59 protein-coding genes, 2 pseudogenes, 1 riboswitch and 1 other annotated feature (1 of these 63 running past the window's edge) are annotated in these 57671 nt (G+C 37.1%); of the genes and pseudogenes, 54 read left to right on the top strand and 7 right to left on the bottom strand.

Annotated features, from left to right (window positions below):
- Together KE503_RS04575 and spoIIR are read left to right on the top strand one after the other, a co-directional pair.
- A protein-coding gene (locus KE503_RS04575) for a 1-deoxy-D-xylulose-5-phosphate synthase (RefSeq protein ID WP_212384592.1) crosses the window boundary here: on the top strand, positions 1-751 show its 3' portion. 992 nt of this gene lie to the left of the window's left edge; 751 of the gene's 1743 nt are visible here — the last part of the coding sequence; its start codon lies off the left edge, out of view; the stop codon is at positions 749-751.
- A gap of 191 nt (positions 752-942) precedes the next feature.
- Positions 943-1025: riboswitch (ZMP/ZTP riboswitch) on the bottom strand.
- A gap of 194 nt (positions 1026-1219) precedes the next feature.
- Entirely contained in the window at positions 1220-1771 is a 552-nt protein-coding gene (spoIIR, locus tag KE503_RS04570; RefSeq protein WP_249182961.1) for a stage II sporulation protein R, read from the top strand.
- A 49-nt stretch (positions 1772-1820) separates the two neighbouring features.
- On the opposite strand, the gene KE503_RS04565 is transcribed toward spoIIR, so the two are convergent.
- On the bottom strand, positions 1821-2351 hold the full coding sequence (locus KE503_RS04565) for a class I SAM-dependent methyltransferase (protein WP_022375529.1): 531 nt from the start codon (positions 2349-2351) through the stop codon (positions 1821-1823).
- A gap of 138 nt (positions 2352-2489) precedes the next feature.
- Complete coding sequence (nudC, locus tag KE503_RS04560) at positions 2490-3443, bottom strand: NAD(+) diphosphatase (protein WP_022375528.1); 954 nt, start codon at positions 3441-3443, stop codon at positions 2490-2492.
- Between the two features lie 166 nt (positions 3444-3609).
- Between nudC and KE503_RS04555 the strand changes: the two genes are divergently transcribed.
- The 6 genes from KE503_RS04555 (at position 3610) to KE503_RS04535 (ending at position 9398) form a co-directional block, all read left to right on the top strand.
- On the top strand, positions 3610-4542 hold the full coding sequence (locus KE503_RS04555) for a glycosyltransferase family 2 protein (RefSeq protein ID WP_022375527.1): 933 nt from the start codon (positions 3610-3612) through the stop codon (positions 4540-4542).
- A gap of 257 nt (positions 4543-4799) precedes the next feature.
- On the top strand, positions 4800-6578 hold the full coding sequence (locus KE503_RS14440) for a YhgE/Pip domain-containing protein (protein ID WP_249182960.1): 1779 nt from the start codon (positions 4800-4802) through the stop codon (positions 6576-6578).
- A 59-nt stretch (positions 6579-6637) separates the two neighbouring features.
- Positions 6638-7528 (top strand): YhgE/Pip family protein, encoded by an 891-nt coding sequence (locus tag KE503_RS14435; RefSeq protein ID WP_249182959.1) that lies wholly within the window; start codon positions 6638-6640, stop codon positions 7526-7528.
- Positions 7509-7703, top strand: coding sequence for a hypothetical protein (locus tag KE503_RS04545; protein WP_212384591.1), 195 nt, complete (start codon positions 7509-7511; stop codon positions 7701-7703). Before KE503_RS14435 ends, KE503_RS04545 begins: the two co-directional genes overlap by 20 nt.
- A 187-nt stretch (positions 7704-7890) precedes the next feature.
- A complete protein-coding gene (locus tag KE503_RS04540) occupies positions 7891-8421 on the top strand; it encodes a zinc ribbon domain-containing protein (RefSeq protein WP_022375524.1) in 531 nt (176 codons plus the stop codon).
- An 11-nt stretch (positions 8422-8432) separates the two neighbouring features.
- The gene (locus tag KE503_RS04535; RefSeq protein ID WP_212384590.1) at positions 8433-9398 is read left to right on the top strand and encodes a zinc ribbon domain-containing protein; all 966 of its coding nucleotides are present in this window, start codon (positions 8433-8435) and stop codon (positions 9396-9398) included.
- 115 nt (positions 9399-9513) lie between these two features.
- On the opposite strand, the gene KE503_RS04530 is transcribed toward KE503_RS04535, so the two are convergent.
- Positions 9514-10878 (bottom strand): MATE family efflux transporter, encoded by a 1365-nt coding sequence (locus KE503_RS04530; protein WP_212384589.1) that lies wholly within the window; start codon positions 10876-10878, stop codon positions 9514-9516.
- 119 nt (positions 10879-10997) lie between these two features.
- Positions 10998-11147 carry a hypothetical protein gene (locus KE503_RS04525; RefSeq protein WP_212384588.1) on the bottom strand — a complete coding sequence of 50 codons (150 nt, stop codon included), beginning with the start codon at positions 11145-11147 and terminating at the stop codon, positions 10998-11000.
- A 256-nt stretch (positions 11148-11403) separates the two neighbouring features.
- On the opposite strand from KE503_RS04525, the pseudogene KE503_RS04520 reads away from it, so the two are divergent.
- Positions 11404-11526, top strand: a pseudogene (locus KE503_RS04520) (AAA family ATPase); the annotation flags it as partial.
- A 32-nt stretch (positions 11527-11558) separates the two neighbouring features.
- Here the strand turns inward: KE503_RS04520 and KE503_RS04515 are convergent.
- Positions 11559-12890, bottom strand: a complete 1332-nt coding sequence (locus KE503_RS04515; RefSeq protein ID WP_212384587.1) for an MATE family efflux transporter — start codon at positions 12888-12890, stop codon at positions 11559-11561.
- A 6-nt stretch (positions 12891-12896) separates the two neighbouring features.
- Positions 12897-13355: a MarR family winged helix-turn-helix transcriptional regulator gene (locus tag KE503_RS04510; protein ID WP_212384586.1), complete on the bottom strand. Its 459-nt coding sequence runs from the start codon at positions 13353-13355 to the stop codon at positions 12897-12899.
- Positions 13356-13562: 207 nt separating this feature from the next.
- Between KE503_RS04510 and KE503_RS04505 the strand changes: the two genes are divergently transcribed.
- The 36 genes from KE503_RS04505 (at position 13563) to fba (ending at position 49187) form a co-directional block, all read left to right on the top strand.
- A complete protein-coding gene (locus tag KE503_RS04505; RefSeq protein ID WP_212384585.1) occupies positions 13563-14921 on the top strand; it encodes a Wadjet anti-phage system protein JetA family protein in 1359 nt (452 codons plus the stop codon).
- Positions 14918-15574: a DUF4194 domain-containing protein gene (locus KE503_RS04500; RefSeq protein WP_022375517.1), complete on the top strand. Its 657-nt coding sequence runs from the start codon at positions 14918-14920 to the stop codon at positions 15572-15574. The genes KE503_RS04505 and KE503_RS04500 overlap by 4 nt, the downstream gene beginning before the upstream one ends.
- On the top strand, positions 15516-18875 hold the full coding sequence (locus KE503_RS04495) for an SbcC/MukB-like Walker B domain-containing protein (protein WP_330621881.1): 3360 nt from the start codon (positions 15516-15518) through the stop codon (positions 18873-18875). Before KE503_RS04500 ends, KE503_RS04495 begins: the two co-directional genes overlap by 59 nt.
- Before the next feature lie 284 nt (positions 18876-19159).
- Complete coding sequence (locus tag KE503_RS04490; protein WP_212384584.1) at positions 19160-19915, top strand: tRNA threonylcarbamoyladenosine dehydratase; 756 nt, start codon at positions 19160-19162, stop codon at positions 19913-19915.
- The gene (locus KE503_RS04485; protein WP_055196395.1) at positions 19903-20589 is read left to right on the top strand and encodes an AzlC family ABC transporter permease; all 687 of its coding nucleotides are present in this window, start codon (positions 19903-19905) and stop codon (positions 20587-20589) included. Before KE503_RS04490 ends, KE503_RS04485 begins: the two co-directional genes overlap by 13 nt.
- Positions 20590-20607: 18 nt before the next feature.
- Positions 20608-20934, top strand: a complete 327-nt coding sequence (locus KE503_RS04480; RefSeq protein WP_212384583.1) for a branched-chain amino acid transporter permease — start codon at positions 20608-20610, stop codon at positions 20932-20934.
- A 13-nt stretch (positions 20935-20947) separates the two neighbouring features.
- Entirely contained in the window at positions 20948-21301 is a 354-nt protein-coding gene (locus KE503_RS14835; RefSeq protein ID WP_330621885.1) for an aminotransferase class I/II-fold pyridoxal phosphate-dependent enzyme, read from the top strand.
- Positions 21302-21320: 19 nt separating this feature from the next.
- Positions 21321-21845, top strand: coding sequence for a PLP-dependent transferase (locus KE503_RS14830; protein WP_330621880.1), 525 nt, complete (start codon positions 21321-21323; stop codon positions 21843-21845).
- A 1-nt stretch (position 21846) separates the two neighbouring features.
- Positions 21847-23034 carry a MalY/PatB family protein gene (locus KE503_RS04470; RefSeq protein ID WP_212384582.1) on the top strand — a complete coding sequence of 396 codons (1188 nt, stop codon included), beginning with the start codon at positions 21847-21849 and terminating at the stop codon, positions 23032-23034.
- Between the two features lie 317 nt (positions 23035-23351).
- Positions 23352-24290, top strand: a complete 939-nt coding sequence (gene cysK, locus KE503_RS04465) for a cysteine synthase A (protein WP_212384581.1) — start codon at positions 23352-23354, stop codon at positions 24288-24290.
- A gap of 18 nt (positions 24291-24308) precedes the next feature.
- Entirely contained in the window at positions 24309-25469 is a 1161-nt protein-coding gene (gene moeB, locus KE503_RS04460; RefSeq protein ID WP_212384580.1) for a molybdopterin-synthase adenylyltransferase MoeB, read from the top strand.
- Between the two features lie 283 nt (positions 25470-25752).
- On the top strand, positions 25753-27723 hold the full coding sequence (locus KE503_RS04455; RefSeq protein ID WP_212384579.1) for a BglG family transcription antiterminator: 1971 nt from the start codon (positions 25753-25755) through the stop codon (positions 27721-27723).
- A 31-nt stretch (positions 27724-27754) separates the two neighbouring features.
- Complete coding sequence (locus KE503_RS04450; RefSeq protein WP_008392340.1) at positions 27755-28204, top strand: PTS sugar transporter subunit IIA; 450 nt, start codon at positions 27755-27757, stop codon at positions 28202-28204.
- A 310-nt stretch (positions 28205-28514) separates the two neighbouring features.
- Positions 28515-28826 (top strand): PTS fructose transporter subunit IIB, encoded by a 312-nt coding sequence (locus KE503_RS04445; protein ID WP_008392341.1) that lies wholly within the window; start codon positions 28515-28517, stop codon positions 28824-28826.
- A 39-nt stretch (positions 28827-28865) separates the two neighbouring features.
- On the top strand, positions 28866-29954 hold the full coding sequence (locus KE503_RS04440; protein WP_055196389.1) for a PTS fructose transporter subunit IIC: 1089 nt from the start codon (positions 28866-28868) through the stop codon (positions 29952-29954).
- 22 nt (positions 29955-29976) lie between these two features.
- Complete coding sequence (locus KE503_RS04435; protein ID WP_055196388.1) at positions 29977-30831, top strand: class II fructose-bisphosphate aldolase; 855 nt, start codon at positions 29977-29979, stop codon at positions 30829-30831.
- 88 nt (positions 30832-30919) lie between these two features.
- A complete protein-coding gene (locus KE503_RS04430) occupies positions 30920-31789 on the top strand; it encodes a ketose-bisphosphate aldolase (protein ID WP_055196387.1) in 870 nt (289 codons plus the stop codon).
- Between the two features lie 81 nt (positions 31790-31870).
- Entirely contained in the window at positions 31871-32758 is an 888-nt protein-coding gene (locus KE503_RS04425) for an ROK family protein (RefSeq protein ID WP_212384578.1), read from the top strand.
- Between the two features lie 115 nt (positions 32759-32873).
- Positions 32874-34310, top strand: a complete 1437-nt coding sequence (gene proS, locus KE503_RS04420; protein ID WP_055196385.1) for a proline--tRNA ligase — start codon at positions 32874-32876, stop codon at positions 34308-34310.
- 90 nt (positions 34311-34400) lie between these two features.
- Positions 34401-35747 carry a CCA tRNA nucleotidyltransferase gene (locus KE503_RS04415; protein ID WP_212384577.1) on the top strand — a complete coding sequence of 449 codons (1347 nt, stop codon included), beginning with the start codon at positions 34401-34403 and terminating at the stop codon, positions 35745-35747.
- Positions 35744-36550, top strand: coding sequence for a glycerophosphodiester phosphodiesterase family protein (locus tag KE503_RS04410; RefSeq protein WP_212384576.1), 807 nt, complete (start codon positions 35744-35746; stop codon positions 36548-36550). The genes KE503_RS04415 and KE503_RS04410 overlap by 4 nt, the downstream gene beginning before the upstream one ends.
- Before the next feature lie 67 nt (positions 36551-36617).
- Positions 36618-37679 carry a D-alanine--D-alanine ligase family protein gene (locus KE503_RS04405; protein WP_022374709.1) on the top strand — a complete coding sequence of 354 codons (1062 nt, stop codon included), beginning with the start codon at positions 36618-36620 and terminating at the stop codon, positions 37677-37679.
- 12 nt (positions 37680-37691) lie between these two features.
- On the top strand, positions 37692-38495 hold the full coding sequence (murI, locus tag KE503_RS04400) for a glutamate racemase (protein WP_022374708.1): 804 nt from the start codon (positions 37692-37694) through the stop codon (positions 38493-38495).
- 14 nt (positions 38496-38509) lie between these two features.
- On the top strand, positions 38510-38932 hold the full coding sequence (locus KE503_RS04395; RefSeq protein WP_022374707.1) for a DUF1934 domain-containing protein: 423 nt from the start codon (positions 38510-38512) through the stop codon (positions 38930-38932).
- A gap of 2 nt (positions 38933-38934) precedes the next feature.
- Positions 38935-40086: a sensor histidine kinase gene (locus KE503_RS04390; RefSeq protein ID WP_117944015.1), complete on the top strand. Its 1152-nt coding sequence runs from the start codon at positions 38935-38937 to the stop codon at positions 40084-40086.
- Positions 40083-40796, top strand: a complete 714-nt coding sequence (locus KE503_RS04385; RefSeq protein WP_055196380.1) for a response regulator — start codon at positions 40083-40085, stop codon at positions 40794-40796. Before KE503_RS04390 ends, KE503_RS04385 begins: the two co-directional genes overlap by 4 nt.
- A gap of 247 nt (positions 40797-41043) precedes the next feature.
- Entirely contained in the window at positions 41044-42786 is a 1743-nt protein-coding gene (locus KE503_RS04380; RefSeq protein ID WP_055196467.1) for an ammonium transporter, read from the top strand.
- 893 nt (positions 42787-43679) lie between these two features.
- On the top strand, positions 43680-44918 hold the full coding sequence (locus tag KE503_RS04375) for an ammonium transporter (protein ID WP_212384575.1): 1239 nt from the start codon (positions 43680-43682) through the stop codon (positions 44916-44918).
- A 16-nt stretch (positions 44919-44934) separates the two neighbouring features.
- On the top strand, positions 44935-45285 hold the full coding sequence (locus tag KE503_RS04370) for a P-II family nitrogen regulator (protein ID WP_022375228.1): 351 nt from the start codon (positions 44935-44937) through the stop codon (positions 45283-45285).
- Positions 45286-45502: 217 nt separating this feature from the next.
- Complete coding sequence (locus KE503_RS04365) at positions 45503-45928, top strand: GNAT family N-acetyltransferase (protein ID WP_022375229.1); 426 nt, start codon at positions 45503-45505, stop codon at positions 45926-45928.
- A gap of 11 nt (positions 45929-45939) precedes the next feature.
- Entirely contained in the window at positions 45940-46410 is a 471-nt protein-coding gene (locus KE503_RS04360; protein WP_212384574.1) for a hypothetical protein, read from the top strand.
- Positions 46388-46756: a DUF2752 domain-containing protein gene (locus KE503_RS04355; protein ID WP_212384573.1), complete on the top strand. Its 369-nt coding sequence runs from the start codon at positions 46388-46390 to the stop codon at positions 46754-46756. Before KE503_RS04360 ends, KE503_RS04355 begins: the two co-directional genes overlap by 23 nt.
- Before the next feature lie 140 nt (positions 46757-46896).
- Positions 46897-47643, top strand: coding sequence for a nucleoside/nucleotide kinase family protein (locus tag KE503_RS04350; RefSeq protein ID WP_212384572.1), 747 nt, complete (start codon positions 46897-46899; stop codon positions 47641-47643).
- A gap of 15 nt (positions 47644-47658) precedes the next feature.
- A complete protein-coding gene (locus KE503_RS04345) occupies positions 47659-47937 on the top strand; it encodes an alcohol dehydrogenase catalytic domain-containing protein (protein WP_249182958.1) in 279 nt (92 codons plus the stop codon).
- Between the two features lie 37 nt (positions 47938-47974).
- Positions 47975-48181 (top strand): hypothetical protein, encoded by a 207-nt coding sequence (locus tag KE503_RS04340; RefSeq protein WP_212384571.1) that lies wholly within the window; start codon positions 47975-47977, stop codon positions 48179-48181.
- Between the two features lie 136 nt (positions 48182-48317).
- On the top strand, positions 48318-49187 hold the full coding sequence (gene fba, locus KE503_RS04335; protein WP_055196373.1) for a class II fructose-1,6-bisphosphate aldolase: 870 nt from the start codon (positions 48318-48320) through the stop codon (positions 49185-49187).
- A gap of 88 nt (positions 49188-49275) precedes the next feature.
- On the opposite strand, the gene KE503_RS04330 is transcribed toward fba, so the two are convergent.
- A complete protein-coding gene (locus KE503_RS04330; RefSeq protein ID WP_212384570.1) occupies positions 49276-50229 on the bottom strand; it encodes an Rpn family recombination-promoting nuclease/putative transposase in 954 nt (317 codons plus the stop codon).
- 281 nt (positions 50230-50510) lie between these two features.
- Here KE503_RS04330 and KE503_RS04325 point away from each other — a divergent pair, with 281 nt between their 5' ends.
- From KE503_RS04325 to KE503_RS14965, 9 genes and pseudogenes are all read left to right on the top strand, one after another.
- Positions 50511-50687 carry a hypothetical protein gene (locus KE503_RS04325; protein ID WP_212384569.1) on the top strand — a complete coding sequence of 59 codons (177 nt, stop codon included), beginning with the start codon at positions 50511-50513 and terminating at the stop codon, positions 50685-50687.
- Positions 50665-51267, top strand: a complete 603-nt coding sequence (locus KE503_RS04320; RefSeq protein ID WP_212384568.1) for a hypothetical protein — start codon at positions 50665-50667, stop codon at positions 51265-51267. The genes KE503_RS04325 and KE503_RS04320 overlap by 23 nt, the downstream gene beginning before the upstream one ends.
- Before the next feature lie 87 nt (positions 51268-51354).
- A complete protein-coding gene (locus tag KE503_RS04315) occupies positions 51355-52041 on the top strand; it encodes a TrmB family transcriptional regulator (protein ID WP_055196369.1) in 687 nt (228 codons plus the stop codon).
- 36 nt (positions 52042-52077) lie between these two features.
- On the top strand, positions 52078-53328 hold the full coding sequence (locus tag KE503_RS04310) for a diaminopimelate decarboxylase (RefSeq protein ID WP_212384567.1): 1251 nt from the start codon (positions 52078-52080) through the stop codon (positions 53326-53328).
- A gap of 175 nt (positions 53329-53503) precedes the next feature.
- Entirely contained in the window at positions 53504-54172 is a 669-nt protein-coding gene (sdaAB, locus tag KE503_RS04305; RefSeq protein ID WP_022375222.1) for an L-serine ammonia-lyase, iron-sulfur-dependent subunit beta, read from the top strand.
- 3 nt (positions 54173-54175) lie between these two features.
- A complete protein-coding gene (gene sdaAA, locus KE503_RS04300) occupies positions 54176-55039 on the top strand; it encodes an L-serine ammonia-lyase, iron-sulfur-dependent, subunit alpha (protein WP_212384566.1) in 864 nt (287 codons plus the stop codon).
- A gap of 74 nt (positions 55040-55113) precedes the next feature.
- A complete protein-coding gene (locus KE503_RS04295; protein ID WP_022375224.1) occupies positions 55114-55845 on the top strand; it encodes a copper homeostasis protein CutC in 732 nt (243 codons plus the stop codon).
- 180 nt (positions 55846-56025) lie between these two features.
- Positions 56026-56277: a binding site (T-box leader), on the top strand.
- Between the two features lie 128 nt (positions 56278-56405).
- Positions 56406-57422: a bile acid:sodium symporter family protein gene (locus KE503_RS04290; RefSeq protein WP_055196366.1), complete on the top strand. Its 1017-nt coding sequence runs from the start codon at positions 56406-56408 to the stop codon at positions 57420-57422.
- A gap of 119 nt (positions 57423-57541) precedes the next feature.
- Positions 57542-57671 (top strand): annotated as a pseudogene (locus KE503_RS14965) (bile acid:sodium symporter family protein); the annotation flags it as partial.

Genomic DNA, 57671 nt, shown 5'->3' with positions numbered 1-57671 from the left:
AACAGCAATGGCAATGGCAGCCGGAATCGCAGCAGGTGGTGGGAAACCAGTTTATGGAGTATATTCAACATTCGTACAGAGAACATATGACCAGATCACACAGGATCTCTGCATTGACAGCAATCCAGCAACGATCGTTACATTCTGGGGATCCGTATATGGAATGAATGATATAACACATCTTGGATTACAGGATATTCCAATGATGAGCAATATTCCGAATCTGGTATATCTTGCCCCAACAACCAAAGAAGAATATCTGGCAATGTTAGACTGGAGTATCGATCAGGACCAGTATCCAGTAGCGATCAAACTGCCAGGAGGGGAAATGATCTCAGATGGCAAAGAAGTAACAAAAGATTTCAGCCAGTTAAATAAATATGAAGTAACACAAAAAGGAAGCAAAGTTGCGATCATCGGACTTGGAACATTCTACAACATGGGATGTGAAGTTGCGAAAGCAGTAGAAGAAAAGACAGGAACAAAAGCAACTGTGATCAATCCATATTATATTACAGGAATTGATGAAGCATTATTAGAAGGTCTTAAGAAAGATCATGATGTAGTGATCACATTAGAAGATGGATTCTTAGAAGGTGGATTTGGCGAGAAGATTGCAAGATTTTATGGTAATTCTGATATGAAAGTATTGAATTATGGAGTTAAGAAAGAATTGCTAGATCGCTATGATGTGAAGGAATTGCTTAAGAAGAATCGATTGACAGTTGAGCAGATCGTAGAAGATCTGTAAGATTTAAATAGTATAAAAAAGAATCCTAAAAATAACAGGATTCTTTTTTTATTACAAATATAAATCTGGACGGTGGAGCGTGTTAAGTGAAAAATTTAAAAAAGAGAAAAATTGAGTGATTTTTTAGGGCTGACAGATGTTTCATTCTGTCTAAAATGTAGTAACAAACTAAAAAACGCCGCACGTCCAGACAAGATTGCCCAGACGGCCGGCGATTAATGATCATACTCCCATGTGGTTGATTCCACGTGCTCCGTCAGTCATATGACCTCATGGGTATTAGGTTACTATAACTGATAAGATTCGTCAAGCCAGAATTTTAAGAAAATACAAATATTTTTGTATGAAATTTCAGACAATTATAAAATGATGATGAATAAAAACAAGTAAGTAGGGCATCCTTTGAGCATGAACAAAAAAAACATGATCAGAGGATGTCTTTTCTTTATCATAATTGCTGGAAGCATCATGATATGGCAAAGATATACTTTTCATAAAATACAACAAAACAAAATACAGCAAAATTTAAAAAATAATCTGATCCGTTTCCATGTCAGAGCAAACAGTGACAGCAGCTTTGATCAGGCGTGTAAATTAAAAGTAAGAGATGCTGTGATCAGCAAAGTCAGTCAGATGATGGATAAGGCAGATACAAAAGAGGAAGCATTTGACATCCTAAAAAAACAAAAAGATAGTATAAAAAATACGGCACAGGAAATATTAAAGAAAGAGGGAGTTATACAAAAGGTAAAAGTACATTTTGTACAGGAAAAATTCCCAGAGAAAACTTACGGACAATATACATTTCCAGAAGGAATCTACGATGCATTAAGAATTGATCTTGGAGAGGCAAAAGGACATAACTGGTGGTGTGTCATGTTTCCAGATCTATGCGTAACAAAAGATGACAAAGTAAGAATTAACAATACGGCAAGAAAAAAGATGGAGAAACTTTTAGGAAAAAAAGCAGTTGAGAAAATTACAAAAGATAAATATCTTGGATGGTTGTTTAAAGCATAAGAAAAATGGAGCGGTCAAATTGTACCGCTCCATCTTAAAGTTACGTATTCTATGCTAATGGTTTCTTTGCAGAGACAAGAAGTAAACGTTTCTTCTTATATACTCTGAATTTTGTAAGTCCTGCATTCTTAAAATATCCTAAAGTCTCATATGTAGAATGTCTGCGGTTGTCGCCGGCAGTTAAATAGGATGGAATATTAGAAACAATTCGCAGAGCATCAGGCAGAGCAGACTCACCAATATAAAGTCTTCCACCAGGAATTAAAACACGAAAAGCTTCATTAACAAACTTCTGTGGATCTTTGAATGTATGGAAATCATCACAAACGGTGATCACACGGAAACTATTGTCATCGAAAGAAAGGAAATCACTGTAGCTTGTCTCAAAATGAAGGTCTGGCCAGTTTGACCTTGCCTCAAGAATCTTATCTTCAGATTCATCAATTCCATATCCTTCAACATCTTTCCAACGAGTCAGTTCATGTAAAAAAGTACCATCACCGCAACCGACATCTAATATATTGTCTGCATCTCTGATACAGATCTTCTTGATCATTTCATCCCGTAAAGCATCTCTCATAAGAAACTCCTTTCGTATGCCTTGTGGTTTATATGGCATCTCCCTGTTACTCTTAATAATACCAGAAAATGGTATCTTTGGAAAGGGGAGCACTAAGGAGTGATTATAGCATAGATACAGAATTTGTCAAATTGTGATTTAAATTCTTCCTTCCTTAAACTCACGCATCATCTCATTTGTCAGACTAAAATCATTTGGTTGTAATTCGATCTCATCTCGTGTTTTCCATTCTGCAAGTTTCAATTCAGAAGCATCCATATGAATGCCGGTATCACCATCAACTTCACAGTAGAATCCAGCAAGCAGATCATCAACAACACCCCAAGGCTGGGATTTGTAATACTGAATATTTTTTACACGAAGTCCAGCTTCTTCCATAACTTCACGTGAGACTGTCTCTTCCAGAGTTTCCCCGATCTCTGTAAATCCGGCGATTAGGGCGAATGGAGTAAATCCCTTGCGGTATTTGGTAAGAAGAAGTTTATCACCATTTTTAACTCCGACAATGACTGCAGGTACGATTCTTGGATAGATCAGATGGCCACAGGAAGGACATTTTAAGGCACGTTCTGTAGAAGAATGGACAGTTTCATGACCACAGCAGCCACAGAAACGATTGGTACGGTACCAGTTATAAAGATGCAGACCTGTGATCGCAGCAAAAGTACGGTATTTTGGACCGATCTGCTGATTGCGGAGATCACGTACCGTACAGAAGTTATAACCTTCAGGAATCTCTTCAGGATCTTTATTTAATAAGAAGTAATCATCATCGTCAACAGAAAAAAGATAAGTAAGAGTATCTTCTGTAACATGAGCATCATTTACAAAATCACTTAGGCGGGGAAAAGATAAAAATAAATCCTCTTCATTTAAAAGAGTAGGCCTTGCAAGTTTTCTGCCATCTCCAGTATGGATCATTTCATCAGGCAAAAAGAGATTCTCCTGCCCCATTTCTTCCAGATCAGATTTCTTTAATAAACGATGAAGAAGGCCATCCTTTGTGAAATATAAAATGATACTGTCAGCATCAGGTTTTTTGGCTGGATCGTAGTGATTGTCTAATTTATGAGGGTAAATATCTTGAATCATAGTTGGTTGTTCTATTCCTTTCTATATATAGTAAATAAAAACAATATTATCATATCAGAATCATGTAAAAAATCCTAGATAAAAACTAAGTAAAGACAAAACGAAACAGAAGTGATATACTATCTAAGTAAGTGAAAGATATATACAATTAAAGGTAGGATCACATATGAGTAAGTTATGTAGTTGTATTGTTCCATGTTTTAATGAAGAGGAAGTAATTCCGCTTTATTATGAGGAGATGCAGAAAGTAAGGAAACAAGAAGAAGGGAAAATTGACTTTGAGATTATCTTTATCGATGATGGAAGTAAAGATAAGACATTAGAAGTTATAAAGAAATTAAGCGAACAGGATGAATGTATTCATTATGTATCATTTTCCAGGAACTTCGGAAAAGAAGCTGCGATGTATGCAGGATTTGAACATGCCAATGGTGAATATGTTGTGACAATGGATGTTGATCTTCAAGATCCGCCACATTTAATTCCAGAGATGATCCGAAGCATCGAGGAAGAAGGATATGATAGTGTGGCAACAAGACGTGTTACAAGAAAGGGAGAACCACCGATCCGCTCATTTTTCGCAAGACGTTTTTATGGATTGATCAATAAGATCTCTGATGCTGATATCGTAGATGGAGCCAGAGATTTTCGTATGATGAAGAGAGATATGGTTAACGCAATCCTTTCCATGCCAGAATATAACCGATTTACAAAAGGTATCTTTGGATGGGTAGGATTTAAAACAAAATGGATTGAATTTGAGAATGTAGAACGTGCAGCAGGAGAGACAAAGTGGTCATTCTGGAAATTATTCCGATATGCATTAGAAGGAATCATTGCATTCTCCACAGTGCCGCTTACGATCGTATCACTGATCGGAGTGATCGTTTGTATCATCGCATTTTTATTCCTGTTGTTTGTTGTCATAAGAGCAGCAATATTTGGAGATCCGGTCGCAGGATGGCCGTCATTGATCTGTGTTATCAGTTTCTTAAGTGGAATTCAGTTACTTGGAATCGGAGTTGTAGGAATGTATTTGTCTAAGACATATTTAGAGACAAAGAAACGTCCGATCTACATTAAAAAAGAAAGTAAATAAGATACGAAATATTCTTCTTTTATGAGATATATATAAAGGAAGAATATTTTTTTTCTCTTTTTAGCAAAAAATGACCAATTGTACAAAAAATAAAAATGACCAACGTTCAATAAATAGTTGACTTTTATCAAGAAAGTGCATATAATAACGAATGATTTAAGGAGAAGAAACCTCTTTGATAGTAACAATAATGCAAGGAAGGAGCAGCTGTGATCATGTTAAAAAGAGAATGGCAGAAAATTTTAAAGAACCCCTAGATGATTATCATTTTGATCGCGATCATTACGATTCCTGCAATTTATACATCTGTATTCCTTGGATCTATGTGGGATCCATACGGAGATGCAGACGAATTACCAGTAGCAGTGGTAAATCACGATAAGAAGGTAAAATACGAGGGTAAGACATTACAAGTTGGTGATGATCTGGTGAAGAATCTGAAAGATTCAGGATCACTTGATTTTCGTTTTGTAAGTGATAAGAAAGCAAAAGAAGGATTAGAGAGTGGAGAATATTATATGATCATTTCCATTCCAGAAGACTTCTCAAAGAATGCAACAACATTAATGGATAAGAATCCAAAACAGATGAAACTGATATACAAGACAAATCCAGGTACAAACTATGTAGCATCCAAGATGGATGATAGTGCTATGGCGAAGATTGAAAAGTCAGTCAGAGAAAAAGTAACAGAAACTTATGTAAAAACAGTATTTGCTCAGATCAAAACTGCAGGCTCTGGGTTCCAGAAAGCAGCCGATGGATCAGGAAAGATTGAAAGTGGAGCGAAGAAACTGAAAGCTGGAAATGACACAATTGAGCAGAATTTAAACAAACTCGCATCCAGCACATTAACATTCCAGAATGGAGCTAAATCACTTTCTGTAGGATTAAAAGCATATACAGATGGTGTGGCCAAAGTTGACAGCGGAGCAAAATCATTAAAATCTGGAACAAAGACATTAAAAGACGGAGTTGCACAGCTTTCAAGCGGGGCAACACAGTTATCAACTGGTTCTAAATCATTAAAGATTGGAATCGCAAAGTATACAAACGGTGTTAGCACAGCACAGGCTGGAAGCAAACAGCTTGTTGCTAAAAATACAGCATTAACATCAGGAGTAGACCAGTTATCAGAGGGAATTAAAAGTGGAACTGCACAGTTAAAAGAAGGAACAGGATCTTTAACAACTGGAATTGATGGAGTATTAAAGGCAGCGAAACAGTCTTCAGACCTGATTGGAGAACAACTTCCAGAATCAACCGATATTCAGCAGTTAAGTGCTGGAATGACTCAGTTAAATGCTGGTATTCAGAAATTAAATCAATCATTGAATGGAAGTGCAGCAACAACACAGTCAACAAAAACTACAACAACAACAGTAGACAATACAGACAGTAAAAAAGCGGCAGAAAGTGCAGCAGCTGTAAAAGAAAAAGTTAACACATTACAGAGTAAAGTAAGTAAATTAAAAAATTCTTCTGCATTAAGCAAGTTATCCGATGAAGAAAAGGAACAGCTTTTATCAGAGATTGGTGAAGTTGAAAGTGCAGCATCTGATGTAGAAGAAGATGTAGATGAAACATATACAAATGCACAGAAAGCATCTCAGGAAAAAGCAACTACAACAACAAAAGTAAGTACACAGTCTGCTTCTTCAGATGAAACATTAGCCGCAGTAAAACAACAGGTATCAGCGTTAGCATCAAGTTCTGAAAAAGTATTGCCAAAAGGTTCACAGGCAGTAACTTCAATGTATTCAGGATTAGAAACTGTGAAAACAGGATTAGACAAGCATGGAAAAACTCCAGAAACAATGGGAATGATACAGGCATTGACAGCGTTAAAGAGTGGTTCTTCACAGGTAGATACAGGAATTTCAACATTAGAATCTGGACTTAGTACAGGTACAGGACAATTAAAGATTGGAATTGCAAATTACACAGCAGGCGTAAGCAGCTTAAATACAGGACTTACAACATTAAAGAATAATTCCAAAGCATTAAACAGCTCAACAATGGAATCAACCAAGTAAGCTCAAATCTTCCAACATTTATGTCAGGAACAACACAGCTTTATAATGGAACAAAAACATTGAAAAAAGGAACAGCAACTTTAGTTGCAAACAACAATACATTAAACAGCGGAGCCGGACAGTTAGCATCTGGAGCCGGACAGATCGCAGATGGATCAAGCAAACTTGCAGCAGGATCTACAACTTTAGGAAATGGGATCGGAACTTTACAAAGTGGAAGTAAGACATTAAAAGATTCCTTACAGAAGGGAGCAGATCAGGTTAATAGTATTAAAGCTACAAACAAGACAAGCAAGATGTTTGCAGTACCAGTCAAAGCTAAGAATGTAGAATACTCACATGTTGACAACAATGGGCACGCAATGGCACCTTACATGATGTCTGTTGGATTATTCGTAGCATGTATGGCATTTACATTAATGTATCCTTTGATGGAGAAAAACGAAGAAGTTAAGAGTGGACTACAGTGGTGGTTAAGCAAAGTCACAGTTATGGCAGCAGTGTCAATTGTTCAGGCAGTGATCATGGTAGCAGTTCTGATGGGGATCAATGGACTGGAACCACATTATGTAGGAAAGACATTTGGAATGGCAGTTTTAGCATCTATGGCATTTATGTCATTGATCTGCTTTGGAGAAATGTTATTAAATCGTGTCGGAAGTTTCGTCATGTTAGTATTCATGGTTGTACAGTTAGGTGCAGCAGGAGGAACCTATCCACTGGATATGGCACCACACTTCTACACAGTATTACACAAATATATGCCATTCAGCTACACAGTACACGCATTTCGTCATACACTATCCATGGATGGACAGATCGGACAGGATGTCGCAGTATTCGTTGGAATCTTAGTTGTGTCTACATTAGCAACAATCATCTTCTACCGTTTCAGAATGAAGAAACAGGTTGGAGGAACATTAGAACCTAATGGAGCACCACAACATTAAAAAAAGTGAGCAGTTAGCGTTATTAAGTCTTAGTGATGTGACAATGACAGAAGGAGAAAGTAAGACACAGAATATTACCCCAATTATCGCAGGTAAAGCAGCAGGAACAACGAAAGTATTTATTTACAATAGCGATAAGGAATCTGCAAGAACTATCACGATCAAGATTAAATAATCAAAAATAAATAAGTTATTAGGTTATTAGGAAAAGGACAGCGATCAATGTGATCAGCAGTCCTTTTCCTTTTTGTTGATATATGTTTAATATTTTCATATTACGCATTTCCAATAATTGAAAGGCAAAAAAAGAAATGCTATACTGATTTTAAAAGAATTAAAAATATATAAGGGGGACAAACTAGATGTCAATGCCAGAGAACATTGAGAATACAGAGGAATTAGTTAATACAATAAAAGGTCAGATCGCAGACAAAGAAAAAGAAATACAGGAGAATTTTACAAAACTTGGAGAAGTATATTATGTAAAATACGCAAAAAATCCAGATGGAGATTTTTCTGAACTATGTCAGGAAATTGAAAACCAGTATCAGGAGATTAATCAGATGGAACAACAGATTCTTGATCTGACATTAGAAGACCCAAAAATCTGTCCACAGTGCGGAACAAAGAACGCAAAAGACAGTCTGTTTTGTGGAGAATGTGGATGTAAATTACCAGAAGAAAAGGAAGAACAAGAAGAGAATATCTGTCCAAATTGCGGTGGTACGTTAAGAGAAGGAGATAGATTCTGTAGAAGCTGCGGTGCTAAAGTAGTAGTAGAAGAACAGGAAATACAGCCAGCACAACCAGAACCAAGACATTGCAAAAACTGCGGAGCACTTTTAGAAGAAGATGCGATATTCTGTATTTACTGTGGAACGAAAAATAATTAAGGAGGACAGAGATGTATTGCAAGAAGTGTGGAACCAAAAATAAAGATGATGCAAGATTCTGTGCAAACTGTGGAGAGAAACTGGTAATACCGTCACAGCAACAGGCAAAACAGCAGCCAGCACAACCCAAACAGCAGATCTACACAGAACCTCAAAATGAACCAAAACGATCATCAAAAAGCTGGATCATTGCTTTCGCATGCGTGATCGTTGTCGTTGTTGTAATATTTGGATTCCAATATTTTAAATCAGAAGACAAAAAAGAAGCTACAGCAACAACCGAGAACAAAACATCAGCAAAAACAACGGAAAAGAAAGCAACAAAAAATAACGCAGGAGAAGATGTAGCCGATGCCAAGGATAGCACAGAGAAATCACAAGTATTATCCTACACAGACAACGAAGACATGGATTTATCCGCATGCACAGACAGCGATGATTATCAGTATGTAAGCAGCGAGGACAACTCATTTGAATTCGCCTATCCAAAATACCTGTTTAACCGCAGTTATGTAAATAAAACAGGAAATCAATACACATTAGAATACGCAAACAGTGATAAAGCCGATGATTACGAGATCAAAGCAGTTATTTCATCACAAAAAGCAGGATTAGGAAATGCAGTAAAAAGCGTTCAGAAATTATACAAACAAAAGAAAAAATCCATAAAGAACGTCACATACGCATACCCACAAGGCGGCAAAACACCAAAACTATATCAAGGTAAATCAAGCATGATCGTCATGGGATATTTAGACAGCGACAAAACAAAATGTGAATATGTACTGCTCACAAGCGATGGAAAAAAAGACTACATGATGCAGATCAATTTCTTTGATTCAGATTATAAAGATGAATATAAAGAGATCAATTATGTAGTGGATTGTATGTATCGTGGATGCTCATTTACGAATTCTACATATCAGATGAGAACATTTGATCAGTTTAGGGAAGACGATATGGGAGTTAAGAAGTAAAAAATCTGTTTTGCGATTGTAGGCTTTCGTATATGTGACGGACATAAGATTAAAGGAACTTATGAACACCGATTTGATGAATATTCCACCAATAATTTCCGTCATCAACCACAAATTAAAATTTCTCCATCTGCTTCAATTCCGGCAACACAGTACAAAGCATCGTAACAAAGCAAAGCCCTCCACCGATCACATTAGAAACAGGCTCTGCCAAAAACACTCCAGAAGTTCCCATATGTAACACATAAGGCATAAAATAAGTCAAGGGAACAACAATAATTACCTTACGAAGCAATGAGAAAAAGATGGCATGTTTCTTCTTATTTAATGATTTAAACACCGTCTGTCCAATATACTGCAGATCCATAAAGATAAATGCAGCAAAATACTGATTCAATGCAGGAATGGAATCTTTCACAAGTGCAGCATCGGAGCTGAATACACGGATCAATGCACCAGGAGCTAAAATGATGACACTCCACATAACGGCTGTATAGCATAAAATCATAGAGCCTATAATGATCATTGCTTTCCGTACTCTGGCTGGGCGTCTGGCACCATAGTTGTAGCTTAGAATTGGAGATCCACCCTCGTTCATAGCGTAGATCGGTGTTTCTACCAACTGTCTTACACTGGAGATGATTGTCATAACAGAAATATAAATATCTCCTCCAGTGACAGAAAGTACATTGTTGCAGACAATACTTACCAGACTGTTTGTTAACTGCATGATGAAACCAGCAGTTCCAAGACTGATGATATTTTTGGCGTAACCGATACTCTCTGAAAATTCATGTTTCTTAAGAAAACGTACTTTTAATTCTGCTTTTTTTGTAAGAAAGAATAACACAAAAGAAGCAGACAGACATTGAGAGATCACAGTAGCGATCGCAGCACCTCGTACACCCAGTCCAAATACAAAAATAAACAATGGATCGAGCAGCAGATTGGCAACGGCACCGATCGCAACGGAAAGCATACCAGTTGTTGAATAACCCTGAGCATTAATAAACGGATTCATTCCAATCGCGATCATCGATGGCAGTGTACCGATCAGATAGATCATCATATAAGGAAAAGCATACACGAGAGCATCACGGGAAGCTCCGAATAATATTAAAAGTGGGCGTGCAAAGAAAAGCCCGATCATCATCAATACGACAGCACTAAAACAAACCATGGTAAATGAAGTATTCATGATATGAACAGCCTGCTTATTTTTCTTTTGACCTCTACTGATAGAAAATAACGGAGCACCACCGCTTCCAAACAGGTTGGCGAAAGCAGTGATAATTACAACCACCGGAAAACAAAGTCCAACAGCACCAAGGGCAGCAGTTCCGACATGTGGGATTCGTGCGATATAGATACGATCGACGATGTTATATAATAAGTTTAAAATCTGAGCAACAAGCATAGGGAGTGCTGCCGCAAAGATATTCTTAGTGACTGATCCATTTTCAAAATCAATTCGTTTCATTTTTTTGATCATCTCTTTCTATTTCGTTATGATTTTAGTATAATACGACTTGATTTATACGTAAAATAAAGATCAAGGTAACTAAACACAGAGATTAGTTACCTTGATGAAAAGATTGATTATTTCATATTTTTATAAATGTCATAAATATCTTCGTTATCTTGCTGTAAATGTTCCTTTACGCAGTCATATAATAATTGAATGCTTTCAGGGGTTTCCTCAAGTTCATCTGCAATTCGAATCAAATTTTTTGATTTTGTTTGATTCATGAGTTTCTCCTTTCATTGTATATTGAAATGCGGTTTACATCAAGTATTAATATAGAAAACTTGATGTAAAATCTAAGAAATGAAATATTTATAGAGAACAGATTGAGATGTGATCATAGAAAAATAGGAGATTCATATGTCTGTAAAATATTTACATGGAATATATTAACAAAAATAAATATAAATGTCAAATAAAGGACAAAAAATATTAAATATGAATATGTTAAACTGCTTTTAAAGAATATCATTGTAGATGATCAATGGATATTGGGATGAATTTACCGGATTTATGAGAGGTTTATTTAATGCAACATTTAAAACAAATCCATATCTTGAACGAGCTATCATGACGGGAATCACACGAGTATCAAAAGAATCATGATGCCAAGACAGAAAAATAACCGCCAAAAATTAATAATGATAAACTTTCCTTCGGCTCCGCAAAAAATAAACCGTAACAATTAAAGTCAACATCTCCGCTATAACAACTCCCATCCAAATTCCATTCAATCCAAGTATAAGTGGCAGCAGCAGAATACATCCAATCTGAAACAACAAAGTTCGAAGAAAAGCAATGATCCCAGAAACAATTCCATTATTTAAAGCCGTAAAGAAAGAAGAAGCCCAGATATTAAATCCATTGATCAAGAATACGAGAGCATACAATCTAAATCCATGTAATGTCATAGCAAATAGATCCGCATCATATCCAACAAAGATATTAATTAACGGATGAGCAAAAAACTCAGAGATCAAAGTCAGGAAAACTCCAGTTCCGGCAATTAATGATAAACTTTTCTTCAACATATTTTTCAATTCCGAATGATTTCCAGCTCCATAATTATAACTGGTGATCGGTGCGCTTCCCATGGAATATCCAAGGAAGATTGCAGCAAAGATAAAGTTCGCATACATAATAACTCCATAAGCAGCAACACCATCCGCACCGGCAAGTCGCATTAACTGTGTATTATAAAGCATATTTATAACAGAAGAAGAGGCATTTGTCATAAACTCTGAAGAACCATTTAAGCAAGTCTTTAATAAAATATCTTTTCTCCAGACAGGTTTCACAAGGCGAAGACGGCTGCTGTTATGTTTGCGGGCAAAATAGATTAATGGCACAAGTCCGCCAACATATTCACCCATTGCAGTTGCAACCGCAGCACCAGCAACACCATAATGCATAACTCCGATAAAAAGATAGTCAAATACAATATTAATCACACCAGAGATCAAAGACATGCGAAGACTGTAAGAAGGTTTCTCAGCAGTAATAAAGAAGTTATAAAAGATTGTCTGCATCATAAACATCGGCTGTGATACAAACATGATACGGCCATAAGTTGCTGCATATTCAAGCAACTGTCCACGAGCACCAAGCACCATACAGATCTGACGGATAAATATAAACCCAAAGACAGATAAGATCGTAGCTCCGATCAAGGCAGTAAAGATCAGCATAGAAAAATATTCATTTGCTTTTTCTTTTTTGCCCTCACCAAGCGTTTTTGCAACGATCGCACTTCCACCAGAACCGATCATAAATCCGATCGCCCCGACACCCATTGCAACAGGCAAGATCAGATTGACTGCGGCGAAAGCAGTTTTCCCAGCGAAATTGGAAATAAATAATCCATCAATGATACTATACATTGAAGTACAGATCATCATAATGATCGATGGAAATACAAAACGAATCAGACGTTTGTAAGTAAAATGATCCGATAACTGAATCTTCATGATAAACTAAATCTCCTTTTCCTCTAAGATATATTGTTTCATATTTTCCTTTAAAATCTGGATATATTTTCTTGTAAGAGAAAGCAATAGCTCACACTCGGAAGGTTCCATTTCTGCAAATGTTGCATTTTCCATGTCAAAGACAGGGCCAATATGTTCTTCAGAAAATTTTCGTCCAAACTCTGTAAAGAATAAATGAATATCTCTTCCAGCTCCTGATCTGCGGGTTAAAAATCCTTTATTTTCTAGAGACTTCACAGAAGAATTTATCGTTTGTTTTGAGATAGAGTAAAGTTTGCAGATATCTTTCTGAGAACATCCATCTCCAAGTTCTAACAGACAATATAAAATGAGAAATGCGGAATCTGTAAGATGCATGGAAAGAGCAATTTCATGGTAGACATCATCGATCATCTTATAGAGAGAATCAAATTCTTTTAAGGCACGATTTTGTTTTGATTTCATAGTAATTTCCTTTCTTGAAATATAGTAATAATATATAGTCCGAAATCAGACTAGAAAATTATAATAATTATAGTCCGAAATCAGACTTGTGTCAATTGCTATTTCACGGAAAATCACTTTACGAGGTCAATTGAATCGGTTAAAATAAAGAGTCAGAGAATAATATATAACCTAAGAAAGAAGTTAGATCAAAGAAGGAAGTTACATATGAAATTTGCCTACGATATTCCAGATTCATTCTGGAGTTTATTTCGTTCGATGAACAGGGAACTTTACATGGAAGCTCTGCTAAAGATCAACGAAGAATATGAATATAACAATTATTATTTAAGTAAAGAAGTATGCCTTCAGGTACTAGAAGACTGGAACGAAAGCCAGCGGATCTGGTTATCGCCTGAAGAATTTGAATCAGAAACTGATGCAAGCCAGACACCGCCAAACAGGATCTTAAACTGGCTGATCAAAACTGGCTGGTTAAAGAGGATTGAGGATTTCTCAACATTAACGACCAATATCATTATTCCAGATTATGCAGCGGTATTTTTAACAGCATTTGAGGAACTGGTCAATCCATCAACAGATGACACAGAAATCTACATCCAGAATGTATACGCGACATTGTTTTCATTCTGGCATGATAAGAAGATGAACTTAGCCATGTTAAAAACAGCATTAGTTAACACAAAGAAATTAAATAAAGCCCTGCAGGATATGCTTCACAACATGGATCATTTCTTTAGCCGACTGCTAAAACAGAAATCATATGAAGAAGTGTTGGCAGAACATTTGGAAGGATATGTCGAAGAGATTGTCGAGAAGAAATACCATATTTTAAAGACAAATGATAACTTCTATCTATATAAAAACGACATCAAGAAATGTTTAAGAGAAATGCGAGAAGACATTCTATGGATGGAGCAGGTACAGAAGAAAGCAGACAAAGAAAAAGGTGAAGATGTCCTAAGCATCATCAATGCGATCGAGCGTGGATTTGATGATATTGAACATCGAATTTCCAACATGGATAAAGAACATTCCAAATATATCAGGGCAACGGTAACCCGTATGAATTACATGTTAAATGGAGAATCCGACACACGAGGTCTAATGATCCAGTTATTAAAGACGATCGGTGATTCGAAGGACAGCGAGGAAAAGATTGAGAAAGTCGGTCAGAGCATGAACTTATCTCATTTCGAAGTGCTTTCAGAGAAGTCTTTATATAAGAAGAGAAAACGAAGAGACTTTGCAAGTCAGGTAGAGGAAGAACAGCAGCAGGAAGAATTATCAAGAGAAGATGTGCTAAGACTTAACAAGATTCATACGAGATTCAGTCAGGAAGAGATCGAAGATTTTGTGGAATCTTATATGGAAGATGACCATATGGAAGTGAAAGACATCGATATTACCGATGAAGAAGCATTTGAGAAACTGATTCTTGCTTATGATTACAGCACAAGAAGAAACAGCAAATATAAAGTGATTGAGAGAGAAGATGAGTTGATCGATAATGGAAGTTATCGTTACCCGGCATTAACATTTGTAAGGAGGGAACCAAAATCATGATTCCATACTATGATGAATTAAATGATGAAGAAAAAGATGCGGTGACCAAAGTCATCCGTACTCTTTTGAGACAGACATTTATATTAGAAAGAAAATACGATAAAAAAAGTGGAAGACTTACATACAACAAAGAATTTAGGACAGTCGATCTGCATCAGGAGTTTTTAAGAGAATACTTTAAGATTTCAGGAATTACATTAAGAGAAAATCTGCATCTTGGAGTCTTTTATATTGAAGGTGAAACCGTGATCGGAGAAAAGATTTCCAGATTATCAACCATTTATCTTTTGATCTTAAAATTATTGTACGATGAACATATGGCAGAGGCATCATCAAATACAAGTGTGTATACATCCTTAGGAGAAATCCATGAGAAGATCAACGATTTTCATTTAATGAACACACTTCCATCGATTACAGAGATGCGACGTTCCATTGCATTATTAAAGAGATATCAGATTATCGAACCTCTCGATGTGTTAGAAGAATTAAACGAAGAAACAAGAATGATGATCTATCCATGCGTGAATGTTGTGTTACTAGGCGATGATATCCGCAGATTGATCGAAAGTTTCAGTAAGGAGGGAATAGACAGTGAGTTCAGTGAAGACGAATCAGCCGTTTTTGGCACTATCGAAGATATGCCTGAATAACTGGCATTATATAGATCAGAAAGTATTAACATTTAATAACGGAATCAACTTTTTTACCGGACATTCCGGAAGTGGAAAATCAACTGTGATCGATGCGATGCAGATCGTGTTATATGCAAATACAGATGGCCGTGGATTCTTTAACAAAGCGGCAGCAGATGATTCCGACCGAAATCTGATCGAGTATTTAAGAGGAATGGTTGCGGTTGGAGAGAAAGACGAAGTTACTTATTTAAGAAATAAAAACTTCTCCACAACGATTGTGCTTGAGTTTATTCAGACAGAATCAGAGGAAAAAGAATGTTTAGGAGTTGTATTTGACGTAGATACAGCAAGAAATGATACATCCCGATTATTTTTCTGGCATAAAGGTGGTATTTTAGAAAATCATTATCGTACTGAAGAACATGCAATGACGATTTCTGAACTTCGCAAATATATGCAGAAGAATTTCAAAAAAGAAGATTTCTATTTTGGAACAAGTAACGAGAGATTCCGAAAACAGATGTATGATATTTATCTTGGCGGTCTTGATATGGAGAAATTCCCAAGATTGTTTAAACGTGCAATCCCATTTAAAATGAACATCAAACTCGAAGATTTTGTGAAAGAATATATTTGCATGGAGCAGGACATTCATATTGAAGACATGCAGGAAAGTGTCATGCAGTATGGAAGAATGCGCCAGAGGATCGAAGATACATTAAAAGAAGCAAAGAGTTTAGAAGAAATCAAAGACAGTTTTGATAAATTTAAGATCAAAAAAGAAGAACAGGATTACTGCCAGTACCGCATGAATAAACTGGATGTTTTAAAATTAAAATCAGACATTCATTTATTACAGAAAAAGATTGAAGATGGGGAAAAGGAATTAAAGACAGAGGAAGAAAATGAGACGGTCCTCGAGAAGAAATTGGAACAACTTTCCAAAGAATACGATGCATTGGTAGCACAGATCGCAGGAAGTGGATATGATCAGATCACAACGAGAAAGAAAGACGTTCAGGAATTATTAGGACAGCTAAATCATTCTGTACAGCGTTGGGAACAGACATCAAAAAGCTTAAAAAAATGGTGCGAGCTTGATATCACACCAAATCAGGCAATCTGGGATATTGAGAAATTTGAACAGGGAAATATCACAGAAGATGATTTGAATCGCTTGAAACATACATTGGATATCTTGAGAAAAGAAACCGAAGAAGAACGACAGGATAATACATCCACATTAAGAGCTTTAAAGAAACAGGAGAAATCCATTTCAGATGAGTTGAAAGAACTGAAAAAGGGTAACAAAGCATATCCAAAAGAAGTTCTCGATGCAAGATATGAATTACAGACGAAATTAAGTGAAAAACGAGGGAATTTTGTAAAAGTAAATGTACTTGCTGACCTTCTTGATATGAAAGATGAGACATGGCATAAAGCAGTCGAAGGTTATTTAGGATCCAATAAACTGACATTGATCGTGGAACCGAAATACGTTAAAGATGCCATGGAAATCTATCGTGATATGGATCAGAAGAAATACTGGAGGATTTCGATTGCAGATACGCAGAAGATTAACAAGCAGGATATCAAAGTTGAGGAAAATGCGTTATCAGAAGAAGTTCTTGCAGAAGAATCTTATGTGAAAAAGTTGATAGAATCATTAATGGGAAGAGTGATCAAATGTGAAACGATCGATGAGTTAAGAAAATGTCATACAGGTATCACACCAGATGGAATGTTATATAAGAACTTCCAGTTAAAACGATTAGATCCAAAGCAGTATACAAGAAACTCTTACATTGGAGATAATAGTTTACGCCACAGGATCAAAGAATTAGAAAAAGAAAAAGATAAGATCTTTGACAAGATAGATCCATTGGAAAAAGAAGTTTTAAGTGCAGACGTTATCTTAAAGTATGAATATCTTCCACAGCCAGCCGAAGAGTATCTAAAACAACAGGAAACACTGGAACGTGCGAAAAAACGTCAGGAAGAATATGAAGATTTAGAAAATCAGCTGACGAAATTAAGAGAAGGTGCCTTAAAAGGTCTGGAAGAGGAAAGAGACCAGAACAGGGCAACACAGGAAGATTGCAAACGAGAGATCAATGAGATGAAAGAAACGATCTGGGCAACACAGAATGCATTAAAAGAATGCAGACAGCAGATCATTGATCAGAATGAAGCATTGATCCGTGCACAGAATGAATTACCAGCAAATGGAGAGTATGACCAGCAGTTTACACAGGAAATCGAGAAGACAGATACAGACGACTATGAACGTCTCAAAAAACGTGCAGCAAGAAAATACTATGATGCTGGAACGAAGAAGGAAGAAGAATATCGAAAACTTGTGGAAGTCAGAACGGCATATTTAAGAGAGTATCCAAACCGTACATTTTCAGCTATTGATGAGAATAATGATGCATATGATAAACTTTACAATGAATTGTCTTCTGATCATATGGAAATCTATCGTGAAAAAGCTGCAAAACAGGCAAAGACAGCGATGGAACATTTTAAAGATGACTTTGTCTATAAGATCCGAAGTGCAATCCGTGAAGCTTATCAGCGAAGAGATGAATTAAACCGTATGATCAGCGGCCTTGATTTTGGTAAAGATAAATATCAGTTTAAGATCACAAGAAATACAGGCGCTGACGGAAAATATTATTCAATGTTTATGGATGATTCCCTGAATATCGACCCATCTGTTTTAAATACAACAATGGATGACCAGATGAATCTTTTCTCTATGGAACATGAAAATAAATATGGAGAGTTGATGAATGAACTGATCGAAATCTTTATCCCGCCAGAAGGTGCAAGTGCCGAAGAATTAGAAAATGCAAAACATGATATGAAGAAATATTCTGACTATCGTACATATTTATCTTTTGATATGGAACAGATCGTCGATGGGGATGAAAAATTAACGATCGGATTAAGCAAGATGATCAAGAAAAACTCCGGTGGAGAAGGACAGAACCCATTATACGTTGCTCTTCTTGCAAGTTTTGCACAGACCTATGGAATTCATCTTTCACCAAAAGTACGCAGAAATCCAAGTATCCGACTGGTGGTCTTAGATGAAGCGTTTTCTAAGATGGATGCAGAGAAAGTTGCAAGCTGTATCGACCTGATAAGGAGTCTTGGATTCCAGGCGATCATCAGTGCGACAAACGATAAAATTCAAAATTATCTGGAAAATGTAGATAAAACTTTTGTATATGCAAATCCAAATAAGAAAAATATTTCCATTCAGGAATTTGAGAAATGTGAATTTGATAATTTAGTGACAGAAGAGTAGAGACAATCAAGGTACAAGGAGAAAAAGGATGAAAAAAAATTGCGATTAAAAACATTTCGTAAAAATATAATTCAATTGTTAATATTTCTAGGAATTTTTATTGTATTTGGTTTTGAGTATTGTAATTGATATAATCAATGAGAGAAAACAGTCTTGACATCCAATCATCGTTCACATATAATTAAAACCAATAGAAATAGTAGGAAATACAAACTAGCGGAAGCTTAGCATGGTCAGATAAATGCCAGGCTCCGCTAGTTTATTCTAATTATAAGGAGAAAGAAATGTTAAATCAGTTTTCAAGAACAGAACTATTACTTGGAAAAGAAGCACTTGATAAATTAGCTGGCAGCAGAGTTGCTGTCTTTGGAATCGGTGGTGTTGGTGGATATGTATGCGAAGCCTTAGTACGAAGCGGTATCGGTGAGTTCGACCTTATTGATGATGATAAAGTCTGCTTAACAAACCTAAACCGCCAGATCATTGCAACAAGAAAAACCATCGGAAAATACAAAGTAGAAGTGATGAGAGACCGTATCTTAGAGATCAATCCAGATGCGAAAGTCAACGTTCACAAATGCTTCTTCTTACCTGAAAATGCAGAGGAATTTCCATTTGAGGAATATGACTACATCGTTGATGCTGTTGACACAGTAACAGCAAAAATCTCATTAGTTATGGTAGCAAAGGAAAAGAATGTACCGATCATCAGCAGTATGGGAGCTGGAAATAAATTAGATCCAAGCCAGTTTAAAGTGGCAGATATCTATAAGACAAAAGTATGCCCTCTTGCAAAGGTTATGCGAAGAGAGTTAAAGAAGAGAAGAGTTAAGAAATTAAAAGTTGTATACTCTGAAGAAATGCCGATCAAACCTAAAGACGATATGGCAAACAGCTGCAGAACAAACTGTATCTGTCCTCCAGGAGAAAAACATAAATGTACAGAAAGAAGAGCAATCCCAGGTAGTACAGCATTTGTACCATCTGTCGCAGGACTGATCATTGCAGGGGAAGTAGTGAAGGATTTATGCAAGGCGTAAAAGATGTAACAAAACAAGCTTTTATCAAATCCATACCGATCATGTGCAGCTATGTATTTGTCAGTATGGCATATGGAATGATGATGGAGAATGCTGGATTTGCGTGGTATTATTCGCTTTTTACAAGTCTTACTGTGTATACAGGAGCATTCCAGTTTGTCCTGATCACATTTTTAAGCAGTGGGGCATCCATTGTGACGATCGCAGTGACGGCACTCTTGATGAACAGCAGGCAGAGTTTTTACAGTCTTTCATTTTTGGAGATATTCCGAAAGATGGGAAGAAAGAAACTTTATATGATCCATACGATGACAGACGAAACGTATGCAGTAAACTGTACGATCGAAGACAAAGATGAAAACAGCAGAAAAGAGATGTTTCTTGTCGCATTCTTCAGCAGATGTTACTGGATGTTTGGAGCTGTGATGGGAGGTTTGATCGGGCAATTGATTCCATTTGAATTAACAGGGATTGATTTTTGTATGACTGCATTATTTATCATCATTTTTATCGATCAATGGGAAAAAGCGGACAAGCATTTTCCAGCGATTGCAGGAATCTTGATCGCGATCATCGCATTACTGATCTTTGGGCAGACCGCATTTATGCTGCCAGCCTTAGTGATCGTTTCTGGAGTTTTGATCTTCTGGAACAGTAAACAGCAGGAAAGTTAGACAGAAAGGGGAAGAAAAATGAATGCAAAAATGGCAGTGATCGCAATCTTAGTTTCAGCCGTGATCACATTTGGACTTCGAGCCCTCCCTTTTCTTGTATTTCAAGAAGGAAAAGAACTTCCAGATAAGATCAAACGATTAGGAATGGTGTTACCATCTTCGATCATGGCAGTGCTGATCGTGTATTGCCTGAAAGATGTCGGAGATGATTTTGTGGCAGACGGATTATGGAAATTAATTGCAGCACTGATCACAGCAGTTAGTTATAAGTGGAAACATAATACTTTGATCAGCATTTTACTTGGAACAGTGAGTTACATGCTATTCTTACATTTCTTTGGATAAAATAAGATAGGACATAAATACAGGAGATCATCTGATCGTTGATGCGGATTTATATGGTGGAAGTATCCGTTTATTTAATCACGTTTCAGAGAAAAATGGAATTGAATTCAGCAGCGTAGATTGTTACAAAGAAAATGTCGCAGGATATATCAGAGAAAATACAAAGGCAGTTTACATCGAAACACCGACAAATCCAATGATGAATGTCACAGATATCAAGGCATTAGCAGAAATCACAAAGGAACATAACCTTCTTCTGATCATTGACAATACATTTTTATCCCCATATTTCCAGAATCCATTAGATCTTGGAGCTGATATCGTTGTACACAGCGGAACAAAATATCTTGGGGGGGGGAAACAATGATACACTGGCTGGTTTCTTAGTGACAAATAGAGAAGATATCAGTGAAAGATTCCGATTCCTGATCAAGACAACAGGAGCCGGATTAGCACCATTTGATTGTTTTCTGATCCAAAGAGGGATCAAGACATTAGGAGTCCGTATGGACCGTGCACAGGAAAATGCGATAGAGATCGCTAAATGGTTAAAGAAACAGGATATTGTAGGGAAAGTTATTTATCCAGGATTTGAAGAACATCCAGGATATGAGATCATGAAGAAACAGGCAAGAGGATTTGGAGCAATGCTTACCTTTGAACTTACGAAAAAAGAGTATGCATTTGAAATTCTTGAAAATGTTAAAATGATCAAATATGCAGAGAGCTTAGGAGGAGTTGAAACATTGATCACATATCCAGCAACACAGACACATGCAGATGTTCCAGAAGAGATCCGAGTAAAAAATGGAATCACAGACTGTGTGTTAAGAATGTCTGTTGGAATTGAGAATATCAAAGACTTATTAAACGAGCTGGAACAGGTATTTGCAAAAGTACGAGGTGAATAAGATGCCAGAGAGAAACTTAAATTTTGATGAGCATGTAGATCGAAGAAATACAGATTGTCTAAAATATGATTTTGCCAAACGCAAAGGACTGCCAGAAGATGTGCTTCCATTGTGGGTTGCGGATATGGATTTTAAAACTTCTTCTTATATAGAAGATGCCTTGGTAGAACGTGCAAAACAAGCAATCTTTGGATACAGTGAGGTGCAGACTCCATATTTTAATGCAGTCAGCAATTGGATGAAGACACACCACAACTGGGAAGTCAAAGAGCGTTGGCTTGTAAAAACACCGGGAGTTGTCTTTGCACTTGCGATGGCAGTCAAAGCATTTACAAAGCAGGGAGATCACGTGATCATTCAGTCTCCGGTCTATTATCCATTTTCCGGAGTGATCACAAATAATGAAAGAAATGTGGTAAGCAGTGATCTTTATTTTGGGGATGATAACCGCTATCATATGGATTACGAAGATTTTGAGAAAAAGATCATTGAAAATGATGTCAAACTATTCTTATTATGTAATCCGCATAATCCAGTCGGGCGTGTCTGGACAAAAGAAGAATTAGAGAAGGTTGGAGATATCTGTTTAAAACATAACGTACTTGTTGTCAGTGATGAGATTCATGCGGATGTTGTGTTTAAAGGAAAACATCAAGTCTTTGCAGCGATCAAAAAAGAATATGAAGATATCACGATGACATGCACCGCACCAAGCAAGACATTTAATCTTGCAGGACTGGCTCTATCAAATATCTTTATTCCAAATAGGAAATTAAAACATAGATTTAAAGCTGAACTAAGCGCAGCAGGAACAAATCTGCTGGGAGTTATGGGATTAGTTGCCTGCCAGACGGCTTATGAAAAAGGAGAAGAATGGTATTGTGACATGAAATCTTATGTGCAGGCCAATATTGAATTTACAAAACAATATGTTCAGGAAAAACTACCGGGTGTGAAAATGATCGATCATGAAGGTACTTACCTTGTGTGGCTTGACTTCAGAGACACAGGACTTAATGTGGATGAGTTAGAAGATTTGATCATTCATAAGGCAAAACTATGGTTAGACAGTGGAAAGATCTTTGGAAAGAGCGGAGAAGGATTCCAGAGAATCAATGTGGCATGTCCAAGAAGTACAGTCAAAGAAGCTTTAGATCGAATCAGGGCAGCATTGATGGAAATTTCATAAAATATTTATAGGAGAATCCTGCAAGGAAAAACCTATAATAAAAAAGACATAAAAAATGTTGACAACGACTATACATGGTTGTATAATCTAAAACATAGAAAACCTAGTAGAAATATAGGAAATCAGAAAGGAGCGAAAACATATGAGAATAACCGTAGTGACACAGAAGAAAGATGGCAAATGTTGTTGTTGCTGTCAGGAGACATATATGAATATGGGTTCATTTTCATATGAGTAAAGCTACGATTTAAGATATAGAACAAAGAAATATTATAGAATAGAAGTTAAAACAGCAAACATTATGGAGGTTTAAAATTATGAGTAAGATCACAGAAAGCGCATTAGAATTAATCGGAGGAACACCACTTCTTAAAGCAGATAGATATGCAGATAAAGCAGGAGTTAAAGATGCAACGATTCTTGCAAAACTTGAGTATTTAAATCCAGCAGGATCAGTAAAAGACCGTATTGCATTAGCAATGATCGAAGATGCAGAGAAGAAAGGTCAGTTAAAACCAGGATCAACGATCATCGAGCCAACAAGTGGTAACACAGGAATCGGTCTTGCAGCAGTTGCAACAGCAAAAGGATACAGAGCAATCCTTACACTTCCTGATACAATGAGTGTTGAAAGAAGAAACTTATTAAAAGCTTATGGTGCTGAATTAGTATTAACAGAAGGTGCCAAAGGAATGAAAGGTGCCATCGCGAAAGCCGATGAACTTGCAAAGGAGATTGATGGAGCAGTTATCTTAGGACAGTTCGTGAACCCAGCAAACCCAGCTGCACATAAAGCAACAACAGGACCAGAGATCTGGGATCAGACAGATGGTAAAGTAGACATCTTCGTAGCAGGTGTTGGTACAGGTGGAACATTAACAGGTGTGGGTGAATACTTGAAAGAACAGAACCAAGATGTTAAAATAGTGGCAGTTGAACCTGCAACATCTCCAGTATTATCAACAGGAAAAGCTGGAGCACATAAGATTCAGGGAATCGGTGCAGGATTCGTACCTGACACACTGAATACAAAGATTTATGATGAGATCATCACAATCGAGAATGAAGATGCATTTACAGAAGGAAGAGCATTCGCACACAGCGAAGGAATCTTAGTTGGTATTTCTTCAGGAGCAGCTCTAAAAGCAGCTACAATCCTTGCAGAAAGACCAGAAAACAAAGGAAAGACAATTGTAGCATTACTTCCAGATTCAGGAGACAGATACTTATCTACAGCATTATTCGCTGAAGACTAAGAATAAAGAGGAAAGAATATGGAAATCACGGTACAGCAAGTAGAATTACTGTCCGATGATGATTATATCTATCTTGATGTACGAGGTGAGATCGCATACCAGCATGGACATATACCTAAGGCTTACGAATGGGCTGGTGATTTCTCCCGCATTGAGGAACTTCCAAAGGATAAGAGACTGATCGTATATTGCAACTACGGAGAGAAAAGTGCCCCGATTGCTGAGCAATTAAGACAGGAAGGGTATGAAGCTTTTAACTTATCCGGCGGTTACCGAGAATGGTTATTACATGTGACATCCCAAAAAGAACAGATGCAGGACGTTTCAAAGGACGGACTGCATCTGTTTTCGTCTACAGAAGAATTAACACCAGACGAGGTCAAACGATATGATCGTCAGATCATCCTGCCACAGGTAGGAAGTGACGGACAAAAGAAGTTAAAGAAATCAAAAGTTCTGATCATCGGAGCCGGAGGCCTTGGAGCACCAGCGGCTTTATATCTTGCAGGAGCAGGAGTTGGAACGATCGGAATTGTGGATGCAGATGATGTCAGTGTGTCTAATCTGCAGAGACAGATCATTCACACAACGAAAAGAGAAGGAACGAATAAGGCAGAGTCTGCCAAGAAATCAATGCTTGAATTAAACGAGCATATCAAGGTAAACACATATCCAGAGTATTTGTATGCGGATAACGCAGAAGAATTGTTCAAAGAATACGATTTTATCATTGATGCTGTAGATAACTTTGAGACGAAGTTTTTGATCAATGATACCTGTGTGTTGTTGAAGAAACCATTTTGTCATGCAGGAATCTTACAGTTTCAGGGACAGGTTATGACTTATGTTCCAGAAAATGATCAGCCATGTTACAGATGCATCTTTGAGGAGATTCCAGAGAGTGGATCTGTGCCAAACTGCAGTCAGGCAGGAATCATAGGCGCAGTTGCAGGGATCATTGGATGTATTCAGGCCCTAGAAGCGATCAAATATCTGTTAGGAATCGGGGAATTGCTGACGGGTAAAATGCTTGTGATGGATGGATTAACGATGAATACAAGGGTAGTCAAATTCCCATCAAAGAATAAGAACTGCCGTGTTTGCGGGGAACATGCAGATATTATGAGCGTAAAAGAAAACCGAATGGAATATGTCGGGGCAGCATGTGCGATAAAATAATAATATAAAAATATATGGGGGCAGAACTTAGATTCTGCCCTCTTATAAATTTATGTAAAAGGAGAACTATGAAATAAACGGGAGTTCTTCTTTTTTTGGCTAAAAAATTACCACATTTTAAAAAAGATTTTTTACCGTATTTCTTTTTGCATCATATAAAATGTACCGCATTAAAAAGTCCGTTGTTGATAAGTTGAGTTTAGCATTCCATGCTATACTAAATCCAAGTTAAACAACAGGAGGTGCAAAAAAGAAAGTCATTAAATTTGAAAGGACCAATAACATGAAACGTTCAAAAGATAAATTTTATATGAAACAGATTTTTGACTGTATTTCAGATGGAGAGATCATTGCAACTGGAAAGATTGCCAAAGAGATCGGATTATCTGAAAAGTCTGTCAGGAATCGGTTAAATGAATTGAGTGACTTCTTATTAGAAAATAATCTTGGAGAAATTCAGCGGAAACCACGAGTTGGAATCTGGCTGGAAGCAAATGAAAATCAAAAAGAAGAAATACAAAAAGCATTATCAGATGAAGATCTGCAAGTAGGAAATTATGATCCAAGAGATAGAGTAAATGAGACATTAAAGATATTTTTTAATCTGCGGCCATGGCAGACAATGACAACACAGAAACTGGCTGAGAAGTTATTCTTAAGTGTTCCAACAATGCTGAAAGTATTAAAGGAATGCGAAGAATGGCTGGAAGTATATCACATTTCCCTTGTGAATGAAAGAGGAAAGGGATATCGGCTCAAAAGTGAAGAAAATGAATACAGAGTTGCATTAAAGAATCTGATCATGATGAAGAAACCAGGAGAAGAGATCAAAGAGAATATAGATTATTTCTTTTCTAACATTGATGTTTCTGCGATCAGAAAATGTATCATTCAAACAGAAAACGAATGGGATTACCATTTCACAGATGAATCATTTTATGAGATCTTAATTTATTGTTGCATCGCGTATAAGAGAAAAGAGCTTGCATTACCATTAGTCAGCGATTATTTTCCAGAGGAATTAAAAATTCTTAAGAAATATAATGAATATGCATTTACGGTAGCAATCTTTGAAAAATTAGAAGAAGTATTTCATGTACATTTTTTGACAGAAGATGTTTTGTTTTTATCAATTCAGATTTTGTGTTCAAAGTTTATTGGAATATCAGATGTAGATGTGACATTAAGTCAGGTAAAGAAATATGACAATAAATTGGTTGATTTTGTAGATCGCATGTTAAAGGTAATCAGAGATATTTTAGATGTTGATCTCACTTCAGATGAGAAGGTAAAAGAAAGCCTGATCATTCATTTAAGACCAACAATTTTCAGACTTCGTTATGGAACGCCACAAAAAAATGCATTGATTGATTTTATAAAAAAAGAATATAAGAATGTATTTCGTGCAAGCTGGGCGATCAGTATTTTGTTTGAAGAATATTATGGACTTCAGATTACAGAAGATGAAATTGGATATATCGTGTTATATATTCAGGCAGCGATCGAAAGAAAAAAACATCAGTACCGCACGGTAATGGTTTCTAATTTTAACATGGGTCATACACAATTAGTAAAAGAAAAGATTAAGAAATCTGTGCCAGAAATTGATGAAATTAAATTTGTAAGTATTCATGACTTTAAGATTGCGGATTATGAAGATTATGACATTATCATTTCGACAGAAGAGAGAAAAGAAAAAGATAAGAGAATTGTAGTCATTCCAAATATCTTAAATGAAACAGGAATTTCCACTTTGAGGGCACATTTAGACAATATGAATTCTATGATGATAGAAAATGCAACACCATTTTCACCAGAATGTTTTATTTTATTTTCACCGGAATTTATATTTACTGATCTGGAAGTCAAAACAAAAGAAGAATGTTTAAAAATAATGAGCCAGGCAATGGAAGAAAAGCATGTTGTTACAGAAGATTTTTATGATTCAGTTATGGATCGTGAGAGTAAAACAACAACAACGATTGGAAATGGGGTCAGTCTTCCGCATGGTTCACCGACAGCGGTTAATGAATCAAAAGTTGGGATAGCAATCTTAAAAAATCCGATCATGTGGGACAATGAACAGGTTCAGGTCGTATTTTTACTGGCGTTCCGTTTAAGTACCAGAGATGAGATCAGCAGGATTCAGATGTTTTATAAAGAATATGTAACACTGATCGATTCTGAGGAAAAATTAGAGAAATTAAAGAGTATGAAATCAAACATTGAGTTATATAAGTATCTGATTCAATAAGTAAAAAGAAAAGTTAAAAGGAGAATTAAAAATGGATATTAAAAGTGTATTAGATGAAAGAGTTATCGACTTAAATATGACAGCAAAGAATAAGAAAGAAGCGATCGAGCATCTTGCAGGAAAATTAAAAGATGCCGGATATATTGCGGATGTTGATTCTTATATAGAAGATATTTATTTGAGAGAATCACAGGGACAGACAGGAATTGGACACTATGTGGCAATTCCTCATGGGAAAAGTGATTCTGTAACACAGGTAGGAATTGCGATTGGTAAAGTTCAGGATGAGATCGAATGGGAGACACTGGATGGAAATGGTGTAAAACTGATCTTTTTATTCGCAGTTGGAAATGATAATGAGAATGCAAAAACTCATTTAAGATTATTGGCTGAAGTAGCAAGAACCTTAGGTAATGACGATGCAGTAGAAGCTCTGCTGAATGCTAGCACAGTAGAAGATCTAAAAGCTGTATTTGCATAAATAAGTTTCCTAACACTCTATATAATTCTTAGGATCCCTGTTCCAATAGGAGCAGGGATCTTTTGCATTTCTATATGTTAAAAATAAATAAAAAATTACCACATTTAAATACTTCCGTTGTGGAATGTGAAACAAAAAACTACCCTAATTAAAATGCCCGTATTGAAAAAATGTCATAATTAAATGGAAAAAATGCCACATTAAAAAGCCCTCTCTTAATGAACACAGTAAGGAAAGCTGGTGTATGATTAGAACATAAAGAAAGAGGTAATAAACAACCAAAAGAAAAATAAGAAAGGAGTTGTAAGTTATGAAAATCGTATCTGTATGTGCATGTACATCAGGAATCGCGCACACTTACATCGCAAAGGAAAAATTAATCCGTGCAGCTGAAAGCATGGGACACACAATCAAAGTGGAAACACAGGGAACAATCGGAACAGAGGATGAATTAACAGCAGAAGAAATCAAAGAAGCAGATGTTGTAATCCTTGCAGTTGATATTGCTATTACAGGAACAGAAAGATTTGAAGGAAAACCTACGATCAAAGTTCCTACAAATGTTTGTGTAAAAGCACCTAAGAAACTGATCGAAAAGATCGAAAATGAATTAGGTAAATAAGAGAGAAACAAAAAACTATACTTAAAGGAGAAGAGAACAATGAAAAAACTTGGAGCGGAATTAAAACGTCACGCATTGACGGCCATTTCCTACATGTTACCTTTAGTCGTAGCATCAGGATTACTGATCGCGATCGGTAACTTAATGGGAGGAGAAAACGTAACTGAATTATCTAAAATGACAATTCCTAGTGCAATGACAACACTTGGTGTATTAGGAATGGGATTATTGCCATCCTTCATCTCAGGATATATCGCTTACTCAATAGCTGACAGACCTGGTATTGCACCTGGTTTCTTAATGGGTCAGATCGCATCATTCTTAGGAGCTGGATTCTTAGGTGGAATGGTTGGTGGTTATTTAGTAGGTTATATCGCATTATTCATTAAGAATAACCTGAAAGTACCTAAATGGGCAGAAGCATTAATGCCAATGATGATCGTACCAACATTATCAGCAATCATCGCTGGACTTATTATGTTCTTCGTAGTAGGAACACCAATCACAATGGCAACAAAAGCCCTAACAAACTTTATTACAGGACTTGACCAGTCTTCAAAAGCAGTTTATGGATTTATCATCGGAGCTCTTGGATGTATCGACTTCGGTGGACCAATCAGTAAAGTACCTAACTTAATCTGTGATGGATTACTGTTAGAGGGAATTACAGGACCAGAAGCGATCAAAGTATTAGCAGCTATGGTTCCACCACTTGGAATTACATTCTCATTAGTATTATCTAAATTACTGAATAAAAACATTTATACAGCACAGGAAAAAGAAAATATCAAAGTTGCATTCCCAATGGGTCTTTGCATGATCTCAGAAGGTGTTATCCCAATCGCAATGAATGATATCATCCGTACAGTTATCTGTACAGCAACAGGATGTGGTGTTACAGGAGCAATCAGTTTTAGCCTTGATGTAGGAAGCAAAGTACCATCAGGTGGTGTATTTGTAATCCCAGCAATGTCAAATCCAATCGCAGCACTTATCGCACTGTTAGCAGGAACAGCAGTTACAGGTGTATTACTTGTACTGATCAAGAAAAAGAAAACAGAAGAAGATGAGCCAATGGTTGACGAAAAAGAAGAAGATCTTGATTTATCAGGATTCACTATTTCATAGGATCAGAAAGGACAGATAAATTATGTATGTATCAATGAAGGGAATGTTAAAACGTGCCAATGAAGGTAACTACGCAGTCATGGCAATCAACTGTTTTAACATTGAGACAGCGAGGGCGGTGATCAATGCAGCACAGTCTTTAAGAGCACCGATCATCATCAATATCGTACAGGAACATATGGTAAATCATTGTGACAGCAATCTGATCGCACCGATCGTTAAAAAACTGGCACAAAGAGCAAGTGTTGAAGTAGCTTTGAATTTCGACCATGGGGAAGAAATCGGATTGTTAAAGAAAGCGTTAGTTGATGGATATTCCAGTGTTATGGTAGATGCTTCCAGATATAACTTGGAAGGTAATATCCGAATGACAAGAGAGATCGTAGAATTTGCGCAACAGTTCGATGCAAGTGTCGAAGGAGAGATCGGATGTATGGGAGCCAGTGAAGGTGATAATTATACGGACGATGATATGAAAACCAATCCAGACGAAGCCTTACGATTTGCAAAAGAAACCGGAATTGATGCATTAGCAATTTCTTTTGGAAGTTCTCATGGAAACTATCCAGAAGGATATGTGCCAGAATTTGATTTTGAAAGATTGAAAGAAATCAAAGAAAAAACAAAGATGCCACTGGTTCTGCATGGGGGAAGCGGTTCTGGTGATGAAAATATTAAAAAATGTGTTGAATTTGGAATCAATAAGATCAATGTAGGATGTGACTTTATGAATGCCAATGTAGACAGTATTAAAAAGCATCTTAAAAAAGATCCAGACATCAATTATTGGGTAATGATGCATCAGGTGGAGATCGATAGCCAGGAATTAGTGAAAAAATATATCCACCTGTCTGGATCAGAAGGAAAATCATTATAAGTTTAATTTAATCAGCATAACAAACGTCTGCCGCAGATTTTGCGGCAGACAGAATAAGATATCAACATTAAAAAGGAGAAATAGAACTATGTTAATGAACATGAAAGAACTTTTAAAAGTAGCAGACGAAAAAGGATTCGCAGTACCAGCATTCAATATTGGTAGTGATCAGTTATTAAAAGCTGTTATGCAGCAGGTAAAAGAAATGAAAAGCCCAGTTATCTTAGAAATGTCTCCAGATGAATTCAACTTCGTTGAAAACAGTTTAGTACAGAGCATGATCTATGAAGCATCTAAAACAGATGTACCAGTTGTTATTCATTTAGACCATGGTGACAAATATGAAACAGTTGTAAGAGCAATTCAGGCAGGATTCACATCTGTTATGATCGATGCATCTAAACTTCCATATGAAGAAAACATTGCGATCACTCAGAAAGTATGTGAAGTTGCACATCTTGCAAATGTATCTGTAGAAAGTGAACTTGGAACAATCGGAACAACAGGAAACTCTATCGAAGGTGGAACAACAGGAGTTATCTATACAGATCCAGATCAGGCAAAAGACTTTGTTGAAAAAACAGGAATTGACACATTAGCAGTAGCAATCGGAACAGCTCACGGAATCTATCCAAGCGATATGAAACCAGAACTTCGTCTTGATATCTTACAGACATTAAAAGATACTCTTGATATTCCATTAGTATTACATGGTGGATCAAGCAACAAAGATGAAGAAATCGCAAAAGCAGTTAAAATCGGTATTTCTAAGATCAACATTTCAAGTGATATCAAAGTTGCATTCTATGAAAAATGCAGAGAAGTATTAAATGCTCATCCAGAATACAGAGAGCCACTTGAAATCTACCCAGAACCAATCAAAGCTTGTAGAGAAGTTATTGCTCACAAAGTTAACTTATTTGATTCTGCAGACAAAGTTAAATACTACTACGAATAAGATATTCGCAAATAATAGCAACATAAAGAGGGGACAGCTTCGGTTGTCCCCCTTTTCGTTTATACAGGAGGGAAAGAAATTATGAAATATGCAGTAGGAATTGATGTTGGAGGAACAAATACAAGAGTTGCCCTGATCAATGAACAATATGAGATCAAAGAAAGAGTTCAGTTTGGATCAGATCCAAAAGATCCAATGAAAACATTAAACCAGATCAATGATGTGATCAAAGAATTTGGACAGGAAATTGAAGGAATCGGAATCTCATGCCCTGGACCATTAGATTTGATCAATGGAGTCATTTTAACACCGCCAAATCTTCCAGGATGGCATAATTTTGAACTGACAAAAGAATTAGAAAAGATCACAGGAGTTTCTGTCCAGCTTGAAAATGATGCAAATCTTGCGGGACTTGCAGAAGCTGTGATCGGTGCAGGAAAAGGAAAGAAGATCATTGAATTTCTGACCATTTCAACAGGAGTCGGAGCAGGACTATGCATCGATGGAAAAATCTATCGTGGTGCAAAAGGATTTGCACAGGAAGTAGCAAACTGTATTTTATGGAAAAATGGACCATCACAGGGAGATTTAAAGAAAGGTTCGATAGAATCTATTGCCAGCGGAACAGCGATCACAAAACGTGCCAATGATGCAGGATTAAATGCAGCACATGCAGGTGAAGTCTATCAGTTTGCACAGGAAGGAAATGAAACGGCAGCAGCGATCATGGAAGATGCTTATGAATATCTGTCAAGTTTTATTGCAACACTTTATGGCATACTTGATCCAGAATTATTTGTCTTAAGCGGAAGTGTGGCACTAAAGATTCCGGGATTTATCGAAGAAATCGAAAAACGTGCTAAAGGAAAAGTGTATGATGCATTAAAAGGTAATGTGAAGATCGTGCCAGCAGCATTAGGAGAGGACTGTGGGCTGATCGGAGCTGCATGTCTGGCATTTAGTAAATAAAAACGCAACCCATAGGAAAACCCTTGAAAAATCCGCCATTTTACAGTAATATTATTCTTAGTATAGTTGTACATGAAAAATATGTACACAACCACAGAAAAGGAGACATTTTGCAATGGCAAAAGATAAGAAATTAGTAGAAGCGATCACTGCGATGGAAGACGATTTTGCACAGTGGTATACAGATGTTGTTAAGAAAGCAGAATTAGCAGATTATTCAAGCGTTCGTGGATGTATGATCTTACGTCCAAACGGATATGCGATCTGGGAGAATATCCAGAAAGTATTAGATGCCAAATTTAAAGAAACAGGTGTGGAAAATGTTGCAATGCCAATGTTCATTCCAGAAAGCCTTTTAAACAAAGAAAAAGATCATGTAGAGGGATTTGCACCAGAAGTTGCATGGGTAACTCATGGTGGACAGAAAGAATTGCAAGAACGTCTTTGCGTAAGACCTACATCAGAGACATTATTCTGTGATTTCTATTCAAAGATCATCCAGTCTCACAGAGATCTGCCTAAATTATATAATCAGTGGGTTTCTGTCGTACGTTGGGAAAAGACAACAAGACCATTTTTAAGAACTTCTGAGTTTTTCTGGCAGGAAGGACATACAGCACATGCAACAGCAGAAGAAGCGGAAGCAAGAACTGTACAGATGTTAAATATGTATGCAGATTTCTGCGAACAGTACCTTGCAATTCCAGTTGTTAAGGGACAGAAGACAGAGAAAGAAAAATTCGCAGGGGCACATGCCACATATACAATTGAAGCATTAATGCACGATGGAAAAGCATTACAGTCTGGAACAAGCCATAACTTCGGTGATGGATTTGCGAAAGCATTTGGTATCCAATATACAGATAAAGACAATAAACTTCAGTATGTACACCAGACATCATGGGGAATGTCTACGCGTATCATCGGAGCGATCATCATGGTTCATGGAGATGATTCAGGTCTTGTATTACCACCAAGAATCGCACCAGTACAGACAATGATCGTACCGATCATGCAGAAGAAAGAAGGAGTGCTTGAGAAAGCAGAAGAGATCAGAAAGAAACTTGCTTCTTCTTACAAAGTGAAAGTCGATGATTCTGATAAGAGCCCAGGATGGAAATTCAGTGAACAGGAAGTACGCGGAATTCCTACAAGAATTGAGATCGGACCAAAAGATATTGAGAAGAATCAGGCAGTGATCGTTCGCCGTGATACAAGAGAGAAGATCATCGTATCTTTAGATGAGATCGAGACAAAACTTGGTGAAGTATTAGAACAGATGCAGAGCGATATGCTTGAGAGAGCGAAGAAACATTTAGCTGAACATACCGTAGAAGCTAGGAATTGGGATGAATTCAAAGCTCACATTGAGAAACAGGATGGTTTCGTAAAAGCAATGTGGTGTGGAGAAACAGAATGTGAAGAAGCAATCAAAGACGAGACAACAGCTACAACAAGATGTATGCCATTTGAACAGGAACATTTAAGTGACGTATGCGTTCACTGTGGAAAACCTGCGAAGAAGATGGTTTACTTTGGAAAAGCTTACTAAGAGTATAATGAATACAATTGCCGGGAATTATGAAGATACATTTCCGGCAATTCTTCCGTTTATGATAAACAGAAAAGATGAGGTGAGAAGATGAAGATTAACATGCCAGCACAGGCAGCAAAAGTAATTAAGACATTAGAAGAACATGGATTTGAAGCCTATATCGTAGGTGGGTGTGTCAGAGATTCGATATTAGGAAGAACTCCGGGTGACTGGGATATTACAACATCAGCTTCACCTCAGGAAGTCAAAGAAATATTTGAACATACAGTAGATACAGGAATCGAACATGGAACAGTTACAGTATTGATGAATCATGAGCCATATGAGGTGACGACCTATCGTGTCGATGGAAAATACGAAGACCATAGAAGACCGAATGAAGTACATTTCACAAAATCCTTAAAAGAGGATTTATTAAGAAGAGATTTTACGATCAATGCCATGGCATACAATGACAGTGAAGGCATCATTGATATGTACGATGGAATGACAGATCTTAAGAACAAAATGATCCGTTGCGTTGGAGAGGCAACGAAGCGATTTGATGAAGATGCTTTAAGAATTCTAAGAGCCTTAAGATTTCAGGCACAGTTAGGATTTGAGATTGAAGAAAAAACCGAAGAAGCGATCAGGAATCAGGCAAGATTCCTAAAAGACATCAGTGCAGAACGAATTCAGGTAGAATTAGAAAAACTGATCACATCCGCACATCCAGAGGTTTTGGTAAATGCATATAAATTAGGTGTTACAAAGATTATTTTCCCTGAATTTGATATTATGATGGAGACACCACAGAATAATCCACATCATAAATATAGTGTCGGAATTCATACGATCGAAGCTATGAAAAATATCGAGGCAGAACATATTTACCGCTGGACAATGTTGCTGCATGATATTGGAAAACCAGAAGCAAGAGTGGAAGGACCGGATAAAGATCATTTTAAAATGCATCCAGTGATCGGAGAAGAAATAGCAAGAAAGATCCTTCGCAGATTAAAATTTGATAATCAGACGATCAAACAGGTCACAACTCTTGTTAGATGGCATGATCGCAGATTTGCATCGTTTGAAGAAGTAAATAAAAAAACGATAAGACGATGGGTCAGCAAACTTACACCAGAATTATTTGCAAGATTAATGGTGGTCCAGAGGGCAGATATTAATGCACAGAGCGATTATCACAAAGAACAAAAAGAACAGGTTTTAAATGAAACCAAGAGACTGTTTGAAGAAATCATTGAAGAGAAAAATTGCCTTTCTATCAAAGAATTAAAGATCAATGGAAAAGACCTGATGGATATGGGAGTTCCACAGGGAAAAGAAATAGGAGAAATTTTGTCATGGCTGCTAGATCAGGTATTAGAACAGCCTGTATTAAATGAACGTGAAACATTAACTGCGATGGTCAAGGAAAAGAGGAATGAGCAATGATCTTATTATGGATTCCAATTTTAATTTTTGTATACATCAAGATGATCGATCCGGGAAAAAAGCGTGAACATCCAGTGCTGAATGTGAAATACTATGCACATCGTGGATTTCATGGGGAAGAAGGCATTCCAGAAAATTCCATGGCTGCTTTTAAGAAAGCCAAGGAATTAGGTTATGGTATGGAACTGGATGTGCAGCTTACAAAAGATGGTGTTATGGTAATCCATCATGATTACGATCTTAAGAGAACATGTGGTGTGAATAAGAAGATTCAGGATCTTACTTACCGTGAGCTGTGCAGATACCGGCTGATGGGAACAAAAGAGAGAATTCCAAGGTTTATAGAAGTCTTGGGAGAGATTGATGGAAAAGTCCCATTACTTATAGAACTTAAAATGGAAACATGTAACCGCAAGTTGTGTAAGAAAGTAGCAAAGGCATTGGACAGATACAGGGGATTATATTGTATCGAATGTTTTCATCCTTATGCTTTATATTGGTTTAAGAAGAATCGTCCAGAAGTGATCCGCGGGCAGTTAAGTGAGCAGTTCTTCAAAGAGAAAGAAGCAGGATCATTTTCACGTAAGATTGCTTATTTCATTATGAAGAATCTATTAACAAATTTTATTACAAAACCAGATTTTATAGCTTATCGTTATAAATATAAAGACTGCCTTCCATTAAAAATCTGCAGGAAATTTTATAAGATTCCAATCTATGGATGGACATTTCGTGATCAAAAAGCATATAAAGAGAATGAACCTTACTTTGAAGGATTTATTTTTGAGAAATTTGTGATATAATCAAGTGATAATAAAATAATTTATTTTAAATTTTTATACTTTTATTATGATAAAGGAGTTTAGATCAATGAAGAAGAATGTAGTAGTGATCTTTGGAGGAGATTCCTCTGAACATGATGTTTCATGTCTGTCAGCAACGACAGTCATCAAGAACATGGACACTGAAAAATATAACGTGATTTTAGTTGGAATCACGAAAGAAGGAAAATGGTTATTAGTAGACAGTGTAAAGGATATTGAAGACGGAAGCTGGAGAGAAGGAGAAGTCAAAGCATTTATCTCTCCAGATACAACAACTCGTTCTTTAGTCATCCTTGCAGAAGGTACATACAAACTTCAGAAAGTGGATGTGATCTTTCCAGTTCTTCATGGTATGAATGGTGAAGACGGAACAGTTCAGGGATTATTTGAACTGTCCAAGATTCCATATGTTGGATGTGGAGTTTTAGCATCTGCAGTTTCTATGGATAAAGTATACACGAAGATCATTGTAGACCATATTGGTATCGATCAGGCGAAGTTTGTTCATGTTAGAGAAAGTGATTTTGAACATTTAGATGAAGCAATGGATCGTGTGGAAAAAGAAATCCCATATCCAATCTTCGTAAAACCTTCTTGCGCAGGATCTTCCAAGGGAGTTTCCAAAGCAGAGAACAGAAAAGAATTAGAAGCAGCATTATACGAAGCGGTGAAACACGACCGCAATATTCTTTGTGAGGAGACAATTGTCGGAAGAGAAGTAGAATGTGCCGTGTTAGGTGATAGAACACAAGTAAAGAGTACCTGTGTTGGAGAGATCCTCGCAGCCCAAGAAGCAGCATTCTATGATTTCGATGCAAAATATAACAACGCAGAATCTAAGACGGTTGTAGATCCAGACATGCCAGAAGAATCTAAGCAGAAGATCAGAGAAGATGCTGAAGCAATCTTTAAAGCCGTTGACGGATTTGGATTATCAAGAGTTGATTTCTTCTTAGAAGAATCAGGAAGAGTTGTATTTAACGAGATCAATACATTGCCAGGATTCACAAGTATCAGTATGTATCCAATGTTATGGAAAGCATGCGGACTTGATATTCCTGAATTAATTGATATATTAATTGATCAGGCAATGACAAGATATCGTTAGGAGGAAATAGCTATGAATGCACCAATTGGGGTGTTTGATTCCGGAGTTGGTGGATTGACTGTCGCAAGAGAGATCATGCGTCAGCTTCCGGAAGAAAGTATGATATATTTTGGAGATACTGCACGTGTGCCTTATGGAACCAAATCCAAAGATACGATCGTGCGTTATTCCAGACAGATCGTCAATTTTCTGTTAAGTAAAGGTGTCAAAGCAGTGGTCATCGCCTGTAATACGGCGAGTGCCCTCGCTTTAGCTGATTTACAGGATCTATATAATGTGCCGATCATCGGTATGGTACAGCCAGGTGCTGTTGCAGCGATGAATGCGACAAAGAATAAGAATATTGGAATCATTGGGACGAATGCTACGATCAAGAGTGGACAGTATGGACAGTATTTAAGAAAATTAGATCCGTCTGTGACGGTAGTCACAAAAGCATGTCCATTATTTGTACCATTGGTAGAAGAAGGACTGATTGATGACCGTATCACAGAGGATATGGTATCACGATATTTAAGAGAATTTAAGCAGTATGACATCGATTCTCTGATCCTTGGATGTACGCATTATCCATTGCTTATTAATCCAATCCAGAGATTTGTGGGTGACAAGGTTACTTTAGTGAACCCTGCTTACGAAGTTGCAAAGACTTTAAAACAGATGCTTGCACAGAGAGATATGGCAGCTTCAGAGGATCATGTAGCACAGTATGAGTACTATGTCAGTGATATGGCAGACCAGTTTTTATCATTTGCCGACAAAGTACTGCCATGCCATGTGGATTATGTACAGCCGGTAGATATTGAGAATTATTAGGAAGTGAAAGATAAATGACGAAAGAAGTATTAATTAACATTTCAGGGCTTCAGATGGATGTTGATCCAGAAAATCCGATCGAGATGGTAACAACAGGAGCTTATTATTTAAAAAATGGCAAGCATTATATTTTATATGATGAGCTTTCAGAAGATAATGAAGTTACAAAGAATGTCTTAAAGATCGGGCCAAACAGTGTAGAACTTACAAGAAAAGGTCCACAGGGATCTCATATGATCTTTGAGGAGGGAAAAGAAAATCTCTCTTATTATGATACACCATTTGGAAGTCTTTTGATGGGAGTCAATACAAGCAATATTGACTGGATGGAAGAAGAGGAACAGATGCGTTTGCAGGTAGATTATGACCTAAGTGTCAATTCTGACCACGTTTCAAAATGTAAGATTGATGTGAACATTCGCCCAAATGGAGAATAAACATGAAGCAGAATGAAAAAGGGCTGATGCAGTGGGAGAAGGATTTTTTGATTTCGGTTACGATCCTGATCATTGCGACTATCATTGCGCATATTTTTTTCTATCAGACAGCTCACAATATTAATGTGCCAATGATTTATACATTGGCAACTTTTTTTATCTCAAGATATACAAAAGGGTATGGATGGGGGATTGTTTCCTCACTTTTAAGCGTTATTTTTATTAACTGGAGATTTACATTTCCATACTTTAAGATTAATTTTATGATCGATGGATATCCAATGACATTCCTTGGAATTTTAGTGATTGCGATCATAACCAATATGACGACAACAAGCTTAAACCGAGAGAAAGAAGCGGCTGTTAAGAGAGAGAAAGAACTTGCGAAATTAAATGAATATAACAAGCAGATCAATGAGCTTCAGATCGAGAAAGAGAAGGAGAAGATGCGCTCGAATTTATTAAGAGCGATCTCCCATGATCTAAGAACACCGCTGACCGGAATGATCGGGGCAAGTTCAACCTATCTGGAGGCAAAAGATCAGCTTGATGAAGAGGCAAAAGACCAGCTTGTCATGGGAATTAAAGAAGATGCAAACTGGCTGTTAAACATGGTGGAAAATCTTCTTAGTATTACAAGGATTCAGAGCAATGGAAGTGATACACAACCGCATGTAAAAAAGGTGCCAGAGCCTCTCGAAGAAGTGGTGTCAGAAGCAATTCAGCGTTACCATAAGCGTTATCCAGACAGCGAATTAAAGGTGAAGATTCCAGAAGATTTTCTTATGGTACCAATGGATCCAACGTTGATTGAGCAGGTCATTATGAACCTTCTTGAAAATGCATGGGTACATGCAGGAACTCGTGGACCGATTGAACTGGACATCAAAGAAGAAGAAAAGAATGTTGTATTTTATGTTAGGGATCATGGAGTTGGAATTGAACCTGAACGTATTGCTCAGATTTTTGATGGATGTGCAGGAGCAATTGATCATGAAAGCCGCAAGGGAATGGGTATTGGATTAAGTATCTGCAAATCCATTGTTATGGCACATCAAGGTGATGTCTATGCAAGAAACTATGAGGATGGAGCAGAGTTTAGTTTTAGTCTGCCAATGGATGAGGAAGAATTGACGGAGGAAGAAAAACTATGACAGAGATTAAATTTACTGTTTTGATCGTTGAAGATGAAGAAAACATCGGCAATTTCATATCAACGATCTTAAAGACAAATGGCTACAAACCAATTATAGCAACCACAGGAACTCAGGCAATTCAGTGCGCAGAATCATACTGCCCAGATATTATTTTATTAGACCTTGGACTACCAGATATGGATGGAATTGATGTGATTTCTGAGATCAGAAAATGGGCTGTTACTCCGATCATCGTAATCTCAGCAAGAAACAGTGAATCTGAGAAAGTAAAAGCCCTGGATGCAGGGGCAGATGATTATATAACCAAGCCATTTGGCAATCAGGAACTGCTCGCAAGGATCCGTACTGCATTAAGACATAGAAGGCAGCCAATGGAAACAGAGACGAAAACACCGATGTATCATGCAGATCAGCTAAAAATTGATTTTGACAAGAGAAGGGTATTCCTTGGAGAGGAAGAAGTCAGACTTACACAGATTGAATATAAGCTGGTATCTCTTCTTGCAGAGAATGCAGGAAAGGTTATTACATATGAATCTATCATCAAGGATATATGGGGACCTCATGCAGATACAAATAATAGAATTCTTCGTGTAAATATGGCAAATATCCGCCGAAAGATTGAGGAAAATCCAGCGGTTCCAAAGTATGTTTTTACAGAAGTCGGAGTCGGATACCGCATGCTTGAGAACGAATTAAACAGTTAAAATTGTGCTAAAAAAGATACATTTTCTGCACAAAAAATGTTAAAAAACTTATTGACAAATAAAAATGAGACGTTTATAATTCCAACCATAACAAAGGCGTTATGAAATGACACAGATCATTCTTCATAACGCCTTTTCTTTTTATCAAGAAGGATTTCTAAAATCCTTCAATCAATTCATTGAGTACAGACACGCGCGTTTCTTCCTGAATGAAAAGATGAAACTTTCGAAATGGGAGGACAAAGATATGACAAAAGAAATTATGAACGCAATGAACACCCAGATTTTTGGGGTCTGGTTCCTTATCGGAGCCGCATTGGTATTCTGGATGCAGGCCGGATTCGCTATGGTTGAAGCCGGATTTACAAGAGCTAAGAATGCCGGAAATATTATCATGAAAAACCTGATGGACTTCTGTATTGGTACTTGTGTATTTATTCTGATCGGTTTCAGTTTATTACTCGGGGAAGATATGATCGGATTGATTGGAAAACCTGGATTTGATATTTTTACATCTTATGCAAATTTTGACTGGTCTAGTTTCGTATTTAACTTAGTATTCTGTGCAACAACAGCAACGATCGTATCCGGAGCCATGGCAGAAAGAACAAAATTCTTATCATACTGTATTTATTCCGCAGTTATCTCCGCATTGATCTATCCGATCGAAGCACATTGGATCTGGGGTGGAGGATGGTTATCTCAGATGGGATTCCATGATTTCGCTGGATCTTGTGCAATTCATATGGTTGGTGGATTATCCGCACTGATCGGAGCAAAATTCTTAGGACCACGTATTGGTAAATTCACAAAAGACAAAGATGGAAATATTACAAAAGTAAATGCATTTCCGGGACATAACATTCCACTTGGAGCATTAGGAGTATTTATCCTTTGGCTTGGATGGTATGGATTCAATGGTGCAGCAGCAACATCTATTGAACAGTTAGGATCTATTTTCGTAACAACAACAATCTCACCAGCAGTTGCAACTGTTGTATGTATGATCTTTACATGGGTAAAATATGGAAAACCTGATGTATCAATGTCATTAAACGCATCTCTTGCAGGACTTGTAGCAATCACAGCACCATGTGATGTTACAGATGCATTTGGAGCGATCGTTATTGGAGCTGTTTCTGGATTACTTGTTTGTTTTGGAGTATGGTTTTTAGACTATAAATTAAGAATTGATGACCCAGTTGGAGCTGTAGCAGTACATTTCATGAATGGTTTATGGGGAACATTAGCAACAGGATTATTTGCAACAAAAACTGCACCAGGAAGTGAATTAAACGGACTCTTCTATGGTGGTGGATTTGGATTATTAAAGATTCAGATCATCGGTATCGTATGTGTCTGTGCTTGGACAGCCGTAACGATCAGTTTGACATTTACGATCATCAAAGCAACGATTGGTCTTCGTGTAACAGAAGAAGAAGAAATCATCGGTCTGGATGGACCAGAACATGGCTTAACATCAGCATATGCTGGATTCAGTATGATGGATATTTCTAACACAATGATCATGGAAGAAAATGCAAACACTGTTCTTGGACAGGAAGATTACGACAAAGCTTCTGAAGTTCAGAAAGCAGCAGCTGTACAGGTTAGCAAAGCTCCAGATCTTGTAACAGGAATGTATAAAGTTGTTATTATTGCAAAATTAACAAGATATGACAAGTTAAGAAAAGCAATGAACGATGTTGGAGTTACTGGTATGACGGTTACTCAGGTCATGGGTTGTGGTATCCAGAAAGGTGCTGGAGAACGATACAGAGGTGCTGAAGTCGATGCAACATTACTTCCAAAAGTTAAAGTTGAAGTCATCGTCGGAAATATCCCAGTTGATAACATCATCGAAGCTGCGAAGAAAGCCCTTTACACAGGACATATCGGAGATGGTAAGATCTTTGTATACAACGTAGACAAAGTTATCAAAATCCGTACAGGAGAAGAAAATCTTGCAGCATTAGCAGATGTTGAATAAGAATTAAATTTTAATTCTTGTAGTTGGCCAACTGTAGATTTTGAGTATATGAAAAAAATAAATAAACGATCGGAAGAGCAGCTAGAGAATTTTCCTCACGTTTTTTACAGATCGCTGATCCGCCGGCTTTCCTTGCGTAACTCGCCTTCAAGGGTATTCAAAACAGAAACTCTATGAGGCTCAGACAACGCACCAAGCCGGCTGCGAATCCGTAAAAAACATGGCAAAATTCTAATGCTGCGCTTCCGATCGTTTATTTATTTTTTATCATATACCAGAAGTCTAAAGTGTGGACAATTACAAGATTGAAAAATTCAAGTGGGGGTGTATGGAGAACAGCATTGATTGTAAAATAGGAAATTTTCAGACAGAAGGTGCTTGTAGATTTTAGCTAAACTTCTGTTAACGAATACAAAAATTATCAATCAATACCATACAACATACACACTGTATAGTGGTTTGAATCACGTAAATTATTTGAATATTATAAAAAGAGATCATGTGTCGGCAACCGTACGGACACGTCTGCACTTAGCGAGTGGATGGTCGTTAGACCATTCAGGAGCTTAGTACAGCTACGTGGGAGTCCGAACGCAAGTGGGTTGCAGACACATGATCTCTTTTTATAATATTCCACCAATAATTTCCGTCATTCAAATCACAATTGTCTTGATAAAAATACATAAATAAATCTTGCATTTTAAAACACCTTTTGTTACTATAAACGTGACAAAGGAGTCAAAGCATAAGTTAAAGTGTGCTTTGGCTCCTTTTTCTTTTATAGAAAAGACTATAAAAGAAAACATTCTCTCGAGAGATTTTCAAAGATGTCAGAACCAGCTACTCTGACGAGCATAGAAGCATATTTGAAAATGAGAATGGAGGAATATATTATGAACGCAGGAGATACAGCATTTATACTGCTATGTGCAGCATTTGTATTTATTATGACACCAGGCCTTGCATTTTTCTATGGAGGAATGGTACGAAGGAAAAACGTTGGAAACACGATGATGCAGTGTGTATTCATCATGGGAGTTTCCGTGATCATGTGGGTACTTGTTGGATATGCATTATCTTTCGGAGGAAACCACGCAGGGATCATTGGAGGAGCAAAATGGTTTGGTTTTAACGGAGTCGGAATGAAACCGGGACCTTACGCATCTACGATTCCAAACCTTGCATTTGCAGCATTTCAGATGATGTTTGCAATGATCACACCAGCGTTGATCACAGGATCTGTCGCAGGAAGAATGAAATTTAAGGCATTAGTTCTTTTTATTATTTTATGGTCATTGATCGTTTACTATCCAATGGCACATATGGTATGGGGTGAAGGCGGATTCTTAGCCAAGATCGGATCAGTTGATTTCGCAGGAGGAAATGTTGTTCATATCACATCAGGTGTGAGTGGACTGGTATTAGCATTAACACTTGGAAAACGTCGTGGATATGACCAGGGAGTTTACCACGTACATAATACACCGTTTGTATTTTTAGGAGCTGCACTGTTATGGTTTGGATGGTATGGATTTAATGCAGGAAGTGCTCTTGCAGCAAATGGACTTGCAGCACATGCATTTATGACAACTTCAGTTTCAGCAGCCGCAGGACTTGTATCATGGATGCTGATCGAAGTATTTTCAGAAGAAAAAACAACTTTAGTTGGAGCTTCCACAGGATTAGTGATCGGATTAGTAGCGATCACACCAGGAGCTGGATTTGTCCCAATGTGGGCAGCAGTCATCTGCGGATTATTAGTCAGTCCAATCTGCTACTTTGGAGTTAAACTGATCAAAGGAAAATTAAAGATCGATGATGCATTAGATGCCTTTGGCTGCCATGGAATCGGTGGTATCTGGGGAGGTATCGCAACAGGATTATTCGGAATGACATCCATCAACGGAGTTGCCAAATGGAATGGACTTGTCTTTGGAGAGACAAGATTATTTGTGGCACAGATCATAGGAATTTTTGTATCTATCGCAGTTGCAGTTGTAGGAAGTTTGATCTGCATTGCGATCGTTCGTATCTTTACTCCACTTCGAGTGGAAGAAAGAGCCGAGAAAATCGGATTGGATGTATCAGAACATGGAGAAAATGCTTATCCAAGCTTTAACGGTTTAGATTAAAAAGAGGTGAAAATATATGCTGATCAAAATTAATGCGATCGTCCGCGAAGAAAAATTCGAAGACGTCAAAGAAGCTTTGAATAAAATCGGAGTTAACGGAATCACAGTATCACAGGTCATGGGATGTGGAGCTCAGAAAGGGTTTACGGAAGTTGTCCGTGGTACCAAAGTTGATATGTTGATGAGACCAAAAATTAAATTTGAGATTGTGGTATCCTCTGAAGAATGGGAGAGAAAAACAATTGAAGCCATTCAGAAAGCTGCATTTACAGGAGAAGTCGGTGACGGAAAGATCTTTAGTTATGAAGTAAGAAATGTAGTGAAGATCCGTACTGGGGAACGTGATGTAGATGCACTACAGGATTAGGTCTTAAAATATCTACTATTATATAGAAGAAACAGGTGATTTTTGTGGAAAAAATAAAAATCATCTGTTTTTTTGTGTATAAGATCATAAATTTTAGCACAAGATACTCATTTCTTGTATTCTGATAAAATTCGTGATAAGATGATAGCCAATTAAAGAAATATTTTATTTTATAAGGAAACCACTATTATTATGGAAGAAAGAAGAAAAAGAAAGAATGAAATTAGTAACACTAGTATCAAATAATGTAGGAGTTGATACATATCTTGAATTAAGAAAAGCAGTCAACTTCAAACCATTATCAAGAACACAGGCGAAGAAAGCATTAGATAACAGTTTGTATATTGTCTGTGCATACATTGATGCAAAGATTGTAGGAATGGGACGACTCGTCGGTGACGGGGCTGTCATTTGCTATATTCAGGATCTGATGATCCATCCAGACTACCAGCATTATGGAATTGGAAGTGCGATCATTGAAGATCTGATCAAGTATGTAGAGGATCTTTGTGAAGAGGGAACAGAGATCATGCTTGATCTGATGTGTGCAGTTGGACGAGAGCCGTTTTATCATAAGCATGAATTTATTTCGCGTCCGACAGATAAATTAGGACCAGGAATGATTCGCTACATTAGAAAGTAGAGGAGAAAAGAATGGAAGATAAAAGATACGATCCATATACTGGATACGAGATCAAAGATGAGGATCAGAGACAAGAAGATCAGTCAAGATATGAAAACGAAAACATGAGATACAATCATTACAACACACAACAGGAAGCAAATGTTGATCAACAGGCACAAACAAGTGGAATTGCCCTTGCAGCAATGATCTTAGGAATCATTTCTGTTGTATGTATGGTCAGCTGTTGCTGCACACCGATTGCGATCATCACTGGAATCGCAGCGATCATTTGTTTTGCAGTGACTCCAAAAGTCAATGAGACAAGAGGAAAGAAAGCGAAAGCAGGACTGATCTGTGGAATCATAGGGATCATAGGTTCTATCATCTTGATCACAGTTTTTGTTATGAATATTCTGCTCAGTGCAGATTTCCAAAATGAAATGAAAGAGTTTAATACACATTATGATACATATATTGATGAAAATGATGATTCTATATAAGATCATAAGAAGTATGCCCTGCTTTTTCAAAGAAGTTACACATTTTTACTGTCCGGCATGTGGCGGAACAAGAAGTGTGATCGCGCTACTTCATTTGGATATTGAGAGAGCATTTTTCTGTAATCCAACGGTTGTATATACCGAGATTATGTTTCTATGGTGCATGATAGGATGGATGATAAAGAAGCTGACAGGCAGAGAGATTGGGATCATGAAGCCAAGACTTTGGATGTTGATCTTGGGAATATGTATCTTCTTTGGATTTGCAGTGATCAGAAATATCATGGTATATCAGTTCGGATATGATTATCTGGGAGATCTCATTGATTACACAAAATTTAACTAAATATTTGTCACGGATCAGAAGTGCCATCTTTTTTATAACATAAAAAGATGGCACTTTTTAATGCTGCCAAACTAAAAAGTCTATTCCTTGTATCTGCAAAAGAACATATCGTATAATAAGTATAAAGAAAGAGGTGGCATATGAAAGAATGGAAAGAATATTTAATTAAAGTCAATGGTTTTGAAATGAAAGCAGTTTACAATGAAGAAACGATCCGAGAAGTGTTTCTTCCATTATTAAAACATTTACATGAACTGCAGAAACAAAAAAATGAAAGACTCATAGTATTTATGGCAGCACCACCAGCGGTTGGGAAGACGACATTAAGTCAGTTCTTAGAATATTTATCCAAAGAAGAACAAGAACTGACAGAGATTCAGGCATTGGGACTTGATGGATTCCATTATCATTCTGATTATATTAATTCACACGACGCGGTAGTATTTGGAGAGACAGTACCAATGAAACAGGTTAAAGGATGTCCAGAAACATATGACACGGCAAAGGTAAGGAAGAAACTGGAAAAGATCAAAACAGAAGATATTTTATGGCCGATTTATGACAGGAATCTTCATGATGTAGTAGAAGATCAAATTAAAGTCACAAAAGATATCATTTTAATCGAAGGAAACTGGTTATTGTTAAAACAGGAACCTTGGAGATCTATGCAGCAATATGCAGATTATAAGATTTTGATTCTTGCAGAAGAAGAGATGTTAAAAGAACGTTTAGTTTCAAGAAAAGAAAAAGGTGGTTCTTCAAGAGAAGAAGCCGAAGCATGGTATCAAAATAGTGACAGTAAAAATGTAACAAGAGTTTTAAGAGATTCCTTACAAGGAGATCTGTTATTAAAAGTAGAAGGAGATAATGATTATATCAAAATGTAGGAGGTATGATTGATCATGAAAGCAACAGCAGCAGTACTATCAGGGAAAAATCAAGTTTACATAAAAGAAGTAGATCTTCCAGAGATTGGAGAGGAAGAGTTACTTGTAAAAATTGTATCAAACAGTGTATGTCTTTCCACATACAAAGCAGCGATCCGAGGAGGAGATCATAAACGAGTTCCGGATGATGTAAGCAAAGAACATCCAGTTATCACAGGACATGAATTTGGCGGATATATAGTGAAAGTTGGAGAAAAATTAAAAGATCAATTCAAACAACACCAAACGAGTTGATGAAGAACTAGCAAAATCTCAGGAAAAATTCAAAGCAATGAAACAGGAAGGAAAAGATATTTTATCTGGAACAAAAGGAGAAGCAGTTTCTACAGCAGATATCAACAAAGTTGTATTCGCATGTGACGCAGGATTAGGAAGTAGTGCAATGGGTGCAACATCATTTAGAAAGAGCACAGGGAGCAAATCCGGGAATTCGTATTGTAACCATTCAAAACTTTTTAAAAGATCAGAACATCGATGATTTATATGAAGAGATTGTGCAGAAAAATCAGAAATAATATATGCGTGGGTTGCAACTCAGAACTTGCAACCCACGTATAAATAGAGTATAATGAACTAGATGTGAAAAAGTTAACGAATTATATGGAGGACAAACTATGTTAGTATCAGCAAAAGAAATGTTAAACAAGGCGAAAGCCGGACATTACGCAGTTGGACAGTTCAACATCAACAACTTAGAATGGACAAAATCTATTTTATTAGCAGCAGAAGAGACAAGATCTCCAGTGATCCTTGGTGTTTCTGAAGGAGCAGGAAAATATATGACAGGATACAAAACTGTTGTAGGAATGGTTAACGGAATGTTAGAAGAATTAAACATTTCTGTACCAGTAGCTCTTCACTTAGACCACGGTTCTTATGAAGGATGCTACAAATGTATCGAAGCTGGATTCTCTTCTATCATGTTTGATGGATCTCACTATCCAATCGAAGAAAACATTGAAAAAACAAAAGAACTTGTAAAAGTTGCAAAAGGAAAAGGAATGTCTATCGAAGCCGAAGTTGGATCTATCGGTGGAGAAGAAGATGGAGTTATCGGTAGAGGTGAATGCGCAGATCCTAAAGAATGCAAATCAGTTGCAGATCTTGGAGTAACAATGCTTGCAGCAGGAATCGGAAACATCCACGGAAAATACCCAGAAAACTGGGAAGGATTAAGCTTCGAAACATTAGATGCAATTCAGCAGTTAACAGGAGATATGCCATTAGTATTACACGGTGGTACAGGAATCCCTGATGATATGATCAAAAAAGCAATCTCTCTTGGAGTAGCTAAGATCAACGTTAACACAGAATGCCAGATTGCATTTGCTGAAGCTACACGTAAATATATCGAAGATGGAAAAGACCTTGAAGGAAAAGGTTTCGACCCTCGTAAATTATTAGCACCAGGTGCTGAAGCTATTAAAGATATGGTAATTACAAAGATTAAATTATTCGGATCTGAAGGAAAAGCTGACGAATAAGATTTGCCATTTTTTGACGAAATTGAATATTGATGATGTAAATATCAATAAAGTAAGAACTCCACAGCGTAGGCTGTGGAGTTCTTTGTTAGTTGTTAGTTTTATTAGTTGAAATGTAGATTTTATAAATTTCTTCGACAGTTAGATTGATATTTTGTGTAACACATTCGTAAAGTGATTGAATGTCGGTAGGTTCTTCTTCCAGTTCGTCAGCAATTTGAATTAAAGATTTCGACTTCTGGATTTTCTTTTTAATGAGTTGAATGAATCTAAAAGTTTCTCCTTCCGCACGTCCTTCCGCACGTCCTTCTGCACGTCCTTCCGCATGTCCTTCTGCACGTCCCTCAGCCAATCCTTCTGCACGTGCTTTTCGTTTCTCAAGAATCTTTTCTTCCCATTCCTGCATATATTTCACTCCAATCTCTTCGCTGGATTTCACAACATTGACGTGATCCTTGATTTCCTGAAGACGTGATGTGGAACAAGTAACATCTTCGGTAGTATGCTCCATATAATAAAGAAGTTCCTTTAATTCAGGACTGATATCCTTAGGATTTTTACCATGAGTGTTTAAGAAAATGCGGATAGCACCATCTCCTAAAGTTTGTCCAGTTTCATTACAGGTCATTTGAAAAGTATATTGATATAATTCTTTTCCAAATAGATCAAAAGGTGCAATAATAATGGAATAACAGTCTTTCATATTTGAAAAATCCACTTCTCCAGGATCTAGTAATTTAGAATCAATCAAAGCCTGATAAAAACGACTTCTATGAGGAAGATTTTTCGTATTTTCTTTTTGAGCTTCTACATTGTAAACAGCATCAGCTTCATCTTCTGCCCATACATCGAGTCGAACTTGTCTTTTTAAAGGTGAAGTCCGGCTTTCATGTTCAGACTGTGGTCGGCCTTGAATTGAGATATCTTCTCCAAGAATAATAGACAGTATATTCTCAAATGTCTTAGAATCTTCCATAACTTCAGCAAATAAAAAACGGTCAAGTAATGTTAAATCCTGTAGCGATTTTTTGTTTTTAGCCATAAGTTTCTCCTTTCATTGTATCGGAAAATGTAGATAGTGACAAGCACTATTAGACAAGAAACTAAACAAATTAGTAAATAAATTTGTGCTATAATAAATATTTGATTTGGAAACAGATTAAAGAAGGGATAAAGAAATCTGTAAAATATTTACAAGGAATATATTAACAGTTATAAGAATAAATGTCAATATAAAATATAGACAAGTAATTATGTATCAGATATACTAAAAACATCTTTTGAATAAAGTTATTAAAATAGACTAAGAGGGGAGACAAATTCATGAAAAAAAGCAGCATAGAAGCAGTTAAAAAACAATGGTTTACAAGTATTATACTTATCCTGTTTGCTGTCTGGATTGTCATAAATCCGGCAGGTGGTTTAATGAGGCAAATGATACTTATATTTTTACTTTTCTTTTCGCAAGATGAGAGAAATGTCTTTTTCAATATTGCATGAAAATCTACAAAAGCAGATGGATACATTTTCAGATCTTACAACGTTTACATATCAAGGGGAAAAGTATGAAACGTCAGATGGCGGTGGAGATGGAGTAATGAACTTTGGGTTTTATGAAGTTTCAAAGAAGGATTATAAAACAGCTTTCTGGCTCAAAGATACGATGAGTAAGCAGGATAAAAAGATTGCTAAAATAATTCCATGGTGGAAAGGGCAGGCAGAACCTGTTTACACTATTCCATCAAAAAGCGGCTGCAAAATGGTATTTATCGATCCGGATCATGATATGATGCAGATCGTATTCTGGAAGATCAAAGACAGAATAAAGATTACCAAATATTATACAGATTTTAATAATTATGATTTTACACTTACAGATTCTAAAACAAATAAAGAGAGAAAAATCTCTTCAAAAGAAGCAATGAGATATGCAAAATTGCAGCAGATCAAAAAAGAAGCAAAAAATGTAAAACAGAAATATAACATTAGTGGAGACAGCAAAGACAAAGTAGCCTATGTTGATTTTGACATCATGACAGTTGGTGGAAAAGAGTATGTGGGAAAAGAAGAAGAGTTGTAAGAAAAATTCTCAGAATGTCAAGGAAAGCTTGACATTCTTTTTTAATTCAACTATAGTAGTCCTAGATAGGAACACGAGGTGAAAGTGATGGATAATGTAGAGCGTCTGATGGAGTTTGGACTCACAAGACATGAAGCCAGTCTTTACATTTTACTGACACTGGAAGGAAGCCTTAATGGATATGAGGCAGCCAAGCAAAGCGGGATTTCAAGATCTAACGCATACAATGCACTGGCAGGTCTGGTAGACAAAGGTGCAGCCTATATACAAGAAGAAGATACAGTTCGTTATACACCGGTTGCGATCGAAGAATTCTGCAGCAATAAGATTAGACATCTGGAACAGAAGAAGACAGAGCTGAAGGAAGAACTTCCAGGCAAACGAAAGAACGAAGGCGGTTATCTGACGATCAAAGGCGAAGAACATATTTGCGATAAGATCATCGATATGCTGCTTCAGGCAGAAGAGCGAGCATATATCTCTGTATACAATGAGCGACTGGAGATGTTCCGGGAATACTTAGAGAAGATGGTAAGTGAAGGCAAGAAAGTTGTGATCATAACGAATGAACCATTCGAATTAAAAGGAGCAACTGTTTATCTGACGCAATGTAAGAAGGAACAGATCCGGCTGATCACAGATTCCAAAGATGTTTTAACAGGAGCGATCACGAACTGCTACGAGGCAACCAGTCTGTATTCCAGCAACAACAATCTGGTGGAAGTATTTAAAGATGCACTGGCCAATGAAATACAACTATTAAAAATGCAATAAATATACAAAAAGTATAAAAGAAAGGAACAAAACACCATGGCAAAAGTACCATTTGTAACAAAAGAACAGTTAGATGAGATCGTAAAGAAATACCCAACTCCATTTCATTTATATGATGAAAAAGGAATCCGTGAAACAGCAAGAGGATTATACAAAGCATTTTCATGGAATAAAGGATTTAAAGAATATTTTGCAGTAAAAGCAACACCAAACCCAACAATCTTAAAGATCTTAAGAGAAGAAGGATGCGGAACAGACTGCTCATCTTTAACAGAACTTATGATGTCAGATCGTTGTGGATTCGATGGAAGCGAAATCATGTTCTCTTCTAACGACACACCAGCAGAAGAATTCATCCTTGCAAAACAGTTAGGTGCAACGATCAACTTAGATGACATTACACATATCGAATTCTTAAAAGAATGTGCTGGAATCCCAGAAAAGATTTCCTGCCGTTATAATCCGGGTGGAGTTTTCGCATTAGGAACAGATATCATGGATAACCCTGGGGATGCAAAATATGGAATGACAACAGAACAGATTTTTGAAGCATTCAAACAGTTAAAAGAACTTGGTGTCAAAGAATTTGGAATCCACTCTTTCCTTGCAAGTAACACAGTTTCTAATGAATACTACCCAACGCTTGCTAAACAGTTATTTGAATTAGCAGTGAAATTAAAAGAAGAAGTTGGAGTTCATATCGGATTTATCAACTTATCTGGTGGAGTCGGAATCCCTTATCTTCCAGATCAGAAAGGAAATGATATCGCAGTCATTGGTGAAGGAGTACACAAAGTATATGATGAAATTCTAGTGCCAGCCGGAATGGGAGATGTGAAGATCTTTACAGAGCTTGGACGTTATATGCTTGCACCAAACGGAGTATTAGTAACAAAAGCAATTCACGAAAAACATACACATAAAGAATATGTCGGTGTTGATGCGTGTGCAGTAAACTTAATGAGACCTGCAATGTATGGTGCATATCATCACATCACAGTTATGGGTAAAGAAAATGAACCAGCAGATCATGTATATGACATCACAGGATCACTTTGCGAGAATAACGACAAATTCGCGATCGACCGTAAATTACCTAAGATCGACATGGGAGACCTGTTAGTGATCCACGATACAGGAGCACATGGATTTGCAATGGGATACAACTACAATGGTAAATTAAAATCTGCAGAGATCTTATTAAAAGAAGATGGAACAACAGAAATGATCCGTCGTGCAGAAACACCAGACGATTACTTTGCAACAATCAAAGGATTTAATTTCTAAGAGATTTTTTGAAAATGATCAGAAGATTGATCAAAGATGTTCCAAAGCAGGGCAAGTATAGGAAATTCTATACTTGCCTTTTTCATGCTTTACGAGTAAATTATATAAAAAGAGGAAATAAGTACAAAACACAGCATTTCAAAGACGAAAGGCATACACAGACAGGAGAAGATATATGAATTTATTTGACATCGTAGGACCAGTGATGGTCGGACCGTCGAGCTCTCACACAGCAGGTGCTGTAAGAATTGGACAGGTATCAAGACATCTGCTCGGAGAATCGGTAAAAGAAGCAAAAATACTATTACATGGCTCATTTCTAGCAACAGGAAAAGGACATGGTACAGATAAGGCATTAGTTGCAGGACTGCTTGGAATGACGGCCGATGATATCCGTATTCCGGATAGTTTTGAGATTGCAGAAGAATCTGGAATGAAATTTGAGATTGGAAAGATTCAGTTAAAAAATGCACATCCAAACAGTGTAAAATTATTATTAGTCGGGGAGTCAGGAAGAAATCTTGAGATCATAGCCTGTTCCTTAGGTGGCGGAAGAATCAAGATCTGTACGATTGACGGACTGGAAGCAAACTTTAGTGGGGAATATACAACGTTAGTTGTACACAATGATGATCAGCCGGGTCATGTAGCAGAAGTGACATCTATGCTTGCTCACAAATCTGTCAATATCGCAACGATGCAGCTATACAGAGATCATCGAGGCGGAAGTGCAGTTATGGTCATTGAATGCGACAAAGAAATACCAGAAGAAGGTCTGAACTTTTTGGAACGTCTGGAAGGAATTCAGAAAGTTACCTATCTTGCAAAGATGAAGGAGGACTAGAGTATGGGATTTACATCAGTAGAAGAAATTGAAACAAGAGCAAAAGCAGAGGATTGTCAGTTATGGGAAGCAATTTTACATGATGATATGACAGAACGACAAGTAGATCGTCTAGAGTCCATTGGCAAGATGAGTAGCATGTATCTGGCAATGAAAGAAGCCAATGAAAATTATGACAAAGATTTAAGATCCAGAAGCGGATTATCCGGCGGTGACGGTGAAAAAATGATGGAAGAAGTCAGAAAAATGCAGAACTTAACCGGTGAATTTGTCGGAACTGTTATGGCAAATGCCTTAAAAATGGGAGAATCCAATGCCTGTATGAAACGAATCGTAGCAGCACCAACAGCCGGAGCCTGCGGAGTACTGCCAGCGGTACTGATCACATACGAACAGTTTTATAAGATTCCAGAAGCGAAGATGTTAGAAGGAATGTATATTGCAGCTGGAGTTGGACAAGTTATTGCCGAACGTGCCTGCATTGCAGGAGCGCAAGGCGGATGTCAGGCTGAAATCGGTTCTGCTTCCTGTATGGCAGCGGCAGCGATCACTTATATCCGTGGTGGCAGCACAAAGCAGGTGTTTGATGCAGGTGCATTTGCATTAAAATCTCTGTTAGGACTGGTATGCGATCCACTAGGCGGACTGGTAGAAGTTCCATGTATCAAAAGAAATGTCATTGGATCCGTCAATGCGATCACAGCTTCGGATATGGCAATGGCGGAAATTGAAAGCAAAGTTCCATTAGATGAGGTTATTGATGCAATGGCGGAAGTTGGTGATCTATTACCATGTTCGTTAAAAGAAACGAGTCAGGCAGGACTTGCTCAGACGGAAACAGGGAAAAAATATATGCCAGAATCATAAGATATTCTAAATAAATTTATTAATGATCTATGCTATAAAGATAAAATATTTGTGAGTAAAGGAAGGAAACAAAAATGATAGAAGTATGTTGTGGAAGTTTCGAAGATGCCATGATGGCAAGTGAATGTGGAGTAAAAAGAGTAGAATTAAATAGTGCATTAAGTTTAGGAGGATTAACACCATCCTTAGGAAGCCTGATCATGATCAAACAATACAGTGATATCGAAGTCGTATCTATGGTAAGAGCCAGAGCCGGCGGATTTTGCTATACAAACTATCAATATGAACAGATGCTTGAAAATCTCAAATTATTATTGGCTTATGGAACAGATGGAGTTGCCTTTGGATTTTTAAATGAAGATCGTACAGTTGATAAAAATCGCTGTCAGGAATTTTTAGAAAATGTAAAAAATGAAGGACGTAAGGCAACGTTTCACAGAGCATTTGATTGCACAAGAGACCCATATGAAGCAATCGAAACATTGATCGATCTAGGCTTTGACCGTCTGTTAACAAGTGGACAGGAAGCAACAGCAGAAGAAGGAATTTCATTATTGGCAGATCTTCAAAAAAAATATGGAAATCAGATCGAGATCATTGCAGGCTGTGGAGTCAATGAAAACAATGCCGAAAAGATCATGAAAAAAACAGGAATCAAACAGTTACACAGCACATGCAGAGGCTGGGGAGTTGATGCGACAGGAATGGGAGAAAGAGTATCCTTCCAGGTATCCGACGAAGACGGAGATAGGTATCGTAGTGTATCTGTAGATAGAATTAAGAAATTTGTAGAAATCTGTGGATAAATTGTGATTGGGCGAAATGTTTAAGATACATTTAAACTTCATATCTTCTGTCTGAGAAAAACCCAGTTTACAGTCAGTAACATTCTCCATACATATCCGGTAGTGGTTTCGATGACGGAAATTAAAACTTGACAAATAAAATGATAGGACTATAATATATTTTAAATAAATACACTTCACCGAAATTCGTTGAAGAGAACAACGCTGTTTTTGAATCAAGTGTTTCAGAGAGTCTGCGGTTGGTGTGAGCAGATACATTTTCATGAACAGATATCATCTCTAAGATGCGGACTGAACATTACTTGACATTGATATTTCTAACCAGTAAGTCTCGCCGGAATCCTCCGTTAAAAGGAAAGCGTATGTTAGTACGTTAAGAGCTGTAATTTTATTGCAGAAATTGGGTGGTAACGCGGAATATTCGTCCCTTTTCAGATTTTTCTGAGAAGGGGCTTTTTTATTTCATAGGAAATTTCGATGAAATCCTCTATGAAATAAAAAAATTTCAGAAATAACGGATAAACGAAAGGCGGTGAGGAATATCAGGAGGTAATATACATATGAAACAACTACAAAAACTAAGCAAATTTTTATCAGATTACACATCAATCGTCGTAATCGCAATCGCAGTCATTACATTTTTCTTACCATCATTAATGGGGTGGGTAAATTTTCAGTTATTTACAGATCCAGTAGCAAATAAATTCACAAGCCAGTCTATTATTATCGGAATTATCATGTTCAGCATGGGATTGACACTGACAACAGAAGATTTCAAAATCCTTGCACAAAGACCATTTGACATCTGTATCGGAGCAATCGCTCAATATCTGATCATGCCATTTTTAGCATTTGGAATTACAAAAGTATTAAATCTTCCAGATGGAATCGGACTTGGACTAATCCTTGTAGGATGCTGTCCAGGAGGTGTATCATCCAACATTATGTCTTACCTTTGTGGTGGAGACGTTGCATTTTCTGTAGGAATGACAACAGTATCAACAATACTTTCACCAGTCATGACACCACTTATGGTATCATTCTTGGCAAGCGGAGCAAAAATCACAATCAACGGACTGCCAATGTTCGTATCTATTATTGAAACAGTTATTGTACCAGTAGCAATTGGTTTTGTATTAAACCATGCATTAGGAAAAAATGAAACATTCAAAGAAGTTCAGAAAGTCATGCCTGGTGTTGCAGTTTTAGGACTTGCATGTGTAGTTGGAGGGGTTATCTCATCACAGGGATCAAAATTCTTCCAGTCAGGAATAGTAATCTTTGTCGCAGTATTACTCCACAACAGTTTAGGATACTTCCTTGGATATTGTGCAGGACGATTAACTGGAATGAATACAGCAAAGAAAAGAACAATCTCTATCGAAGTTGGAATGCAGAATGCTGGACTTGCAACAAACTTAGCAACAACAACAGCACAGTTTGCATCAACACCAGAATCTGCGATCATTTGTGCAGTATCTTGCGTATGGCATTCAATCTCTGGAACATTATTAGCGGGAATGTTTGCGCAGTATGATAAGATGAAAGACAGAGATCATAAAACAGTAGAAGCATAAATTCTGATTTGCGATGGTAGGCTTTCGTATATGTGACGGAAATAAGATAACAAGAAATATTTATAAGAAACCGGTGGCAACACGCAGATTTTAAGAGCGTTTTTAACAAATCACTTATCCGCGGTGTTGCAGTTTTAGGACTTGCATGTGTAGTTGGAGGGGTTATCTCATCACAGGGATCAAAATTCTTCCAGTCAGGAATAGTAATCTTTGTCGCAGTATTACTCCACAACAGTTTAGGATACTTCC

The sequence above is a fragment of the Anaerostipes sp. Marseille-Q3525 genome (assembly GCF_018223505.1).
Lineage (GTDB): Bacteria > Bacillota > Clostridia > Lachnospirales > Lachnospiraceae > Anaerostipes > Anaerostipes amylophilus.
This window is presented reverse-complemented; position numbering and strand designations above follow the sequence as displayed.

Bases quoted from the DNA above. Each gene is read 5' to 3' on its own strand.
- KE503_RS04430 (WP_055196387.1), top strand. From the start codon at position 30,920: ATGTTAATGAACATGAAAGAACTTTTAAAAGTAGCAGACGAAAAAGGA.
- murI (WP_022374708.1), top strand. From the start codon at position 37,692: ATGAATGCACCAATTGGGGTGTTTGATTCCGGAGTTGGTGGATTGACT.
- fba (WP_055196373.1), top strand. From the start codon at position 48,318: ATGTTAGTATCAGCAAAAGAAATGTTAAACAAGGCGAAAGCCGGACAT.
- KE503_RS04310 (WP_212384567.1), top strand. From the start codon at position 52,078: ATGGCAAAAGTACCATTTGTAACAAAAGAACAGTTAGATGAGATCGTA.
- KE503_RS04415 (WP_212384577.1), top strand. From the start codon at position 34,401: ATGAAGATTAACATGCCAGCACAGGCAGCAAAAGTAATTAAGACATTA.
- KE503_RS04510 (WP_212384586.1), bottom strand. From the start codon at position 13,355: ATGAAATCAAAACAAAATCGTGCCTTAAAAGAATTTGATTCTCTCTAT.
- KE503_RS04485 (WP_055196395.1), top strand. From the start codon at position 19,903: ATGCAAGGCGTAAAAGATGTAACAAAACAAGCTTTTATCAAATCCATA.
- KE503_RS04295 (WP_022375224.1), top strand. From the start codon at position 55,114: ATGATAGAAGTATGTTGTGGAAGTTTCGAAGATGCCATGATGGCAAGT.
- KE503_RS04340 (WP_212384571.1), top strand. From the start codon at position 47,975: ATGAAACAGGAAGGAAAAGATATTTTATCTGGAACAAAAGGAGAAGCA.
- KE503_RS04490 (WP_212384584.1), top strand. From the start codon at position 19,160: ATGTTAAATCAGTTTTCAAGAACAGAACTATTACTTGGAAAAGAAGCA.
- KE503_RS04540 (WP_022375524.1), top strand. From the start codon at position 7,891: ATGTCAATGCCAGAGAACATTGAGAATACAGAGGAATTAGTTAATACA.
- KE503_RS04450 (WP_008392340.1), top strand. From the start codon at position 27,755: ATGGATATTAAAAGTGTATTAGATGAAAGAGTTATCGACTTAAATATG.
- KE503_RS04370 (WP_022375228.1), top strand. From the start codon at position 44,935: ATGCTGATCAAAATTAATGCGATCGTCCGCGAAGAAAAATTCGAAGAC.
- KE503_RS04455 (WP_212384579.1), top strand. From the start codon at position 25,753: ATGAAACGTTCAAAAGATAAATTTTATATGAAACAGATTTTTGACTGT.
- KE503_RS04500 (WP_022375517.1), top strand. From the start codon at position 14,918: ATGATTCCATACTATGATGAATTAAATGATGAAGAAAAAGATGCGGTG.
- KE503_RS04470 (WP_212384582.1), top strand. From the start codon at position 21,847: ATGCCAGAGAGAAACTTAAATTTTGATGAGCATGTAGATCGAAGAAAT.
- KE503_RS04480 (WP_212384583.1), top strand. From the start codon at position 20,608: ATGAATGCAAAAATGGCAGTGATCGCAATCTTAGTTTCAGCCGTGATC.
- KE503_RS04425 (WP_212384578.1), top strand. From the start codon at position 31,871: ATGAAATATGCAGTAGGAATTGATGTTGGAGGAACAAATACAAGAGTT.
- sdaAA (WP_212384566.1), top strand. From the start codon at position 54,176: ATGGGATTTACATCAGTAGAAGAAATTGAAACAAGAGCAAAAGCAGAG.
- KE503_RS04440 (WP_055196389.1), top strand. From the start codon at position 28,866: ATGAAAAAACTTGGAGCGGAATTAAAACGTCACGCATTGACGGCCATT.
- KE503_RS04405 (WP_022374709.1), top strand. From the start codon at position 36,618: ATGAAGAAGAATGTAGTAGTGATCTTTGGAGGAGATTCCTCTGAACAT.
- KE503_RS04535 (WP_212384590.1), top strand. From the start codon at position 8,433: ATGTATTGCAAGAAGTGTGGAACCAAAAATAAAGATGATGCAAGATTC.
- nudC (WP_022375528.1), bottom strand. From the start codon at position 3,443: ATGATTCAAGATATTTACCCTCATAAATTAGACAATCACTACGATCCA.
- KE503_RS04530 (WP_212384589.1), bottom strand. From the start codon at position 10,878: ATGAAACGAATTGATTTTGAAAATGGATCAGTCACTAAGAATATCTTT.
- KE503_RS04350 (WP_212384572.1), top strand. From the start codon at position 46,897: ATGAAAGAATGGAAAGAATATTTAATTAAAGTCAATGGTTTTGAAATG.
- KE503_RS04330 (WP_212384570.1), bottom strand. From the start codon at position 50,229: ATGGCTAAAAACAAAAAATCGCTACAGGATTTAACATTACTTGACCGT.
- proS (WP_055196385.1), top strand. From the start codon at position 32,874: ATGGCAAAAGATAAGAAATTAGTAGAAGCGATCACTGCGATGGAAGAC.
- KE503_RS04360 (WP_212384574.1), top strand. From the start codon at position 45,940: ATGGAAGATAAAAGATACGATCCATATACTGGATACGAGATCAAAGAT.
- KE503_RS04545 (WP_212384591.1), top strand. From the start codon at position 7,509: ATGGAGCACCACAACATTAAAAAAAGTGAGCAGTTAGCGTTATTAAGT.
- KE503_RS04525 (WP_212384588.1), bottom strand. From the start codon at position 11,147: ATGAATCAAACAAAATCAAAAAATTTGATTCGAATTGCAGATGAACTT.
- sdaAB (WP_022375222.1), top strand. From the start codon at position 53,504: ATGAATTTATTTGACATCGTAGGACCAGTGATGGTCGGACCGTCGAGC.
- KE503_RS04320 (WP_212384568.1), top strand. From the start codon at position 50,665: ATGTCTTTTTCAATATTGCATGAAAATCTACAAAAGCAGATGGATACA.
- KE503_RS04565 (WP_022375529.1), bottom strand. From the start codon at position 2,351: ATGAGAGATGCTTTACGGGATGAAATGATCAAGAAGATCTGTATCAGA.
- KE503_RS04355 (WP_212384573.1), top strand. From the start codon at position 46,388: ATGAAAATGATGATTCTATATAAGATCATAAGAAGTATGCCCTGCTTT.
- KE503_RS04555 (WP_022375527.1), top strand. From the start codon at position 3,610: ATGAGTAAGTTATGTAGTTGTATTGTTCCATGTTTTAATGAAGAGGAA.
- KE503_RS04505 (WP_212384585.1), top strand. From the start codon at position 13,563: ATGAAATTTGCCTACGATATTCCAGATTCATTCTGGAGTTTATTTCGT.
- KE503_RS04325 (WP_212384569.1), top strand. From the start codon at position 50,511: ATGAAAAAAAGCAGCATAGAAGCAGTTAAAAAACAATGGTTTACAAGT.
- KE503_RS04365 (WP_022375229.1), top strand. From the start codon at position 45,503: ATGAAATTAGTAACACTAGTATCAAATAATGTAGGAGTTGATACATAT.
- KE503_RS14440 (WP_249182960.1), top strand. From the start codon at position 4,800: ATGATTATCATTTTGATCGCGATCATTACGATTCCTGCAATTTATACA.
- KE503_RS04385 (WP_055196380.1), top strand. From the start codon at position 40,083: ATGACAGAGATTAAATTTACTGTTTTGATCGTTGAAGATGAAGAAAAC.
- cysK (WP_212384581.1), top strand. From the start codon at position 23,352: ATGAGTAAGATCACAGAAAGCGCATTAGAATTAATCGGAGGAACACCA.
- KE503_RS04395 (WP_022374707.1), top strand. From the start codon at position 38,510: ATGACGAAAGAAGTATTAATTAACATTTCAGGGCTTCAGATGGATGTT.
- KE503_RS04390 (WP_117944015.1), top strand. From the start codon at position 38,935: ATGAAGCAGAATGAAAAAGGGCTGATGCAGTGGGAGAAGGATTTTTTG.
- KE503_RS04445 (WP_008392341.1), top strand. From the start codon at position 28,515: ATGAAAATCGTATCTGTATGTGCATGTACATCAGGAATCGCGCACACT.
- KE503_RS04315 (WP_055196369.1), top strand. From the start codon at position 51,355: ATGGATAATGTAGAGCGTCTGATGGAGTTTGGACTCACAAGACATGAA.
- moeB (WP_212384580.1), top strand. From the start codon at position 24,309: ATGGAAATCACGGTACAGCAAGTAGAATTACTGTCCGATGATGATTAT.
- KE503_RS04375 (WP_212384575.1), top strand. From the start codon at position 43,680: ATGAACGCAGGAGATACAGCATTTATACTGCTATGTGCAGCATTTGTA.
- KE503_RS04435 (WP_055196388.1), top strand. From the start codon at position 29,977: ATGTATGTATCAATGAAGGGAATGTTAAAACGTGCCAATGAAGGTAAC.
- KE503_RS04290 (WP_055196366.1), top strand. From the start codon at position 56,406: ATGAAACAACTACAAAAACTAAGCAAATTTTTATCAGATTACACATCA.
- spoIIR (WP_249182961.1), top strand. From the start codon at position 1,220: ATGATATGGCAAAGATATACTTTTCATAAAATACAACAAAACAAAATA.
- KE503_RS04380 (WP_055196467.1), top strand. From the start codon at position 41,044: ATGACAAAAGAAATTATGAACGCAATGAACACCCAGATTTTTGGGGTC.
- KE503_RS04345 (WP_249182958.1), top strand. From the start codon at position 47,659: ATGAAAGCAACAGCAGCAGTACTATCAGGGAAAAATCAAGTTTACATA.
- KE503_RS04515 (WP_212384587.1), bottom strand. From the start codon at position 12,890: ATGAAGATTCAGTTATCGGATCATTTTACTTACAAACGTCTGATTCGT.
- KE503_RS04410 (WP_212384576.1), top strand. From the start codon at position 35,744: ATGATCTTATTATGGATTCCAATTTTAATTTTTGTATACATCAAGATG.